Source organism: Streptomyces beihaiensis, assembly GCF_026274175.1.
In the GTDB taxonomy this organism is placed as follows: Bacteria; Actinomycetota; Actinomycetes; order Streptomycetales; family Streptomycetaceae; genus Streptomyces; species Streptomyces beihaiensis.
The window spans coordinates 57672-115342 of record NZ_JAPHNL010000112.1 but is presented as its reverse complement, the minus strand read 5'-3'; the positions used below and the strand labels follow the sequence as shown (position 1 = coordinate 115342).

Genomic DNA, 57671 nt, shown 5'->3' with positions numbered 1-57671 from the left:
AGCGCCACCCCGACGACCTCCGGGTGGTCGTCGACCAGCCGCGAGACCCGCTGCAGCAGTTTCTCCAGGGCGTGCGTGTCCACCGGGGCCGCGCCGCGCCAGCCGAACAGGATCGGCGCCGTCTTGATGCCGCGCACGATCGCCTGGGCGTCCCGGTCGGTGACGGGCAGGAGGCGGTGCGCCATGTCGCCCAGGAGTTCGGACGCGGCTCCGGCCAGACCGAAGGAGAGCACGGCCCCGGCCGCCGGGTCGATGACCGCGCGGACGACGGTGTCGACACCGCGCGGTGCCATCGCCTGCACGACGGGCCGCAGCTCGGCGGGTTTGCCGAGCCGCTCGGTCAGCTCCGCGTAGGCGCGCCGCAGCTCGTCCTCGCCGGTGAGGTCGAGGCGTACGCCGCCGAGGTCCGCGCGGTGGCGCAGATGCGGGGCGGTCGTCTTCAGGGCGACCGGGTAGCCGAGCGCGCGGGCGGCCGCGACGGCGGTGTCGGCGTCGGGCGCGGGCAGGGTCGGGCGGACGTCGATGCCGTAGTGGGCGAGCAGTCGGCGGGCGTCGTCCGGCGCGAGCGGCGCGCCGCGCGGGTCGCTGTCACGGGCGAGCAGGGCGGCGATGAGGTCGGCGGCGGCCGCCTCGTCGATGTCGTCGTAGTCGGGCACCTTGCCCGGCTCGGCCGCGTCGCGTCGCCACTGGGCGTAGCGGACGGCCTCGGACAGGGCGCGGACGGCGCGCTCGGCGGCGGGGTAGGCGGGGATGAGCCGGGGCGCCGCGTGGGGGTCCGCCGCGGGCGCGGGGACGGGCCTGGGCGCCGTGCCGCCGCCCGGCGCGTTGGGGCCCGTGCTGGCCGCGGCGGACAGCGCCTCGGCGAGACCGCCCAGCTCGACGTGGACGACGAGGACCGGTTTGGCGGGCTGGGTGGCGGCTGCCGCGCTCAGTGCGGCGGCGAGTTCGGCGTCCGCGGCGAGCCCTTCGCCCAGGCCCTCCCCCACAGCCGGGATGGCCGTGACGACGACGGCGTCGGTCCTGTCGTCCGCCAGGGCCGCTTCGAGCGCGGTGCGGAACTCGGCGGGGCGAGCCGCTGTCGTCAGGTCCTGCGGCGTCCTGGGGCGCAGCCCCTCGGAGAGGCACACGTCGTAGGTGAGCAGGCCGAGCGATTCGGAGTTGCCCAGGATGGTGACGCGCGGCCCCTTGGGCAGCGGTTGGCGGGCCAGCAGCAGGCCGGTGTCGACGAGTTCGGTGATGGTGTCGACCCGGATGACACCGGCCTGGCGCAGGAGCGCGGAGACGGTCGCGTACGGCAGGCGGGTGGCCGGCACGGCGTGGCCGGTCGGGGCGACGCCGCTGTGCCGGGCGCCCTGGACGACGACGAGGGGCTTGGCGGCGGCGGTGCGGCGGGCGAGTCGGGTGAACTTGCGCGGGTTGCCGATCGATTCGAGGTACATGAGCGCGACGTCGGTGTCCGGGTCGTCGTACCAGTACTGCAGGACGTCGTTGCCGGAGACGTCCGCGCGGTTGCCCGCCGAGACGAACGTGGACACCCCGGTGAGTCCGGTGACTCCCCCGCCCCTGCGGTGCAGTCGGGACAGGAGGGCGATGCCGATGGCGCCGGACTGGGCGAACAGGCCGATGCGTCCCGCGCGCGGCATCTCGGGTGCGAGCGAGGCGTTGAGCCGCACCTCAGGCGCGGTGTTGACCACCCCGAACGCGTTCGGCCCGATGATGCGCATGCCGTACGAGCGGGCCTGCCGCACCAGGTCGCGCTGGCGCTCACGGCCCTCGGCGCCGCTCTCCGCGTACCCGGCGGAGATGACGACGAGGCCCTGTACGCCGCGTGCGCCGCATTCGGCGACTGCTTCGGGGACGTCGGGGGCGGGGACGGCGACGACGGCCAGGTCGACGGGGGCGGCCGGGTCGATGTCACGCACCGAGCGGTGCGCGGGCACTCCGTCGAGTTCGGTCAGGCCGTCCGGGAACGCCTTGTTCACCGCGTACAGGCGGCCGGTGAACCCGGCGTCCTTGAGGTTGTCGAGGACGCTGCGCCCGACGCCGCCGGAGGTCCGGCCGGCGCCGATGACGGCGACGGAGCCCGGGGCGAGGAGGCGCTGCACGGAGCGGGCCTCGGCGCGCTGCTCTCGCGCGCGCTGGACGGCGAGCGATGCCTCGGTGGGCTCCAGGCCGAACTCCAGACGGACCACGCCGTCCTCGAAACTGCGCTTCTGGGTGTACCCGGCGTCCGTGAAGACCTTGATCATCTTGTTGTTGGCGGGCAGCACCTCGGCGGCGAACCTGCGGATGCCGCGCTCGCGGGCGACGGCCGCGATGTGTTCCAGGAGGGCGGAGGCGACACCGCGGCCCTGGTGGGCGTCCTGCACGAGGAACGCGACCTCGGCCTCGTCGGCGGGGGCCGCGGCCGGCACGCCCTGGGCGTCGATCCGGTCGTAGCGGACGGTGGCGATGAAGTCGCCGCCGACCGTGGCCGCGAGTCCGACCCGGTCCACGTAGTCGTGATGGGTGAAGCGGTGGACGTCCTTGGCGGACAGGCGCGGGTAGGGAGCGAAGAACCGGTAGTACTTCGACTCGGCCGACACCTGCTCGTAGAAACTGGTCAGCCGGTCCGCGTCCGCGGGCGTGATGGGCCTGATCCGAGCGGTGCCACCGTCGCGCAGCACCACGTCGGCCTCCCAGTGGGCGGGGTAGGCGTGCTCGTCCGACGGGGTCTTCATGCGGCAAGAGTAGAGCCGCGCACTGACAGTCGTACGGCTCGCGTACGGTGCAGGTGCGAGGCAGGCTGTGGAGGGCCTAAGGACAGTGGCGTCCGGGACCTGCGGCCGCTTCGACCACCCGTCCTGGTATGGGACACTGGTCTAGACAACCCGGAACACCTGAAGGGCAGCATCACATGGCTGAGCGCCGCGTCAACGTCGGCTGGGCCGAGGGCCTCCACGCCCGCCCCGCTTCCATCTTCGTCCGCGCGGCCACGGCGGCCGGCGTCCCCGTGACCATCGCCAAGGCCGAGGGCAACCCGGTCAACGCCGCGTCGATGCTCGCCGTCCTCGGGCTCGGCGCCCAGGGCGGCGAGGAGATCGTCCTCGCCTCGGACGCCGAGGGCGCGGACGCCGCTCTCGACCGTCTGGCCAAGCTGGTCGCCGACGGTCTCGAGGAGCTCCCCGAGACCGTCTGATCCCGCCCTGACCCGCGCGGGTTCCGCCAGGGGTCACCGAAGCCGCGCGCCACTCCCAGCTTAGGGGCGCGCGGCTTTGTCATGCCGCGACACCGCGGCCCGTACGCCCGGCACCAGTAATTCACACATACGAGAATGAGCGCGAGAGTCCGGACGGCCTGAAGTCGCGAGCGGAAATCCGCGCGGCATTGTCACCGCGCACCGAAAACCGCCCGCGGTCTCATGCAGAAAATATCTCATCTCTTTGTATACGGCTCGCCTGTTAATGCTGGAGCCCCGCCGTGTTTACGGCATGTTGCGAACTCCTCACACGCTCGCCCGCGCGCGGGCCGCGCAGCCGGTGCGCCGAGGCGGCCCGCTCGGCGTGCAGGACGGCCAGGGACCGAGCGCGCTCCGCGTCGCCCCGGGCCACCGCGTCGACGATGGCACCGTGCTCGGCCCACGACTCGGCGGGCTGCGCCGGAGCCTCCACCGCGTACATCCAGGCGACCTTGTGACGGATTTGGGTGAGCAGGGTGATCAGGCCCGAACTGCACGACGCCTGGGCGAGCGTCTCGTGGAACCAGCCGCCCAGGGAGCGCAGATCGTCGCTCTGGCCGCGCCTGGCGCGCTCCTGCCCCAGTCTGACCAGGCCACGCAGCACCTTGAGGTGGGCCTCGGTGCGGCGCTGGGCGGCGCGGGCGGCCCCCATGGGTTCGAGCAGCATCCGGATCTCCAGAACGTCGGCCGCGTCCTGCTCGCTCGGTTCGGCGACGCACGCGCCCGCGTGCCTGCGCGTGACGACGAACCCCTCGGCCTCCAGGGTGCGCAGCGCCTCGCGGACCGGCACGCGCGAGACGCCGTAACGGCGCGCCAGCACTTCCTCGGTGAGCCTGCTGCCGCGCGCGTGGACGCCCGCGACGATGTCGTCACGGATCGCCGTGCATACCGCGTGCGCGGGAATACGCATGCCCCGACCTCCGAATAGGTTCCCGCGAAACGCGGTCGCTCGTCACCCGTACGTCGTGCGGGAATATTCTCCGGCACGCTTGTCGAGTGACTCTATTCCACCTGCCACGAATTTCCGACGGCAGCCCTGAATCCAGGGATATTTTTTGGACAACAGGGCGTCGGAACGCGAAAGCCCCGGCGCGGCGGGCCGGGGCTTTCGAGTGGTGCCGGAGTGTGGCGGGTCAGATGCACCGTGCGAGCGCAGGTACGCGACAGGGTCGATGTCCGAGCCGTAGTCGGGCGTCGTGCGAGCCTCGAAGTGCAGGTGCGGGCCCGTGGTGTTGCCGGTGGCACCCGACAGGCCGATCTGGCGGCCGGGGGCGACGGTCTGTCCGACGGAGACGCCGATGGACGACAGGTGGCCGTACTGCGTGTACGTGCCGTCGTGCATCCTGATCACGATGTTGTTGCCGTACGCGCCGCCCCAGCCGGCTTCCACCACCGTTCCCGCGCCGACGGCGTGCACCGGAGTGCCGGCCGCCGCGTGGAAGTCGATGCCGGTGTGGCTGCCCGACGACCACAGGCCGCTGCTCGCCTTGTAGCCGGTGGAGACGTACGAGTCGCTGATGGGCGCGACGAACATGGTCAGGCGCCTGCGTTCGGCCGCGCGGGCCGCTCGCTCCTTCGCCTCGCGCTCCTTCTCGGCCTTCGCCTCGGCGTTGCGCTTGGCCTCCTCGGCCTTCTTCTCGGCATCGAGGGCGGCCTTCCTCGCGGCGGCGTCCTCCTCGGCGGCCTGCTTCTGCGCGTCGGCCTGGGCGTCGATCTGGTCGGCCAGGGAGGCACCGATGGAGATGGCCCTGGTCAAACCGTTCTGATCGGCGAGTGTCGTGTCGGCGGCGAGGGCGGGGCCGGCGAGAGTGCCGACCACGCCGGTCGTGGTGAGCGCGGCGACGCCCGCGACCCGCGCGGTCGTGCGCGTGATCCGGCTCGGACGACGATGCTTCCCGGTGGCACGGGTGAACGCCATGAAGAGGCTGGTCCTTTCCTTCCCTCTCGCCTACCGGGTTAGCTGACGGGTTCGGAGCAGGAAGGTCTCCTACGGGCTGGCGCCCGATTCACCCCAGGGATCTCGTGGGTCCCCGGCTCCCCTGGCTCGCGCCAAGGGGACTCGGCGATGGCTGCCCGGTGTCACGGGTGCGACGGGTCTTCGGCGGACAGCCGGACCGACGCTAGGCGGACATCTTTCGATCAACAAACGGAACCGGGCTTCTGTAGCGCATGCCACAGAGGAGAAGACCAACCTCCACCACAATCCGGACATTCGACATCGCTGGTGCGAACTCCGGCGCACCGGCTCCGACGTGCGGAGCCGGTGCGCCGACGGGACGTCAGTCAGCCTTTGACGACAGTCACCTCTCCGAGGCCGAGGGCCCTGACGGGCTCCTCGATCTGCGCGGCGTCGCCCACCAGGATCGTCACCAGGCGGTCCGCCGGGAAGGCGCTCACGACGGCGGCGGTGGCCTCCACCGTGCCCGTCTCGACGAGTTGACGGTACAGCTGCGCCTGGAAGTCGTCCGGCAGCTGCTGCTCGACCTGGTCGGCGAGGGTGCTCGCCACGGCGGCCGCGGTCTCGAACTTCAGCGGGGCCACCCCGACCAAGTTCTGCACGGCGGTGTCCCGTTCGGCGTCCGTGAGCCCTTCGGCGGCGAGCGTACGCAGCACCTTCCAGAGGTCCTCCAGCGCCGGAGCCGTGTTGGGGGTGTCCACGGAGCCGCTGATGGAGAGCATCGCCGCGCCGGTCCCCTCCCGCGTCGACAGCAGCGGCTGGGCGTAGGCGCGCACACCGTAGGTGTAGCCCTTCTCCTCGCGCAGGACACGGTCCAGGCGTGAGGTGAGGGTGCCGCCGAGGCAGTACGTACCGAGCACCTGCGCGGCCCACGCACGGTCGTGCTTGTCCGGCCCGATCCGGCCGATGCGCAGCTGGGTCTGGACGGCCCCCGGACGGTCCACGATCACCACGCGCCCGGTGTCGTCCGCCGTGACGGGCTGCACGGTGCGCGGGCTCGCCGTGCCGCCGGTCCAGCCGCCGAGCGTGTCCGCGAGGAGGGCGTCCAGGTCGGTGCCGGCGAGGTCGCCCACGACGACCGCGGTGGCCGCCGCCGGGCGCACGTGCTTCTCGTAGAAGGCCCGCACGGCCCCCGTCTCGACGGCGGCGACGGTCTCCTCGCTGCCCTGGCGGGGTCGCGAGAGGCGGGAGCCGGCCGGGAAGAGGTGCTTGGAGAGCTCCTTGGCGGCGCGGATCGCCGGGTTGGCCGTCTCGTGCGGGATCTCGTCCAGGCGGTTGCGGACGAGGCGCTCGATCTCGCTGTCCTCGAACGCGGGCGCCCGCAACGCGTCCGCGAGGAGCGCGAGCGCCTTCGGCAGGCGGGAGACGGGCACTTCGAGGCTCACACGGACGCCGGGGTGGTCTGCGTGGGCGTCCCAGGTGGCGCCGCAGCGCTCCAGTTCGGCGGCGAACTCCTCGGCGGAGTGCTTGTCGGTGCCCTCGGAGAAGGCACGCGCCATGATGGTGGCGACGCCGTCGAGCCCGGCGGGTTCGGCGTCCAGCGGGGCGTCGAGATGGACCTCCACCGCGACGACCTGCTGGCCGGGGCGGTGGCAGCGCAGCACGGTGAGCCCGTTGGGCAGCACACCGCGTTCGGGGGCCGGGAACGCCCAGGGCTTGGGCTCACCGGCCTGTGGTCGGGGGTGGAAGTCCATGCTCGCGAGCTGCTCGGTCATGCGCCCGCCTCCTCGTCGCTCTCGTGGCTCTGGTGGCTCTCGGCGCTCTCGCCGTCGGCCTCGGCGGCCTCGGCCGGCGTGGTCGGCTCGTAGACGAGCACCGCGCGGTTGTCCGGGCGCAGCCGCTGTCTGGCGACCTCCCTGACCTCCTCGGCACTCACCTCGAGGATCCGCTGCACGGCGGTCAGCGCGCGCTGCGGATCGCCGAAGAGGACGGCGTAGCGGCACAGCGAGTCGGCGCGGCCCGCGACGGTGCCGAGGCGGTCGAGCCACTCGCGCTCCAGCTGCGCCTGGGCGCGCTCCATCTCCTCCTCGGAGGGCCCTTCCTCGGCGAACCGGGCCAGTTCCTCGTCGACCGCCGCCTCGATGACCGGCACCTCGACGTCGCCCGAAGTCTTCACGTCCAGCCAGCCGAGGGACGGCGCGCCCGCCAGGCGCAGCATCCCGAATCCGGCGGCCACGGCGGTGCGGTCGCGGCGCACGAGCCGGTTGTACAGGCGCGAGGACTCGCCGCCGCCGAGGACGGTCAGGGCGATGTCGGCGGCGTCGCACGCGCGCGTGTCGTCCTGCGGGAGCCGGTAGGCGGCCATGAGAGCACGCGCCGGCACCTCCTCCTCGACGACCTCGCGCACCTGTTGGCCCATGACGTCGGGCAGGGCGCCGTCGCGCGGGGCGGGCTTGCCGTCGTGGGCGGGGATGGTGCCGAAGTACTTCTCGACCCAGGCCAGCGTCTGTTCGGGGTCGATGTCGCCCACCACGGAGAGCACGGCGTTGTTGGGCGCGTAGTAGGTGCGGAAGAACGCGCGCGCGTCGTCGAGGGTGGCCGCGTCGAGGTCGTCCATCGAGCCGATGGGCGTGTGGTGGTAGGGGTGGCCCTCGGGGTACACGAGGGCGGTCAGTTTCTCGAACGCGGTGCCGTAGGGGACATTGTCGTAGCGCTGGCGCCGCTCGTTCTTGACGACGTCCCGCTGGTTCTCCATGGATTCGTCGTCGAGGGCCGTGAGCAGTGAGCCCATGCGGTCGGCCTCCAGCCACAGGGCCAGCTCCAGCTGGTGGGCGGGCATGGTCTCGAAGTAGTTGGTGCGCTCGAAGCTCGTCGTTCCGTTCAGTGAGCCGCCCGCGCCCTGGACGAGTTCGAAGTGGCCGTTGCCCTTGACCTGCCCCGAGCCCTGGAACATCAGGTGCTCGAAAAGGTGAGCCAGACCCGTACGGCCCTTGACCTCGTGGCGTGAACCGACGTCGTACCAGAGGCAGACCGCCGCGACCGGGGTGAGGTGGTCCTCCGAGAGGATCACGCGCAGGCCGTTGGCCAGCCGGTGCTCGGTCGCTGTCAGGCCGCCGGAACCGGCCTCGGCGGTGGCCGTGTGACCCATGGGCATGGGGGTCCCTTCGATCGCGGGAACTGCGGGGGAGGCGCAGAAATGATGCCAGTGCTGCCACTGTATGCAAGCGCGCCGCCGGCTGGCGAAGTACCCGTACCGACGGGTCGCGGGCGGCGTTGTCAGTGGGGCGGTCCACAATGGTCCGCGACAGTTCCCGCAGATGTTGGTGAAGGAGCCGCAGCAGCGATGGCCCGCCGCAGCACGAAGACGCCGCCGCCCGACGATTTCGAGGAGAAGATCCTCGACATCGACGTGGTGGACGAAATGCAGGGCTCCTACCTGGAGTACGCGTACTCGGTCATCTACTCGCGCGCCCTGCCCGACGCCCGGGACGGGATGAAACCCGTTCACCGCCGCATCGTGTACCAGATGAACGAGATGGGCCTGCGGCCCGAGCGCGGCTTCGTGAAGTGCGCGCGCGTGGTCGGCGACGTCATGGGTAAGTTGCACCCCCACAGCGACACGTCGATCTACGACGCCCTGGTGCGCATGGCGCAGCCGTTCTCCATGCGCGTGCCCCTGGTCGACGGCCACGGGAACTTCGGCTCCCTGGGCAACGACGACCGCCCGGCCGCCATGCGGTACACGGAATGCCGCATGGACGCCGCGGCGTCTTTGATGACGGACTCGATCGACGAGAACACGGTCGACTTCGCCCCGAACTACGACGGCCAGGAGCAGGAGCCGACGGTCCTCCCGGCGGCGTACCCGAACCTGCTGGTGAACGGGGCGTCCGGCATCGCCGTCGGCATGGCGACCAACATGCCGTCGCACAACCTCGGCGAAGTGATCGCCGCCGCACGGCACTTGATCAAGCACCCGGGCGCCGACCTCGAGACGCTCATGAAGTACGTGCCGGGTCCCGACCTGCCGACCGGTGGCCGGATCGTCGGCCTGTCCGGCATCAAGGACGCGTACGCCACGGGCCGTGGCACCTTCAAGATCCGCGCGACGGTCTCGGTGGAGGACGTGACGGCGCGCCGCAAGGGCCTCGTGGTCACCGAGCTGCCGTTCGCCGTGGGGCCCGAGAAGGTCATCACGAAGATCAAGGAACTGGTCGGTTCGAAGAAGCTCCAGGGCATCGCCGACGTCAAGGACCTCACCGACCGCGAGCACGGACTGCGTCTGGTCATCGAGATCAAGAACGGCTTCGTCCCCGAGGCCGTCCTGGAGCAGCTCTACAAGCTGACGCCGATGGAGGAGTCCTTCGGGATCAACAACGTCGCCCTGGTCGACGGCCAGCCCCTGACACTCGGCCTCAAGGAGCTGCTCGAGGTCTACCTGGACCACCGCTTCGACGTGGTGCGCCGCCGCAGCGAGTTCCGGCGCGGCAAGAAGCGGGACCGGCTGCATCTGGTGGAGGGCCTCCTGGTCGCTCTGCTGGACATCGACGAGGTCATCCGGCTGATCCGCTCCAGCGACAACAGCGCGCAGGCCAAGGAGCGCCTCGTCGAGCGCTTCTCGCTGAGCGACGTCCAGACGCAGTACATCCTGGACACGCCGCTGCGCCGCCTGACCAAGTACGACCGCATCGAGCTGGAGGCGGAGCGCGACAAGCTCAACGGCGAGATCGACGAGCTGACCGGGATCCTCGACTCCGACACGGAGCTGCGCAAGCTGGTCTCGTCCGAGCTCGCCGCCGTGGCCAAGAAGTTCGGCAACGAGCGCCGCACGGTTCTGATGGAGTCGGCGGGCGCCCCGCTCGCGGCGGTCGAGCTGCAGGTGGCGGACGACCCGTGCCGCGTGCTGCTGTCGTCGACGGGGCTGCTGGCGCGCACGGCGACCGTGGAGCCGTTCGACACGCAGGGCGCCAAGCGGGCCAAGCACGATGTGATCGTCTCGGCGGTGCCGGCCACCGCGCGTGGCGAGGTCGGCGCGGTCACCTCCGAGGGCCGTCTGCTGCGGCTGAACGTGATCGATCTGCCGCAGCTGCCGGAGACAGCGGCCGCCCCGACCTTGTCGGGCGGCGCGCCGATCACCGAGTTCCTCTCCACCCTGGCGGCGGACGAGCGCGTGGTGTGTCTGACGACCTTGGACGAGTCGTCGCCGGGCCTGGCGATCGGCACCGAACAGGGTGTCGTGAAGCGGGTGGTGCCGGACTATCCGTCCAACAAGGAGGAGTTGGAGGTCATCACCCTCAAGGACGGTGACCGGATCGTGGGGGCGGTGGAGCTGCGCACCGGCGACGAGGACCTGGTGTTCATCACGGACGACGCCCAGCTGCTGCGCTTCCAGGCTTCCGTGGTGCGTCCCCAGGGTCGTCCCGCGGGCGGTATGGCGGGTATCAAGCTGGCGACCGGTGCCAAGGTCATCTCGTTCACGGCCATCGATCCGGCGGTGGACGCGGTGGTCTTCACGGCGGCCGGTTCGCGCGGCACGCTCGACGACTCGGTGCAGACGACGGCCAAGCTCACGCCGTTCGACCAGTACCCGCGCAAGGGGCGGGCCACGGGCGGCGTGCGCTGCCAGCGGTTCCTCAAGGGCGAGGACTGCCTGAGCGTCGCCTGGGCGGGCCCGGCGCCCGCGCGCGCGGCGCAGCGCAGCGGCGCCCCGGCAGAGCTGCCCGAGCCCGACCCGCGTCGCGACGGCTCGGGCGTCTCCCTGGCGAAGCCGGTGGCGACGGTGGCGGGGCCGGTCTAGAGGTCCGCTTCGTCCACCGCGTCCGCTTCGCCCTTGTCCTGTACGAAGCGGAGCACGCCCCACATGCCGTGGTCGTCCGCGGCGTGTGGGGCCTCGCTCGTTTTGGACATCGCTGCGGGTGTCGCGTCGGGCCGCCGACAGGCGTCGAGCGCCTCGGTGAGGGCCGCCGTGTCGATGTCCGTGCCGATGAGGACGAGTTGGGTGCGGCGCGGCCCGCCCGGCGGCCACGGCTCGGGGCGGAAACGCAGGAAACGGCCGACGGCGTGGACCGCGTACCGGTTGCGCGGGTCGCCGGAGCCGAAGTCGACGTAGCCCTTGATGCGGTACAAGCCCTCGGACCGGCCGTCGAGGAACGTCATCAGCCGTCGCGGGTCCATGGGCGTGTCGGAGGTGAAGGAGAGCGTCTCGTAGGCGGCATGCAGATGGCCGTCGTGCGCCGCACGGTGGCCCGCCCCGCGGTTGTCCACCGTGTCGTCGTGCCGGTGCAGGTCGTCGAAGGAGAGCTGGCCGATCCTCTCCTCGTGGGGCCGGCAGTCGAACAGCAGCTCGGGATCGATACGGGCGTGGGAGGCGCATACGACGGCGGCGTACCCGGCCGCGGCGCGCACGGTGTCCAGGACCCGCTGCCGTTCGGACTCGGCGCACCTGTCGCTCTTGTTCACGACGACGAGGTCCGCGATGCTCAGGTGCCGCTCCACCTCGGGGTGCTTCTCGCGCGTGGCGTCGAACTCGGCGGCGTCGACGACCTCCACGAGCCCTCCGTAGACGATCCGCGGGTTCTCGCTGGCGAGGACCATGCGGACGAGTTCTTGTGGTTCCGCGATGCCGCTCGCCTCGATCACGATGACGTCAATGGCGTGCGCGTCGTTGACGGGGTGAGTCAACTTATCGAGGTACACGTCAAGTTCACTCGCGTCGACGGCGCAGCACAGGCAGCCGTTGCCGAGGGAGACCGTGGAGTCGCCGAGTTGCCCCGCGACGGCCATCGCGTCGATCTCGATGGCCCCGAAGTCGTTGACGATCGCGCCGATCCTGGTGCCACCGCTGGTGTGCAGCAGATGGTTCAGCAGCGTGGTCTTTCCCGAGCCGAGGAAGCCCGCGAGGACGACGACGGGGATCTGATGGGGTACTGCCTTGCTCAACGCGACCTCACGCGACCTCTCTCACACCGGAGCGCGCACCGGCTCGTGCGACCGGCTCTCGTACGACGGATCAATGCCGTCCCAGGATACGAGCGCGTAGAAACGCCGCGATGTGAACGATTGTTAGCACCACCCGCGGGGCACACGTTGGACATGGCGCCGGTTTCTGCGCACCTGTGCGGCTTCCGCGCGCCTCCCTTCGTCTTCCTGCCGATCAGAGCCGCTCGGCCCTCTGGGAGACGGCAAGCGCGCCGCCCACCCGCTCGCTGGTCCCTGCCACCGTCGCTGTCGACCCGCATCCGACGACCGGCGGACGGTCGCCCGAATCGGGGGTTGACATGAGCACAAGAAGTTACGGATCGCTGCCGGGCGTGGTCGGCGCGCTCACGGGAGGACTCGTGGGCGCCGCCGCGGTGCACCTGTGGCAGCAGCTGGGGCCCGGTCGGCAGTCCGCCGCGGTGGAGCGTCGACGGCTGGCCCGCGCCCATCAGCAGCGCATGCACTGGGAACTGCTCAGCAAGGCCATCGACGATCCGGCCCTGGCCGTCGTGATCGACACCTTCGGGGTGGATCTGACGCCGGAGAAGCGGCGGCAGTACCTGTACGCCAATCTCTGGTACGTCAACGCGTTCCACCTCTACGAATCGGGCCTGCTGAACCGCCGCGAGATCTTCGGCCATCTGCGCGAGCTCTTCCAGAGCGCCTACATCCGTGAGTACTGGGAGATCACCCGCCCGCATCGCGCGGCGCTCGACCCGTCGTCCTCCGAGGCCGAGATCGGCCGTATCGCCGAGGCTCTCTTCCAGGAGCTGGACGAGGCCGACACGGACGAGTGGTGGGTGGTGGGCGAGCCGCCGGTCACGTGACGGGCGGCCACTGTCACCCAGACCGGTGAAACATCAACTCCCTGTGAATTAAAGGGCGTCGTTGCCTCATCGCCCCGCCGGGCGCACTACTGTGTCCGCGACACTCCGCCACCAGGCGGCACTTAGTGAACAGTGAAGGACCGACCCCCCTTGAAGATCGTACGCCGCATCGGGGTTCCCCCCACCGCCCGTGGAAGCGCCTCCGGAGCCACCTGCCCCGACGTGTTCGAGCTCAGCGACGGGAACTTCGCCGTGATCGGCACCGAGGCCACCGCCGACCTGAAGGGCGAACTCCCGGCGGACGCGGGGGTCGCGGACTACGAGCGCATCGTCGTGGTGAGCCGCGAGACCCTGGTGCGAGCGAAGCAGGACATCCCTGACGCCTGACGCGCTCAGTGCGGCTCGGGCACGGGTACGGGCGGCTTTTCACCCACGTAACGGGCCGCCGGGCGGATGATCTTCGAGTCCTCCGCCTGCTCCAGGATGTTGGCACCCCAGCCGATCACGCGCGCGGCGGCGAAGGTCGGCGTGAACATGGAGCGCGGCAGACCGCACAGCTCCATGACCACCCCGGCGTAGAACTCGACGTTCGTGTGGAGTTCGCGGCCCGGCTTGAGCTGCGCGAGAATCGCCTCGACGCGGCGCTCGACCTCGACCGCGAACTCCACCCGCGGGCCGCCGAAGCCCTGCGCGATGCCGCGCAGCATCCGCGAGCGCGGGTCCTGCGTGCGATAGACGGCGTGACCGAAGCCCATGATCCGCTCTCCCGCGAGGACACGGTCCCGGATCCAGGGGTCGATCCGGTCCGGACTGCCGATGGCGTCCAGGGTGTCGAGCGCACGGCTGGGCGCTCCGCCGTGCAGCGGCCCCGAGAGGGCGCCGATCGCCGCGACGAGGCAGGCGGCCACGTCGGCTCCCGTCGACGCGACGACCCGGGCCGTGAACGTTGACGCGTTGAAGCCGTGGTCAATGGTTGAGATCAGGTAACGCTCGATCGCCCGCGCACGTGCGGGGTCCGGCTCCGAACCGGTCAACATGTACAGGTAGTTGGCCGCGTACGAGAGGTCCTCGCGCGGCTCGACCGGGTCGAGGCCCCCGCCGAGCCGGTGCAGCGCGGTGAGCAGCGTGGGGACCACGGCCGCGGCGGCGAGGACGTCGGCGCGGCGCCGGTCGGCGTCGATGTCGTAGACGGGGCGCAGGCCCCGGGCGGCTCCGAACAGCGACAGGGCCGTGCGCAGAGCGGAGAGCGGACCGGAGGCGGCGCTCGCGCGGGCGACGGCGGGAAGCACCGCACGGATGTCGTCGGGCAGCCGTCGCAGTGCGGCGGTCTCCCGCGCGAACGCTGCCGAGCGTGCCGCGTCGGGCAGTTCGCCGTGGATCATCAGGTACCACACGTCCTCGAAGCCGCGGGTCTGCGCGAGCTCGACGGCCGAGTACTGGCGGTAGTGGTAGAAGCCCTCGCGCCCTCGGACGTCCCCGAGTCGGGTATCGGTCACGACGACTCCGGCGAGGCCGCGCGGCACGTCGACGACCGGGGCAGGAGCGGTCTCGTTGTTCGGCATGATTCCTCCCTGAACTTGATTCGACTGTCTATGATTGACTCTATTGCTGTCAATATTGATTGAATCAATGTATTGCCCTGCGGATACGGTGACGCGCATGAGGGATCAAGGACCGCTTCCGGCGCGGCAGGCCCGCCGGCTGACCACCAGGGAGACCGCCGAGCGGCTCGGTGTGAAACCCGAGACCGTGTACGCGTACGTGAGCCGGGGGCAGCTCACGAGCCGACGCGATCCGGGGCGGCGCGGCAGCACCTTCGACGCCGCCGAGGTCGAGGCGCTCGCCCGCCGGACCAACCGGGAGACCACAGCCCGTCCGGGCTCAGCCGAGCTGTCCGTACGCACCCGGCTCACCCTCATCGACGGGGACCGGTACTTCTTTCGGGGAGTCGACGCGGTGCAGCTGGCCGCCCATCACTCGTACGAGGAGGTCGCGGAGTGGCTCTGGACCGGCACGCTCCGTCCCGGCGCCACGTTCACCGCGCCGAGGGAATCGCTCGAAGCGGCCCGCCAGGCCGTCGCGGCCCTGCCCGAACTCAGCGGCCCCGTCGACCGGTTGCGGGTGGCGGCCATCGCCGCGGCCGTCGCGGACCCGCTGCGCTACGACCTCTCCGAAGAGTCCGTCCTCGGTGCCGCGCGCACCCTCATCCCCACCCTCGCGGCCACACTGCCGCTGTGCCGCTCCACGTACGCCGACGGCCCGCCGATCGCACGGCGGCTGTGGGGACGGCTCTCGCACCAGGATCCCGACGAGGCGTCACTGCGGGTCCTGGACATGGCGCTCGGGCTGCTCGCCGACCACGACCTGGCGGCCTCCACCCTCGCCGTGCGGGTCGCCGCGTCCGCGCGCGCACACGCGTACGCCGCCGTCTCCGCGGGCCTGGGCGCGCTGGAGGGACCGTTGCACGGCGCGGCCAGCGGGCTGGCCCACCGGATGCTCCTGGACGTCCTCGACCGGAAGAACGCCGCGCCGGTGATCGCCGCCGAACTGCGCGACGGCCGCCGGATCCCGGGCCTGGGCCACCGGCTCTACGAGGGCGAGGATCCGCGCGCCCAGGCACTGTTCGACGCCCTGGAAGAACTGCCGTCCGCCCACTGCGCGCTGGCCGCGGCACGCGACGTGGTGACGACGACCGCCCGCCACACGGATCTGCGTGCCAACGTGGACCTGGCGCTCGCCGTGCTGACGGCGTCGTCCGGGATGGCTCCCGAGGCCGGTGAGACGATCTTCGCCGTGGCCCGCACGGCGGGGTGGGTCGCGCACGCCCTTGAGGAGTATGGCGAACAGCCGCTGCGCATGCGACCGTCGGGCCAGTACGTGGGGCTTCGTCCGCCACAGCCCTTGCCGACCACGGCCCCGGGCGAGGCGTCGTCCCCCGACGACGAGTGACCACCGGCAGGGGCCGAGCGACCACCGGTCGGGGCGTGTACGGCGGCCCAGGTTAGGCTCCGCTGCGTGAGTACGTGCGCGACCGCCTCGCGGGACCTCGACGAGCCCCTCGCGGGGACCGCGGCCACGGCCAGGACCTGGCTGCTGGTCGAACAGCCGGGCCCCTGGGGCGCCAAGGCCCTGACCTCCAGCCATCTGGACCCCGTCGTGGGACGCGCTCTGGAGGCGGCTGCCGAGGGCACCGGGGTGCGTGTCGCGCTCGTACGCCGCCCGGGCCGGCACGCGGACCATCACGCTCAGGGCCGCCGCCAGGTCTTCCTGGCGCACACGACCCCGGGGAACGCCTGGGTGCGCGGTGCCACGACCGAGTCGCCCGAGAACCTGCTCCGGCTCGACTTCGCCGCTCTGGGAACGGGCGATCACGGCGATTTCGGCAGCCCCTGGACCGGGGACCCGCTCGTCTTCGTGTGCACCAATGGGAAGCGGGACCGCTGTTGCGCTCTCCTGGGGCGCCCCCTGGCCTCCGACCCCACCCTGTCGGCACAAGCGGGCGTATGGGAGATCACCCACCTCGGCGGCCACCGCTTCTCGCCGACCCTGCTCGTCCTCCCCTACGGATACGCGTACGGCAGGGCGTCGGCCGCCGAGGTCAAGCAGGTCATCGAGGCGGTGCGCGAGGGCCGGGTCGTATCCCGGGGATGTCGCGGCAACTCGGCCTGGGACCGCCCGGGTCAGGCCGCGGAGCTCGCGGTGCGCGAGGTGACCGGTGAGGACGGCGCCGACGCTCTCACCGTCCTGCGCGCGCGTGCCGCCACGGTACCGGCCGACGACGGCACCGCCGGGGCGCAGGCGCCCGGTTGGGAAGTGAGCGTCGCCCACGCCGACGGGCGCCTGTGGAGCGTCACGGTCGCCCAGGGAGCGTCCCGACCGCCGCGCCCGGAGAGCTGCGGCGGCGCCCCGGGCTCCCCGGCCCGTATGGATGTCCTGGCGGTGCGTGAGGTCCCCGCTCTGCCGCTCTGATACCGCCGGCGGCACCGCGCGTGTGCTGTACGAGGTCCGCGCCACAAGGGGTTCGGCCGAGCCGGGCGGCCCCGTACCTTCCTGCCATGAGCTCGACCTCCACCCCGCGCCGCAGGCGGTTCGGCCTCCCCGGCGCGTGTTCGCACAAGTCCTCTGATGCAGGTGGCCGTCGCCGCCGGGGTCGCCGTGCTCGCCGTGGGGCTGTTCCTGCCGCCCTTGAGCCAGCAGCTGGACGACCAGGCGATGCGCCGGGCTCTGTCCATCGCACAGTCCACGGCCGCGCAGCCGCAGATCGCCGGGGACCTGCCGCGGACGCCGCCCCGGTCTGAGCCGGTCGACGGCGCAGCGGTACCTGTGCACCCTGGAGCAGTCCGGGCGGCTGCGCCTGTTGCTCAAGTACGGAGACACGGGCCGCCCGGAGCACCGGTACGCGTGGGTCGCGCCGTGACGTACCGCCGGGTGGGCCGACGGCCGGACTCTCTGTGATCAGGTCAAGGGCCGTCTCCGATCAGGTGAGGGCTGCCCCCGGCGGCTTCGCGACTCCGTGCCGATACGCGTAACGGACCGCCTGGGCGCGGTCCTTGAGCCCGGCCTTCGAGAACAGATTATTGATATGTGTCTTCACCGTCGCCGTCGAGACCTGGAGAGTGTGGGCGATCTCCTGGTTGCTCAGACCGTCGGCGATGAGGCGCAGCACCTCCGTCTCCCGGGTGGTGAGGCCGTCCGGCGGGTCCTTCGGCTCAGGGGCGGCCGGCGGCGCGGGGTGCGCCAGCCGTTCCAGCAGGCGCCGCTGAATCGCCGGCGAGAGGCCCGCGTCGCCCGACAGAACGTCCTCCACGGCCCGGACGATCTCCTCGCCCCCGGCGTCCTTCGTCAGGTAGCCGCGCGCTCCCGCCTCGAGTGCCGGAAAGAGCGAGGCGTCGTCGGCGTACGTGGTCAGGACGACGACCTGGGTGTCCGGGTACTCGGCGCGGATGCGTCTGGTGGCCTCCACTCCGTCGCAGCGCGGCATGCGCAGGTCCATCAGAACGACGTCCGGGGCCAGCTCCGCCACCAGGGCGACCGCTTCGTGCCCGTCTCCACCGGAGCCGACGACCTCGACACCGGGCAGCAGTCCGAGCAGCATCACGATGCCCTCGCGCACCACGGTCTGGTCGTCCACCACGACCACACGCGCCGGTGGCCGCGCGGCACACGCCGCTGCCTCCGCCCCGCTCATACGGGAACCTTCAACGTGACCAAGAACCCCTCCTCGTACGGCCCTGCCCGCAGTGTGCCGCCCAGCAGTTCGGCACGCTCCTTCATCCCCAACAGACCGTAGCCGGAACCACTGACAGTGAGGTCTCCGTGACGTCGGGTGGCGCCCGAGTCCCGTATCTCCAGAGCCACTTCGTCGGCCGAATACGCGAGCCGCATCGTGGCTTTCGCGCCCGGCGCGTGCTTGCGCACATTGGTCAGCGCCTCCTGGGCCACCCTGCGCACGGCCTGTGACGCCTCGGCGGACAACGGCCGGTGCTCGCCCTCCACGGTGAGCACGGCACCTTCCGGCGCCGCCAGTTCCCGCAGGACGTCCTCCAGGGGCGTCATCTGCCCGCGCAGCGCGGAGAGGGCATGCCTGGTCTCGTCAAGGCCGTCGCGGGCCATCCCGCGGGCGGCCACGACCCGCTCCAGGATCTGGTCCCGCTCAGCGCCGCGCTCGATGAGGAGCCGAGCCGCTTCCAGGTGCACGAGCTGCGCGGACAGGCTGTGCGCGAGCACGTCGTGGATCTCTCGTGCGATGCGTGACCGCTCGGCCAGCGCCGCCGACTCGGCCTCCGCGACCCGCGCGGCACGTTCCTGCGCGAGCAGGCGCTGCGCGTTGCCTCTGGCCTCGGCGTCGAGACGCAGTACGTATCCCGACAGGCAGAGGCCGGCGCCGATGACCGCGGTGGTCAGCCAGGGATCCTTGTTGACCGACGCGAACCCCGCCAGCGCCACGGCCGTGGCCGGAATCGCCGCGAACAGCGGCATCCGTTCGAGCGCCGAGACGACGCAGCCGCACCACAGCACGGTCGTCGGCCCCAGGAAACCGACCCGGTGGGCCAGCACCGCCATCACCATCAGGGCGGCGAGGAGCCCCAGCGAGGGCCACAGTCTCTGGGCGAGCGTGGTGCGGTGGTAGCCCCACGCCAGGGCCGCACAGACGATCAGCCCGACGGGGGCGACGACCAGCGCCCAGCGGGCGACGCCCGTCTCCGTGACAGCGGTCCAGAGCAGGACGACGAGCACCACGCTCCGGACGGTCCACGCCAGTGCCAGCCGAGCTGTGCTCTGCCCATCGCGGGTGAGCGCCTCCCAGCTCGGCCACTGCGTCCAGTGGCTCCGGTTCACGTGTGGTCCTCCCAGGCCGGCCGTGCGACAGCTCCAACGTACGACGGCCGCTCGCCCTGGGCCCGCCACATGAGCAGGCCGGAGCGGACCAGGAGAGAGACGGCGAAGCCCAGCATGAGCGCGGAACTGCCCAGGTGGACGCCCATGGCCAGGCCGACGCCGACGACGGCCGCGCGGGCGACGACGCCTCCGGCCCACGTCCCGGCGGTCGCCGCGGTGCCCTTGGTCCAGACATCGCCCCGCTCGTCGGTCCAGACCCGCGTCGTGAACGCCCAACCGGTTCCTGTCCCGACGCTGAGCAGAAGTTCGACGACGAGCAGCGCGACGGAGCCGGCGGCGTGGTGCGGGTCGGTCAGGGAGCCGTCACGTATCGCCAGGAACCCGAGGATCCCGGGGAGCAGCCACCACCTGCGGTCCGTCGCCAGGCGCCGGGTCCTGAACTGACGTGCGAGGACGAGCGCGACCGCGGCGACGATCACCAAGGCGTCGGTGAGCCCGGACATGGCGGCCTCCGTGAAGGTTCGAGAGCGGACGGGTCCAACGCCATCGAAGGTACGGAGAACGGGCAGGTCAGGGGATCGGAGCCGAGGTGGACAACGGGTGGATCTTGCGGCTCCACCCACGGGTGGAGCCGCAAGATCACAGAGACGCTCGGCGCCGGCGCCGCTGCGTCGTCCGATGCGCTACATGTCGATGCGCGAGCGGTCGAGGGTCGCGGCGGAGCTGCTGATGAACTCCTTGCGCGGCGCCACGTCGTTGCCCATCAGCAGGTCGAAGACCTGCTCCGCCGCTTCCAGCTCGTTGATGTTGATCCGGCGCAGCGTGCGGTGGCGCGGGTCCATCGTCGTCTCCGCGAGCTGGTCCGCGTCCATCTCGCCGAGACCCTTGTACCGCTGGATCGAGTCCTTGTACCGCACGTTCTTGCGCTGCAGTTCGAGCAGCGTCTCGCGCAGTTCACGGTCCGAGTACGTGTAGAGGTACTTGTCCTGGCCCTTCTTCGGCTGGACCAGCTCGATACGGTGCAGCGGCGGCACCGCGGCGAACACACGGCCGGCCTCGATCATGGGCCGCATGTAGCGCTGGAACAGGGTGAGGAGCAGGGTGCGGATGTGAGCGCCGTCGACGTCGGCGTCGACGAGCAGGATGATCTTGCCGTAGCGGGCGGCGTCGATGTCGAAGGTCCGGCCGGACCCGGCTCCTATGACCTGGATGATGGCGCCGCACTCGGCGTTCTTCAGCATGTCCGAGACGGACGACTTCTGAACGTTGAGGATCTTGCCGCGGATCGGCAGGAGCGCCTGGAACTCGGAGTTGCGGGCCAGCTTGGCGGTGCCGAGCGCGGAGTCCCCCTCCACGATGAACAGCTCGCTGCGCTCCACGTCGTCGCTGCGGCAGTCCGCGAGCTTGGCGGGCAGCGAGGACGATTCCAGCGCCGTCTTGCGCCGCTGGGCGTCCTTGTGCTGCCGGGCCGCGATACGTGTGCGGGCCGCGGCGACCGCCTTCTCCATGACCGAGCGGGCCTGGGCCTTGGCGTCACGCTTCGTGGAGGTCAGGAACGCCTTCAGCTCCTTGGCCACCACGTTGGCGACGATCCGGTTGGCGGCCGACGTGCCGAGGACCTCCTTGGTCTGCCCCTCGAACTGGGGCTCGGCGAGGCGGACCGTCACGACGGCGGTGAGGCCCTCGAGCGCGTCGTCCTTGACGATGTCGTCCTCGGCGACGCGCAGCAGCTTCTGGGAGCGCAGCACTTCGTTCATCGCCTTGGTGAGCGAGCGCTCGAAGCCCGTCACGTGTGTTCCGCCCTTGGGGGTGGCGATGATGTTGACGAACGACTTGATCGTCGTGTCGTAGCCGGTGCCCCAGCGCAGTGCGATGTCCACTCCGAGGTCGCGCGTGACCTCGGTGGGCGTCATCTGCCCGTGCTCGTCCAGGACGGGGACGGTCTCCTTGAAGGCGCCCTGCCCGGTGAAGCGGAGCACGTCGCACACCGGCTTGTCCTGGGCCAGGTACTCGCAGAACTCGCTGATGCCGCCGTCGAAGCGGAAGGACTCCTCGCCCTTGCTGCCGCCGTCGCCCAGGCCGAGCTCGTCGCGGACCACGATGGTCAGACCCGGCACCAGGAACGCGGTCTGGCGCGCGCGCTGGTGCAGGTTCTCCAGGGACAGCTTGGCGTCCTTCAGGAAGATCTGCCGGTCCGCCCAGTAGCGGATGCGGGTGCCCTGGCGCGCCTTCGGTACCTTCTTGACCTTGCTCAGCCGTGCCGACGGGTCGAACGCCGCGTCGGGTCCCGGCTTGGCGAAGGCTCCTGGCACGCCGCGCCGGAAGCTGATGGCGTGCGTGTGCCCACCGCGGTCGACCTCGACGTCCAGGCGCGACGACAACGCGTTCACCACGGAGGCGCCGACGCCGTGCAGACCGCCGGAGGCGGCGTACGAGCCGCCGCCGAACTTGCCGCCCGCGTGCAGCTTGGTCATGACGACCTCGACGCCGGAGAGGCCGGTCTTGGGCTCCACGTCCACGGGAATGCCGCGGCCGTTGTCGCGCACCTCCACCGAGGCGTCGTCGTGGAGGATCACCTCGATGTGGTCGCAGTAGCCACCCAGGGCCTCGTCGACGGAGTTGTCGATGATCTCCCAGAGGCAGTGCATCAGGCCGCGGCTGTCGGTCGAGCCGATGTACATGCCCGGACGCTTGCGTACGGCCTCGAGACCCTCGAGGACGAGCAGGTGCCGCGCGGTGTAGTTGGAACCGTCCCGGTCAGCTCCTGTCAGCAGCGCTGTGGACGGCACGGACGTTTCGGCGGTCACGCGGTTCGCTCCTCGCTGAATTTCAGATGAGGCCCTTGTGGGTAAAGGGCCGGCGGCGGTCGCCGGTCAGAGGGTACCGAGGCCTGGTAGAGCCGTTGTAACGCCACCCTCACCTCCGCCCAGACTAGTCCAAGTTCGTACGGACGTTCGATCCCTCGATGGAGTGACGCACACATCACGTTCCCTTCCAGGCATGAACCATTTAGGCTCCGGGCACGTCCTCATGAACAACCGGCAACCCGGCCGGGGAGGACCGACCTGACAGACAGCGCGAACCCGTAAACACGTAAGAGACGCAATACGGCACATTCGCCGCCACCCGGCGACATACAGCCGGCCTCGGAGAAATTTTTCGAGGAAAAGCCGCGAGCGGGAACGTTTTCGGCCTGGTTGGATGTTGACCCTGGTACGACAGCTCGTCGAGCTAGAGAAGAGGCGACGTGACTACTGTTCTGACCCCCGCGAGCCCGCTGACGGCCGCCGACCGCTGCGACCGCTGCGGCGCCCAGGCATATCTGCGCGTCGTCTTGACCAGCGGTGGTGAGCTGCTCTTCTGTGCCCACCACGGGCGCAAGTTCGAGCCGGAACTCAAGAAGATCGCCGCTGAGATACAGGACGAGACGGAGCGGCTGACCGCCGTTCCGGAAAGCGCCGAGACCGAGGAACGCTGACGCCTCGCACCCACGACGAGCCAGCTCCGGCGACAGGCCGGTGAACGGGCGGCCGCACCCTCCACCAGGGGGCGGCCGCCCGTCCTCGTACCGCACAGAGGGCCTCAGGCGCCCCGCTGAAGCAGCCGGACGACCTCGGAGACCCGCGTGTACACCCCTGGCCGTCCGGGGCGCCCACAGCCGCTCCCCCAGGACACGAGGCCGATCAGTCGGCCGCGGGCGACAAGCGGGCCGCCGCTGTCGCCCTGGCAGGCATCCTTGCCGCCCGCCAGACGCCCCGCGCACACCATCGAGGACGGCTCGTACGTTCCTTCGGCGCCACCCGGGTAGGCCCGGCGGCAGTCACCGTCGCCGAGCACCTGGACGGATGCGGCGTGCAGCGTGCGCGCGTAGTCGCCCGCCCCCGTCGTGTCACCCCACCCGTAGACCGTCGCGTCGGTGCCGGGCCGGTATGCGGTGTCTCCCGCGCCCGCCATCGGCAGCACGTATCCCTCGGGCAGCGGTGCGGCCAGTGTGAGGACCGCCACATCACCCCCGTTCGTACGGCGGTCGTAGGACGGATTCACCCATGCGCCGCTCACGGGGATCTCCGCTCCGCGCGTAGTGCGCAGGTCGTCACGGCCCACGATCACCTTGAGGTCGGTCACCTGGTCCAGCGGAGCTCCCAGGACGTCCTCGTTGAGGCAGTGGGCCGCGGTCAGGACCTTCTGGCGCGCGACCACCACACCACCGCAGAACTGGCCGGCGCGCGCGCTCCCGAACCCGTGACGACTGCTGAGCGCCACCACCCAGGGGCTGTCGGCCACCTTCACCTGGTGGCCCCCGATGATCACGTCGTCGGCGGAGGCGGACGGCGACGGGATCAAGGGCAGCGCGGCCGCCGCCACCATCGACGCGATCAGCGCTCTCACACAAGAACGGCGCATACATTCTCCTCACTCTGCGTTGCGATGTCAGACCCAGAGTGATTCAGCCGGGCCCTCCACGCACCGCAGGCGCCGCCGCTCAGCCGTGTACGACGAAGGGCCCGGCCACATCCCGCGTACGGGACGTCGCCGGGCCCTCTCAGAGCCGTGTGGTCGCTGCGGCTAGTCCAGGTAGTCGCGCAGCACCTGTGAACGCGACGGGTGACGCAGCTTCGACATGGTCTTGGACTCGATCTGGCGGATGCGCTCGCGCGTCACGCCGTACACCTTGCCGATCTCGTCGAGGGTCTTCGGCTGACCGTCGGTGAGACCGAAACGCATGGAGACGACGCCCGCCTCGCGCTCCGACAGCGTGTCGAGCACGGAGTGCAGCTGCTCCTGCAGAAGCGTGAAGCTGACCGCGTCGGCCGGGACGACGGCCTCGGAGTCCTCGATGAGGTCACCGAACTCGCTGTCGCCGTCCTCGCCCAGCGGAGTGTGCAGGGAGATGGGCTCGCGGCCGTACTTCTGGACCTCGATGACCTTCTCCGGGGTCATGTCGAGCTCCTTGGCCAGCTCCTCCGGGGTGGGCTCGCGGCCCAGGTCCTGGAGCATCTGGCGCTGCACACGCGCGAGCTTGTTGATGACCTCGACCATGTGCACCGGGATACGGATGGTGCGGGCCTGGTCGGCCATGGCGCGGGTGATCGCCTGACGGATCCACCAGGTGGCGTACGTGGAGAACTTGTAGCCCTTGGTGTAGTCGAACTTCTCGACCGCGCGGATCAGACCGAGGTTGCCCTCCTGGATGAGGTCCAGGAAGAGCATGCCGCGGCCGGTGTAGCGCTTGGCCAGGGAGACCACCAGGCGGAGGTTGGCCTCCAGAAGGTGGTTCTTGGCGCGGCGGCCGTCCTCGGCGATGATCTCCAGCTCACGCTTGAGCTTGGGAGCGAGCTTGTCGGCGTTGGCCAGCTTGTCCTCGGCGAACAGGCCCGCCTCGATACGCTTGGCGAGTTCGACCTCCTGCTCGGCGTTGAGCAGGGGGACCTTACCGATCTGCTTGAGGTAGTCCTTGACCGGGTCCGCCGTGGCACCGGCCGCGGCGACCTGCTGCGCCGGGGCGTCGTCCTCGTCCTCGTCGGACAGGACGAAGCCCTGTCCCTCCTCGACGGGCTCGCCCTCGCCCGCCTTGGCCGGGGTTGCCGAGGTCTCCTCGGTCGCCTCGTCGTCGAGGAGCTCGTCGTCCTTCTTGCCCGTCTTCTTGGCGGTGGTCTTCTTGGCAGTGGCCTTCTTCGCCACGGTCTTCTTGGCGGTGGTCTTCTTCGCCGCCGCCTTCTTCACCGGCGCGGCTTCCTCGGCAACGGCCTCGGCGGCCGACGCCTCGGGAGCAGCGGTGGCGGCGACCTTCTTCGCGGGGGCCGCCTTGGCCGCGACGGTCTTCGTCGCGGTGCGCTTGGCCGGACTCTTGGCTGCGACGCTCTTTCGGGGACGCTTGGGCTCAGCGGCACTGACCATCAGCGTCACACCCTCTTCCTCGAGGATCTGGTTGAGGCTGCGCAGAACGTTCTTCCACTGAGTGGCCGGAATCTGGTCGGCCTCGAACGCACGGCGCACGTCATCGCCGGCGATCTGGCCATCAGCCTTTCCCCGCTCAATGAGCGCCATGACAGAGACGGACTCGGCGATCTCCGGCGGGAGCGTACGGGATGTGCTGGCCGACACGAACAACCTCTCGGAACGTTGGAAAACGGCTTTCGGCCCCGTCCCGTGCGGACCGGAGCCGACGACCGCCGACCTGGGGATGAGTCGACGGCGCGGGCGGGGGCCGGGGAGATGCACAGCGCCACGAACGGCTGCTGTATTCCCTCCTCGGCTGTCACCTCTTAGGTCATCGCGCTGCCCCGAGGAGCGTTACGCCCAATCCGCGTGGCCCGAGTCACACCCCGTAAGCGGTCAAAAACAGACGGATATGGGCAGACATGTCCACAGGGCAGGCTGTACGCCGGAAGACAACCTGCTCGCTCAGCGCGAGTGCCGGACGTCCCACGCGCCCCTGGCTCCTTCGCCTGCCTCTCCGATCCCGCGACACCGAATCACGGCATCCACGGGGCCGACCGGGTCGCCGCGTCCGCGCCGCCGCGCCGCCGGACGGCGTGTCGGTCCGCCTCTGGGCAGACGCGGAACACCGTCCGGCGACATCCGGTCCGTCCGTCCGGTCGGACCCGGTCAGTGCTCGCGGGGGGCGGGCACCACGCGCTCCACCTCGGGGTGGACGGTGACCAGCTGGCGCATCGCCGCCTCCGCACCCGTCCCGTCTCCGGTGGCGACCGCCTCCAGGATGCGGGCGTGGTGGGCGACCGTCGTCTCGTTGGGGCGGTCGCAGCCGGTGACGGGACCGCCCGACACCTGAAGGGCCGCGGAGACGATGCCCGAGAGGTGCTCCAGCATGCGGTTGCCCGAGACCTGGATGAGGAGCGAGTGGAACTCCGCGTCGGCGCGCGAGAAGGTGATCGCGTCCCCCTGCGCGAGCGCGTGGCCCATGATCTCCACCATGTCGGCAAGGCGCTGCTGCACGTCGTCACGGCCGTGCCCGGCGGCGAGACGTGCGGCGAGCGGTTCGATCGTCCAGCGCAGCTCACTCAGCTCCCTGCGCTGGTCGTCGCGCTGAGGACCGAAGGCACGCCACTCGATGATGTCCGGGTCCAGGAGGTTCCAGTCGCTGACCGGGCGGACCCGCGTGCCCACATTGGGACGGGCGCTGACCAGGCCCTTGGCCTCCAGGACGCGAAGCGACTCGCGTACGACGGTACGGGACACCTCGAATCGCTGGCCGATCTCCTCCGGCACCAAGGGGCGGTCCGCACCCAGGTCCCCCGAGACGATCATCTGCCCGAGCTGCTGGACCAGCTGCCCGTGCAGACCGCGGCCGCGGTTGCCCGCTGCTCGTCGGCCCACGCGGCCGAGGTCCTGGTCCGCGCTCTCCCAGACAGGCGCCCCGACACGGTCGGCGGCCGGCTCCGCATAGGGATAACGGTCGAGTTCGCCCGGTCCTGCGAGGCCGGAATCGGCGGAGCGGGCGGTGGTCATCATGGTGTGCGCAAGGGTACTCACGCATTGAGTTGTCGGCGGTGTCCCCAACTCCCTTGAGGGCTTTGGTGAAAAGCACACGAAAGGGTGATCGCCGCCCTCACTGCAATTGACGCCTTATCGGAAAGAAATCGTCGCCTGTGGGGAGTTGTGGTCAGCACACCGCCACACCTCGCTCCGCATCAGTCACCGCAGACGTGGGTGCAACACCGTGACCAGATATGCGCAGAGCAGCGTGGTGATCGACAACATCAGGGCGCTGCCCACGGGTTGGGCGACCATGCGTACCGCGGCGACGGCGAGGCGCTCCGAGCCGAAGGGCCAGTGCACGAGAGTCAGTCCGCTCAGCCGGTTCGGCAGCCCTGCGGCTGTTCGCACAGACGGTCCCGACAAGGCCCTCTGTACGAGCGGGACGATGACAATCGGAACAGCCACGACCGCCGCGAGCCCCGCCGTGGTGGACCGGAACACTCCCGCGGCGAGGACCCCCGCCCAAGCGCACGCGATCACCAGGATCAGCCAACTGGCGCCGGTGGACCACCAGTCGGCGGGAACTTCCGTGAGCTCCGGTCCGTATACGAGGTGGAGCAGCGCGGCGTCGCAGGCGACCACCGCGACGGCCATGAGGACGGCAGTCACGGCACCGACCAGCAGTTTGGCGGCGAGAAGCCCCAGGCGCCGCGGGACCGTTCCGCGATCGGCGGCGAGCGCCGGGTGGCGGAACTCGTCGCCGAAGGCAACGGCTCCGAGCAGACCGGCCCCGAGGGCGGCGGGGGGCAGCGGCAGCTCGCGCGGCCAGGCGGCGAGCAGACGCGCCTGGGGCGTGTGCCCGACGCGGGCCAGGAAGACGGAGAGAAGCGCGGAGACGGCGACGACCAGACCCACGGTGACGTATCCGGTGGCGATGCCCGTGGCACGACGGACTTCGTAGCGCAGCGGACGCAAGGGACCGCGCGCCGACCGGACGGTGATGGGGGGTGGCAGAAGGGCGGATCCCGTCGCAGGCCGGGCATCGGTGTCCGACGGTACCGGGCCGTCGCCCGGCACGACGGCCGGGGGCGCCTCTGCAGGCCACGTGCCGGACGGTCGCATGCCGGGAGGTGCCGTGTCGTCGGCCAGGGGGACGAAGACGCCGGGGGCCGCCGGGGAGCCTGCGGCCGGAGGGTCGGCTGTCGGCGAGTCGAGGGGCGTGGGCCCGGTAGCACCCCCGCGTTCCGCGCTCCCACCAGCCGCCTCGCCCCTTTCCTGCCCCCCGGCTCCGGCGAGTCCTTCGGCCCCCTGCCCGTCGGCCTGTTCCGCTGAGCGTCCGCCGCTGGAGGAACGCACACCGGCGGTGTCCGAGCACCGCGGCGCGGCGGGGTTCGCATCCCCGATCTCGTCGGCCAGTTGGTGGACCAGGATGCCGTGCCGGAAGGCGATCTCCCCCACCTGCGCGCAGCTGCTGCCGTACACCGACAGCCTCGTGCCGCCCTCTGCCACGACCTCGACGGACCGTTTCGCCGTGCGCGCCTCCTTGGTGACGAGTACGCCGAGCCTGGCGGCGTACGGGCTGCGGACCGCGACGCGAGGCCGCAGCCGGGTGCGCGCGAAGTCCGTCGCCTCCTGGTCGGCGGCCACCGTGCCGTCGACGAGCGTGACGACGCGGTCCGCGGTGCGCGCCGCCTCCTTGGTGTCGTCCGTGGTGAACAAGACGGTGCCGCCGTGTGCCGCGTGCGCGCGCAGCATGTCGTGCAACCAGGCACTCTCCCGCGCCGACAGACCGGCAGCCGGCCGGTCGAGCACCAGCGTGTGCGGGTCCGCGAGCAGGGCGCACGCCAGGCCCAGCCGGCGGTCCATGCCACGCGACAGGACGCCGAGGCGCTGATCTCGCAGACTCACGAGGCCGACGGCCTCGAGCACCTCATCGGCACGCCGTCCGGGAACCCCCGCCGCCGAGCACAGCATGCGCAACTGCCCGCGGACCGTGCGCGCCGGGTGGCCCGGGACGTCACCGAGCAGCACACCCACCTCGCGTGCGGGGTGGGCGATGCGGTGGAGCGGACGTCCTCTGAAGTACGTGATGCCGCGCCCCGGTTGAAGCTCGAGCATCATCCGCACCACGGTCGTCTTGCCGGCCCCTCTGGCGCCCAGCAGCGCCGTCACACGGCCCGGGTGCGCTTCGAACGACACGTCGTCGACGGCGGGCGGCCTCTCCTTGCGTGTGCTGCTGGTCAGTCCGATGGCCTGGATCATCGCTTGCCTCACAGGATGGGTGACCGCTCGGCGGCCGGGGCCGCCCATGTGTGGCGACGGACGGGCCCCGCGGGTACCGCAGCAAGATAACGCGATATTTCCGCCTTTTCGGGCAGGTGTGTCCGAAGATCTTCGGACACCGGAGACGCGCAGGCAACGGGGAGTTGCCAGACCTCCAAACGGGGCTCAGACCTCCGGACGGAGCATCGGGGGGTTGAGCAGCGTCGCCCCGCCGGCGCGGAAGAGTTGGGCAGGCCGCCCGCCCTGACGGGTGGTCGTGCCACCCGTCGGCACGAGGAATCCGGGCGTCCCGGTCACCTTGCGGTGGAAGTTGCGCGGATCCAGGGCGACTCCCCAGACCGCCTCGTACACCCTCCGCAGCTCGCCGACGGTGAATTCCGGCGGGCAGAACGCTGTGGCGAGCGAGGAATACTCGATCTTCGAGCGTGCACGCTCGACGCCGTCCGCGAGGATTCGCGCGTGATCGAAGGCGAGCGGCGCGGCCTGTTCCCCGTCCCGGCCGTAGCCCCCTTGGTTCAGGAGGGCCTCGACCGGCGCCCAGCGCGCACTGTTCGCGTCGCCGCCCGGGCGCGGCGCGGGCAGGTCAGGGGCGAGCGCCAGATGGGCGACGCTGACCACACGCATCCGCGGGTCCCTGTGCGGGTCGCCGTATGTCGCCAGTTGTTCCAGATGCGCGCCGTTGTCCGGAGTCGGCGCGCCCGGGTCGTGGGCGATCAGCCCCGTCTCCTCGGCCAGTTCACGCGCGGCGGCTGCCGTGAGGTCCTCGTCGTCGCGCACGAAGCCGCCGGGCAGTGCCCAACGCCCCTGGAACGGCGGTTCCCCACGCCGGATGGCCAGCGCGCACAACGCGTGACGGCGCACGGTCAGCACGACCAGGTCGACGGTGACAGCGAAGGGTGGGAAGGCCGACGGGTCGTAGGGTGACATGGAACGATCATAGTCGTCTGCCTGACGATAAACACTCCCTCCGATCGTTGCGTCCTCGGCCGTCCGCGCCCTGCCCTGTCGGCACGCGTCCAGCCCCGGCCCGAACCGGTCACACTCCCAGCTGCAGGTCGTCCGCCGCTTCTTCGACCATGGCGACGCCGAGTCTGCTGACACGCGCGGCGAAACCGTGCCCCGCCACTCGCAGACCGGTCAGTCCGACCTCGCCCAGCGGTGCTCCGCGCAACGGGGAGAGCGCGACCGTCCGACCGGGCGCGTCGGGGCGGACACCGACGAGCGTGGCCAGGACGTGCACACCGGCGGCCGCGGCGACGGCGGCCGGTCTGCAGGCCGAGGGGTGCGGCAACGGAGCACCTCCCGCGATCCGCTGCTCCCCCGCGTACATCTCGGGCAGCCGGTAGCCGAACGCCTCGGCAGCGCCGACGAGACCGGTGAGCAGGGAGGCCGCCTCCTTCTCGTAGCCGGCGGCGGCCAGGCCCGAGACGGCGACCGCGGTCTCCCGCACGCGCACCGCTCCGGCGCTATGCCCGAACGGGTTGTACGACGGTTCCCTGGTCGCCGAGCTGCGCAGGCCCCAGCCCGAGTCGAGCCCGGGCCCACCGAGGAGCCTCGCCAACTGCTCCGTCTGCACCCGGTCCAGCAGCCCCGGCGCGAGGCGCCCCGCCCCCAGCAGGCCCGTGTCGAGGAGATGCGCGGCGGCGCCGACCAGCCGCGGGACCGCACACCCCTCCGGGGTCCGCAGCGCGGCGGGGCGCCCGCCCGCCCGGTCCTCGACCCAGAAGTCCTCCCGGAAGGCCGCCCGCATCGCCTGCGCCCACTGCCTCAGCTCGGAGCCGCCGGGTCTGGCACAGGCGTCGAGCAGATCAGCTCCCACAAGTGCGGCCCGGTGGGCGTGCGCCTGGGTCTCGCACCGCTGTGGTCCCCCAGGGCCGGGATCGGGAACGTACAGCCTCTCGCGGCCCGCGGCCAGCAGCCACTGCAGGCAGCGCTCGGCCGGGGGGAGCAGCTCGGCGACATCCCGGTCGGCCAGCCCCCAGCGCCTGGCCTCGGCCAGGACCACGGGAAACAGCAACGTGGCCTCGATGCCGGTGCAGGTCGGCTGCTCCTGTGCGCCGGTGTGCCGCAGCGGTCCCGGGATCCTGCCGAACTCCGGTCCCGGTGCGCGGTGTTGGGTGCGGGCGAGCATGCGCAGTGTGCCGACGGCCAGGCGTGTCCCGAGCGGCAAAGTCATCCGGGCGGCCGCCAGCGCCTCCGCGGGTGCCGTTCCGCAGCGCCAGGGGACACCGGCTGCGAGGGCGACGTCCGGCGGATGCGCCGGGTCACGCACCAGCAGCCCCTGCAGGTCGTCGATGCAGCTATGCAGGAGGGGGGCCACCCGCGGATCGTCCCCGCGCGCCTGGGCGCGGGCCAGGGGACGGACCGCGGGCTGGTCCTCGGCCCTGCCCACGCGTGTGCCGCCGGCCCGCACGCGCAGCTCCACGCTGTGGGCTCCGCCCGGGGGCAGCTCAAGCTCCCAGCGCAGCAACCCCGCCGAGGCCAGAGCATCGGTCGGCGCGGGGGTCGCCGCGACCACACAGACAGCCGACGGTGACGACCACCGCATCCCGGCGTCGTGGACCGTGGCGGGCAGTTCGCGTCCGGGCCGTCCGGCGGCCACGGAGCCCAGTTCCGCGAGGTCGGTGCCGAGCGCCACTTCCAGCGGGATTCGGAGCGGTCTCGGCGCCGAACTGCTCAGAGTGATCCGCTCGGTCCCGTCGGCGTGCCGGGTCCGTTCCACCACGATGTCCGGATCGGGCCCCGCATCGGCGGCCGCTCTCACGGTCGCCACGAATCGCGCCCGGTCGGCCGAGACCATGCGCGCCAGGACCGCCCCGGGGGCGCGGCCCGCCACCCGGATCTCACATCGCGACAGCAGACGCCGCCCGGACCGGTAGAACCCTTCGAGACCGCGACCGGTCAGCTGACCGTCCTCTGAGGAGATCGCGAGGCCGGGCAGGGCCACGCAGACCAACGAACGGTGCACCGAGGGGAGTTCTGCCAGCGGTCGGGGAACTGCGCGGAGTCGGCGGCCCCGGGGGGATGTCTGACCGGTCGCACGTGGAGGAGATGTCTGTTCGGGCGTGAGGGCTTCGGCGCTGTCGGCGGCCGGTACGGCGGGAGGGGTGTTGCGTACCGTGTCCGGCGTCGTCACCGCTTCCCTCCCGCTGCCGCGGGCGGGACCGCCACCACCGCGGGCGGCACTGCCCCGCGCAGCCGGCAGACCGCATCGGGCGCGAGAGCCGCCGGCTCCTCGTACCTCTGGGCCCGCGGCCATTCCTGCCGCGGGCTCGGCCGCACCTCTTGAGCGGCGGCCGGGCGCCCCCGCGCCGCCCCCTTGCCCGTACATCGCCGGTCGGACGCTCTGCCGAACGTGTGAAGACCCAGCTCCCCCACGTGGGACCTCCTTTCGCGCGCGGTCGCGCCAAGCGACGGCATCCTGCCGGGCCAGTAGTCGTGTCGGCGGCACGCCCCGGCCGTCGCCGCCACCACACGAGTGAACGGCGCGGCCAGGTCCCGAGTAACGCTCCGGCGCCGGGATGAACTCTCTGTCCGCGCGGCGGACTCCTTCCCCAGCGGCCGTGATCATCCGTCGCTCCTGCCTCGGTGCCGCCCTGCCCTGCGGCGCATCACGGGGCGACGCGGAGCCCGTGAGCCCGCCCAGGCGGGACGGCTGCCGGCAGTGGGGCGACGCGCGCCCCTGCGGCGTACCGCCGCCTCCAGTCCCCTGACGGCCCGGGACATGTCCGGGCCTCCGGCGCCGCCGGGGACCGGCACGGCCCTCGACACGGGGCGCGCGCCCCGCGGGTCCCTGACGTCCCGCTCGCCCGGTCCCCCGTCGTCGCCCTTGCCCTGGCCCTGGTCGCTCGCTTCCTCCTGGTCGGGCCGGTGAGCCGCTCCTGCGCGCAGGGCACGGCGAACCGGCTCCGGGTCGAGGCCCGCGGCCCGCGCTTCGTTCAGAAGGCGGGCGAAGACATAGCAGGGGTCGAGGGTCAGAGCCATCTCCAGTGCCTGGTCGGCCTCCGCGGTGTCCCCCAGGGACCAGGCCACCCAGCTCGCCAAGGTGAGTGACGGCACGGCGTGTTCCCCATAGGGCACGACGCACCGCCGCGCCAATGCCCTCCACAGCCGCAGCGCCCGCGCGCCCTCCTCGCCCTCCATCCATGCGGCCGCGCCGTCCCTGGTGAGCCGGTCCTGCAGGCCGATGATCAACATCGCGGCCTCGTCGTCAGCCAGCAGCCCGTCGTCCTGCCGGTCGGCCTCGCCCGCGTCCGCGCGCTTCGGTGCGGCCGCCAAGCGCCGCATGATTCGGCGGGCCAGATCGAGGACTTCCTTCTCCACGTCGTCCCGCGAGGCGTCGGTGAGGATTCTGGGCACGAGGTCCCATGAGGCGGCGTCCAGCGCCCGCGCCTGATCGGCTACGAGCGCTGTCTCCAGGGGCATGAGGCGTGACCTCATCTCCGGTGCGGACGCGCGCACCTGGATGCCCGCGTACGCGGCGGTGGCTGCCATCACCGAGCTTTCGCCGGCGGGGATGGGCCTGCCATCGGGCGGGCAGCACTCTCGACGCGGGCAGCAGTAGGACCAGTACCTGCCGTCCGAAAGACACAGGGCCTCGGTCACCGGCACGTCCAGGCTGCCGCACGCGGTGCGCAGCCGCTGTGCCAGGGGCCGCAGCCGCTCCATCACCTCCCGTCCGCTGTCCACCCCGGCGTTCACCGGCTGCTGGCAGAGGAACGCGATGATGCTGTCGGGCCGTCCGTCCCTGCGCTCGCACTCCCCGACCAGACAACACGCCATCTGCTCGGCCACGGCCGTCCAGTCATCAGGGTGTTCGGGCAGGCCGAGCCTCACCCGGCCGCCGAATCGGCCGTTGTACAGGGCGATCAGGACGATGCTCTGCTCCGGCCTGAATCCGAGCAGGTAAGGCAGCGCCTCTGCGAGTTCACCGGCCGTGCGGAGGTTGATCTTGGCCTCGCCGGTCACACCGACGGGCTCGCTGTGATTCGTCATGGGACGACCATGCACCGGACTTCAAAATTCCGCTTTTCTCTGTGGACAACCTGAATCAGGGACATGTCATGGGTTGTCCACAGCCCGTCGGTGACGCGACACACGCGTCTGACTCAGCCCGCCGTGGCGAGCACCAAGGGAAGAACCTGTCCGCCGCCTGCCCGGCGGAGCAGTCGAGCGGCGACCGCGAGTGTCCAGCCGGAGTCGGTGTAGTCGTCCACGAGCAGGACGGGGCCGGGCACGCGGGTGAGCGCCGCGGCCAGGTCGTCGGAGACGGCGAAGCAGCCGGAGAGCGCCTTGAGGCGTTGTGCGGAGTTGCTGCGCCGCACAGCGTGCGGCCCACGGGGCCCGGTGTAGGTCACGGTGCCGAGAAACGGCAGGCGGCCGATGTCCGCGACGCCCTGCGCGAGCGAACCGACCAGCTGCGGCCGCGACATGGACGGCAGCGCGACCACGCCGACCGGCCGGTCGATCGCGTCCGCCACGCCCGGTGCCCAGCCGCCGGGCGCGCGGGCCCAGTCGGCCAGGACCGCCACGGCTGCGCGCAGGACGTCGTCCGGCACGGGCGCATCAGGAGCGTTCTCCGCCAGGAGCGGGCGCAGCCGGTTGCCCCAGCCGATGTCCGAGAGCCGACCCAGCGCACGCCCGGTCGAGCACTGCTCCGCCGCGGGGATACGCCCTTTCAGCTCGACGCCGAGTGCGGGCATGCCGGTCGGCCACATGCGGCGCGGGGCGATCTCCACCCCGGGTCGGTCCAGCTCCTCGACGGCCGCGGTCAGCGTCCGCTCCGACACGCTCACCCCGATCCAGGGGCCCGCGCAGTTGTCGCACCGACCGCACGGAGCAGCGCCCTCGTCGTCCAGCTGCCTCCGCAGGAACTCCATACGGCAGCGGTCCGTGCCGACATAGTCGCGCATCGCCTGTTGTTCCGCGGCGCGCTGCCGGGCCACCCACGCGTACCGCTCCGTGTCGTACACCCAGGGTTGCCCGGTGCTCTGCCAGCCACCCTTGACCCGCTTGACCGCCCCGTCCACATCGAGGACCTTGAGCATGGTCTCGAGGCGTGTACGCCGCAGCTCCACCGCGGCCTCCAGGGCCGGCACGGACAACGGCCGGCCCGCCTCCGCGAGGGCCGCAAGGGTCTGGCGGACCTGCGCCTCGGGCGGAAAGGCGGTGTCAGCGAAGTAGCGCCAGATCGCTTCGTCCTCCTGCCCCGGCAGCAGCAGTACGTCGGCGTGGTCGACGCCGCGCCCTGCGCGCCCGACCTGCTGGTAGTAGGCGATCGGCGAGGACGGGGAGCCCAGGTGCAGGACGAACCCGAGGTCCGGCTTGTCGAAGCCCATGCCCAGCGCGGACGTCGCGACGAGCGCCTTGACCCGGTTCGCCAGGAGGTCCTCCTCGGCCTGCAGCCGATCGGCGTTCTCCGTGCGGCCCGTGTACGACGCGACCGCGAAGCCGCGCTAGCGGAGGTAGGCGGTGGCCTCCTCCGCCGCGGCGACCGTCAGCGTGTAGATGATCCCGGAGCCGGACAGTTCGTCCAGGTGCTCGGCCAGCCAGGCCAGGCGGTGCGCGGCGTCCGGCAGCCGCACCACACCCAGCCGCAGGCTCTCCCGGTCGAGCGGTCCGCGCAGCACGAGGGCCTCGCCGGCGCCGGTTCCCAGCTGTTCGGCGACGTCCGCGGTCACGCGCGCGTTGGCGGTCGCCGTCGTGGCCAGCACGGGCACGCCGGGGGCGAGCTCGGCGAGCATGGCCCGCAGCCGCCGGTAGTCGGGGCGGAAGTCGTGGCCCCAGTCGGAGATGCAGTGCGCCTCGTCGACCACCAGGAGGCCGGTTGTGGCGGCGAGTTTGGGCAGCAGCTGTTCACGGAAGTCGACCGAGTTGAGCCGCTCCGGGCTGACCAGAAGGACGTCCGTCTCGCCGCGCTCCACCTCTCCGTAGGTGGATTCCCATTCCTCCGGGTTGGCCGAGTTGATGGTGCGTGCGCGGATACCGGCGCGCTCCGCCGCCTCCACCTGGTTCCGCATCAGTGCGAGCAGCGGCGAGATGATCACCGTCGGGCCCGAACCGCGCCGCCGCAGCAGCGCGGTGGCCACGAAGTACACGGCGGACTTGCCCCACCCGGTGCGCTGCACGACCAGGGCGCGCCTTCGCTCCTGCACCAGAGCCGCCACCGCACGCCACTGGTCCTCCCGCAGGCGCGCGGTCCCGTCGGGATCGCCTACCAGTTCGGCCAGGATCGCGTCCGCCTCGGTGCGCAGCTCCAGATCGCTCATGTCTCCATGCAACCCGACGCCACTGACAATCGGCGAATCGGCCGGTGAGCCCAGGTGTGGCTGTCGCCGTGACGAGGTTCACCGCCGCGCATCGCGAGATCCGCATCCTGGGCCTCACCTGTGGGCAGGGATATTGACGACGCATCGCCAGATACCGGCCCGAGGGCCCGATTTGCTCGTTGCCGTGCGCCGGTGCGACGGGAAGAATCGGGGGACGCTCCCCGTGGTCCGGCAGGACTGTTCCGCGGTGCGCTCCCCCAGTCCGACCCTGCCCGCAGGCAGGGGTGTCGCCGAAGGGAGGACCGTGACCTTCGGATTCGTTCCGTCCCCGGCATCGTCGATGCCCGCCTCCGCGATGCGCTCCTCGAGATCCGCCGAGACCGTCGACCGCCCCACGAGGCTGCTGGACCCCGCGGAGTGGGCGGCGGCCGGCATCCCCCTGCTGCGTAATCCGCGCGAGGTGGTCAGCGGCCTGCACACACGCCACCGGCCGACCGCGCGGACCGCGGTCGTGGCCGTTCTCGACCCGGAGGAACGGCTCAGAGCCAGCGCCTCGTTCGCCCGGCGGGCGAGCCCGGCCGACGGATGGACGTTCCGCAACGCGCTGCTGAGCCAGTTGCGCCGCGTGATCCCGCACGACCTGCGCAGGCGCGCGCCCGTACGGACGGCCGTCCTGCTCTACTGCCGGGACGGCGACATCCGCTGGACCCCTGAGGACGGGGCGTGGATGTGGGGGCTGCGGGACGCGTGCACCCTGCACGGCCTGCGCTGCGGCGCCTACATCACCATGACGCGGGACGGCTGGCAGGTGCTCGGCGAGGAGCGGGGCGGTCGCCGCCCCAGCGTCGGCTCCGCCGACCAGGCTCTGGGCGTGGACCCGGAGCCCGCGGTGCGAACCGGCGGCGCCGCGACTGAGCTGCTGCGCCGAGCGGCGGCCCGCTGAGCACGAGCGACCGCCCGCCGACTCCCGTGGGCCCGGGGCGGTCGGCAGGCGGTGTGTCAGGCCCGAGCGGCCAGCAGCCCGTTGACGCGCTCCGGTTCGCCGCAGACGATGAGCAGCGAGCCGGCACGCGCGTGTGCCAGCGGCAGCGCGGCGGCGGTCACCTGGTCCGCGCCGCCGTTCACGGCGACGACGACCACGGGCCGCGACGCGGCCCGGCTCAGCGCGGAGGCGTCCGCGTAGAACACGTCGTCCCCGGCATCGTGCTGCGCCCAGTAGGCGCTCTCACCGAAGGACTTCTCGTGCGCGGCCCACGGGTGCAGTTCGCCCGTGGTGACGACCAGTACGTCGCCGGGCGCGCGGCCCGAGTCGAGCAGCAGGTCGACGGCTTCCTCGGCGGCGTCCAGCGCGCCGTCGGTCGAGGCCGGGATGACCTGGAGCTGCGCGTCGGCCGCCGCGGGCGGCGGTGCGGCGGGAGGCTTGGGCGCGGGCTTGGCCGGGCCGGGCTTCGGGGCACCGCCCGAGGCGCGCTGGGCCGGCGGCGCGGGCCGTGCGGGGCCCGGTCGGCCGGGCCTTGGCGGCGCCGCGGGACGCGGGCCGGGTACGGGACGGGGGGTCGGCGCGGTACGGCTGCTGGCCGGCGTGGCGCGGGGACCCTGGGCGCTCTCGTGAATCTGAGGCTCCTCGGGAATGAGAGGCATAGGCTGATATCTATCAAACGCAGGTGCGAGTCGCGTCGGCGGGTGCCTTGTCGTGCGAGCGCGGCGGTCAGAAGTCGAAGCCGAGCTGGCCCTCGATCTCCGGAATGCTCGCGTCCGCCCAGGTGCGGGCCTTCTTGAGGTGCCGCCACTGGGGCAGCGCATCAAGATACGCCCACGACAACCGGTGGTACGGGGTGGGTCCCCGCTCCTCCAGCGCGGCACGGTGCACCGGCGACGGGTATCCGGCGTTGGCCGCAAACCCGAAGTCTGCATGGTCGATGCCCAGTTCGGCCATCAATTTGTCGCGACGGACCTTCGCGATCACGGAGGCCGCCGCGACGGCGACGCAGGAACGGTCCCCCTTGATCACCGTACGGACCTGCCACGGGTCACCGAGGTAGTCGTGCTTGCCGTCCAGGATGACCGCGTCCGGTCGCACGGGAAGCCCTTCGAGGGCCCGCACCGCGGCGAGCCGGAGCGCCGCCGTCATGCCGACTTCGTCGATCTCCTCCGGGGAGGCGTGGCCGAGGGCGTGGGCGGTCACCCAGCCCTCCAGCTCCTCCGCGAGCGTCTCACGTCGCTTGGGGGTGATCAGCTTGGAGTCGGTGAGCCCTGCCGGCGGTCGGCGCAGTCCTGTGACGGCGGCGCATACGGTGACCGGGCCTGCCCAGGCACCGCGCCCGACCTCGTCGACACCGGCGACGATCTTCGCTCCGGTAGTGGCGCGCAAGGAGCGCTCGACGGTGTGGGTGGGTGGTTCGTAGGGCATGGCGGCTCCAGCCTACGCCGCCACCGGACCGCCGCGACACCCGGTACGGCGCACCGCGCTCTCACTCCGGGCGCGAGGTCAGCAACGGCACCATCACCTGGTCGATGAGGTCGACCAGTTCCCCGTCTTCCCATTCGCTGCCGCACATCTTGCTGCGGTACATCATCATCGCGGGGATCACGTCGCACACGGTCGCGTTCGCCGCGTCAGGTCGCACCTCGCCGCGGTCGATGCCACGACGTACAACCTCCTTGATCAGTTCGACGCCCGGTTCGACGACGCCCTCGGTGATCACGGAGTGGAACCGCTCCGCGGCGATGGTGTCGCATTCGTGAATGACAGCGCTGAGCGCGAGACCGGACCTGGAGAACATGGCCTGCCGCAGCCGCCGGCACAGCGCCAGGAGGTCCTCGCGCACACCGCCGTGGTCCGCGGCGGAGTCGAGCACGGGAAGGCCGGCCTGGAGCGCGTCGACGACCAGGTCCTCCTTCGAGGGCCAGCGACGATAGACCGCCGCCTTGCCGGTCTGGGCGCCCGCGGCGACGCCCTCCATCGTGAGGCCGTTCCAGCCGACCGTGCTGAGTTGTTCCAGCGTCGCGTCGAGGATGGCCCGTTCCAGCACGGGTCCACGCCTGCGCGGGGAGGTGGCCGCCTGAGCGGGGGCGGCCGTCCAACGCGAAGTAACCATGGTCATCTCTCCAACGAGCGGCCGAGGGGAATCGTCGCCGCTCGTACGGAGGTTGCATCGTCGCGGCCGTCTCGTCAACGCAAGATCAAGAACGATTCGGCTCGGCAGCCCACTCCTCAGCCCCACCACCTAGGTTGCTATCCAACCTATTAAGTGGTGTCATCTATTCATGGCTACTGACCGACGGGCGAGCTGGCTCAAGGGTGTCCTCGACCTCGCCGTGCTGACCTGTCTCACCGAAGGTGAGAGCTACGGCTACGAAATCACCAAGAAGCTCGCCGAATCCGGTCTCGGCGAGATCCGTGGCGGCACGCTCTACCCGGTGCTGAACCGGCTGGAGGAAGCCGCCCTGGTGGAAGCGGAGTTCCGCGCCGCCGAGCGCGGGCCGGGGCGGCGTTACTACCGCCTCACCGAACAGGGCCGCGCCTTCCTGCACGAGCAGGGCACGGCGTGGCTGCGGTTTCACCAGGTCGTGAAGTCCGTACTGACAAAAGGGGGAGCAGAAGAGTGAGCGAAGAACACACAACGCGCGCGTACTTCGACGAATTGGCGGCGCACCTACGGTCCAACGGCGCGCCCGAGGCGAAGGTGACCTCGGTCGTCGCCGAACTCCGGGACTACGTGGGCGAGTCGGACAACGCCCCGCAGACCGAATTCGGTCCGGCCGCCGAACTTGCCGCGCAACTGGCGGGGCACCGTGCGCCGGGCGCGGCGGACGCCCCGGCTCCGGAACCCGGGGCGCAACGCTGGGTATGGACCGCGGACGCGTACGTCGACCAGGAAATGATGAACCGCTTCGGCGCCCAGGGGTGGGAGATCGAGCGGGTCGACAGGCTGGGCCGGTTCATCAGCCACCGCGAGCCGCGGTCCACGCTCCGCTGGGAGTACCGGCGCGACGTGGTGGACCGCAAGGACCGCGCGACGCTGACGGCGCGTATCGCACCGGACGGCTGGGAGCCCTGTGGACACTGGATGTACCTCGCCTACCACAAGCGCCCACTCGCCGCTTCGACCGGTCCGGCCGCCGCGCTCGACAAGGGCGAGCTGCCAAAACGTCCGCGGCGCAGCGTCTACTTCACGCGCAAGCTGTACGCGGGACTACTGACGTTCGTGGTCGCGGCGGCCGTCTCGGGCACGCTGACGTGGTATGCGACGTCGGATCACGGCTCCGGTCAGGGCCTCAGCGACGGCACGTACGCGGGGTTCGCCTGCGGCGCCGCGCTCGGCCTGGCGCTCGCGACGCGCAACCTGCACAGGATGCGCGAGAAGTTCCGGCGCGCGTCCCGTTATCCCGACGACGCGTGAGCGCCGGAAGCCCGCCGGTCATGGGTGCGACCGGCGGGCTTCCTGAGTGACGCCGACGGGTCAGGAGAGCGTGACGTCGTCGTAGTGGGTGTAGGTGGCGTCACCGGGCCAGCCGTCGTCATGGCTGATCAGGGTGAGCGTGTAACTGTGCCCGGCCGTCACCGAGGCCGTGCTGTGGCTCCACGCCGCGGACGACGGACAGGTCTTGGCGAGGACCGTGGTCGTCGTACCCGTCGTGTTGTCCTTGAGGGTCGCCGTGGCCCAGTCGTACCAGATGGAGTCCGGGCACGTCACGGAGTAGTAGAAGCCGAGAGTGCTCGTACCGGCCGGGGCGGTGAAGCTCTGGGCGATCGACGAGTCGCCGTTGGTCGGCGAGGTGCCTCCGACCTGCGCCGCGTAGCTGCCGCTGTGCACGCCGGAGCCGACCACGGAGGTCGTTCCGGACGGCGTCCAGCCCGTGAGGCTGCCCTGTTCGAAGCCTGGGTTGGTGATGGCGCCGCCCGTGCCTGTGGAGTTCACCGTGAGGGTGTAGGTGGCGGTGTGCGTGGCGGAGGAGCCCTTCGCGGTGACCGTGATGTCGTACGTGCCCGCGGGCGTCGACGACGACGTGGCCACCTTGAGCGTGGACGAGTTGCCCGCGGTCACCGAAGCCGGACTGAAGCTCGCGGTCGCACCGCTGGGCAGGCCGGACGCCGACAGGTCCACCGTCTGCGACGAGCCGGAGGTCACCGTGGTGGAGACCGTGGTGGACGCCGACGAGCCCGCGGCCACGCTGCCCGACGCCGGGTCGACGGCCACCGAGAAGTCGTCGGTGGCGGTGGAACCGCAGTTGGGCAGGGTGAAGGAGGCCAGCCTGGTGTGCCAGTTGAAGTTGCCGTTGGAGGGGATGTACTCGTTCGTGTACCAGAAGGTGCAGCCGTCCGACGGGTCGACGGACATGGAGGTGTAGTCGCCCCAACGGCTGTAACTGGTCTGCGAGCCGCCACCGGTGATCGCCGTGACCTCGCCCTGCGTCATCGTGCCGAGGGTGTCCCCGGCCAGGCGCCCTGTGTAGCGGATCGACGGGTGGGCGGAGGACGAGGAGTCCGAGTAGCCGAGGGCGATGTTCCCGGCCGTGTCCTCGGCGATCGACCCCATCCAGCGGTATGTGGAGTCCGGCGCGTACGTGCCCTGCTGGTACACGGTCGGATTGCCGCCCGAGAGCCGCATCTCGTACCAGCGCACGCCCACCGAACTGCCCGCGGTGACGGCGTGGTCCACGACCAGGGACTCGTGATCACCGAAGTTGCGGTAGGCGAACCGATACATCAACCGGTCGGAGAGCGAGTCCAGTTGCTGGCTGGTGCCGGACTGCGGGACACAGGTGCCGGAGCTGCCGCACGCGGTGGTGTACGGGGCGACGGACAGCGTGGTCGGGCCGCTGAAGGTCGAGTTCGACGGGGTGTTCCAGTCCGTGTGGAACTTCCAGTACGCGAGCGACGAGCTGGTGGTCCCGAGCGACATCATCAGCTCCGGCTCACCGGACGGCGGCGCGGTGGAGCCGTCCAGGTCCGCGCCCAGCAGGCCGCCGTACGACGACGAGGTGGTGAAGCACTGCTGGGTGGCGCTCCCACCGGTCAGCATGTTCGCCCGGTCCATGGCACACGCCTCACCGTGCAGGAAGCTGCCGGAGGCGGTGAACATGTTGTAGGTGACGTAGTACGCGTCCGGCCACACCGACAGCTTCGGGTAGTCGGGGAAGTTCGCGTACTCGAAGGAGTACCGGTGGTAGCTGCCGGTCGCGTCCGTGCCGGTGGAGACGGCGACGCACTCGTAGTACGGGCCGGAGGACGAGCGCACGTTGGCGAACTGCGTGACCACCCAGCGGCTCGCCAGGCTGTCCCAGCGCACCACGGCGTCACCGTCATTGGTGGATTCGCAGTTGCCGCCGAATCCGGACCACAGGGTGTTGGTGTCGGTCGGAGCGAGGACCGTGGAGCCGGTCTTGGAGAACACCGCGTACGCGGTGTTCACGGTCTCGACGATCTGGGTGGCGCCGACGGCGGCGTTCGGGTCCGGCGGGACGCCGGTGATCGAGTAGTTTCCGGCACCGATTCCCTCGAAATTCGTGCCGGTCGACGGGGCGGAGGGGCCGCCGGGGCTGGACTGGACGACAGGGTCGGGCACGGGCGAGGCGGGCGGGTGCGGCAGCCGGTCCTCGCCGGGGTCGTCGTCCTGCGGCCTCTTCGAGTGGTGGCCGTGCGGGTGGGCGTGGGCCCGGGCGGCCATGGCGCGCAGGGTCGGGGAGGTGTCGTGGCGGACAGCCGGGCCGGTGTCGGCGGAGTGGTGCGCCGAGGCGGTGGAGTGGTCGGAGGCCGGGGCGGCGGCCTGGGCCGCGGGGGCGGCGAGCCAGATCCCGGGGGCGACGGCGACGATTGCGGTGAGAGCCGCTATGCGACCGCGTCCGGAACTGGGTCTGTGACCGCGTCTGCGTCTGGAACGAATCACTGAACATCCCTTCGGGCAGCCGGGGATGACCCGGCACGGTGGGGTGAAGGTCGTTCACGCCGATAGAGCGCGTGTTCGCAATGCGGGATGCTTGCACCGGACATGTCACGCCACAAGAGGGCGGGCGGCCGACGTTCCCGACGAGACCGAGAATTTACGCGGTACAGTCAACTCACAGTAAGGACACAGGACTTCTCTTGCCTCGCTGCCGGGCGTCCGGCATGACGACGCAGAGTGCCGCCCCCTCGGTCGCACACGACCAGCTCTGCCCCGCCCGCACCGCACCCCCGGGAGCATGCGTCATGGGACACCGCCGCATCGCGGCAAGGCCGTTCGCCGTTCTGGCCGCCGTCGGGTCACTGTTGGCGACGGCGGGCGCCTGCCACGACACCCGCGCCCCGGCCACACCGCCGACGCTTCCGACGGCTTCGGCTTCGGCTTCGGTGGTGTCGACCACGCCCGAGCCTCCGACCGGCAGCGCCGCCCGTAGATGCGGCAGCGGAACGATGACGGTCACCCACACCCCGGCGGGCCCCTTGGAACGGCGCGCCTGCGCGCACACCGGCACGCGGATCCGCATCGACCTCGAACCGTCCACCGACCACGACTGGACACCGATCGCCAGCTCCGACCCTGCGGTCGCGTCCGTGGTCGCCGACCGAGCCGCGTCCGGCGGCACCCGGACGGCCGAGATCCGCGCCGACTCCCCCGGCACCGCCGAGCTGATCTCCGCCGACACCTACACCCCCGACCCGCACGGCCCGCCCTCTCGCCGCTGGCGCCTGACCCTCACCGTCGTGCCGTAGGCGGCCACCGTCCGGGACCGGCGCCCCGACTCACGCCTCCACGCTCACGGCCAGCCGCCACAGCCGCGTCTGCGGCCCGAAGCCGTCCCCGCGGAACGACGACGTCGACCGCACCTCCCCGCGGCCTGGCCCGACCGCGCGCACCACGGCCCGCGCGACGCCCTCACACACCTCCCCCGCGATCACGGCCAGCGGCCCGTCGACGACTTCGACCGGCGTCCAGCCGTACCCGGGCGTGCCGTGAAGCGTGACCGCGACCTCCTGGCCGACGGCCATCCGCAGACGTACGTTCCGCGGACCTCCCGGGTCGTGGACGACCACCAGCCGCTCAGTCCGCGCCGTCCCGTCCACACCCTCGTCGGCCATGACATCAGCGTAAGTCGCCTCCGACGCAACGCAGTCCGGGCAACTCACATAAAGAACGCTTGCGTTCACACCTGCGGGACCACTACGGTTCCCCTTAGGGAACGTTGCCGTTCTCTAACGCTGTCTACCGGGGGGACCCGCCCGTGACGCACGATCAGATCCAGCTGAAACCACCCACATCCAGCACACCCCGTTCGGCCTCGCACCGCCCTTCCCACCCCGGCATCGCCCTCGCGGTGATCGCCGCGTGCCAACTGATGGTGGTGCTCGACGCCACCATCGTGAACATCGCCCTGCCGCACATCCAGACGGCTCTCGGCTTCTCGACGAGCGATCTGACCTGGGTGATCAATGCCTACGCGCTCACCTTCGGCGGCATGCTGCTGCTCGGCGGCCGCGCCGGTGACCTCCTGGGCCGTCGACGCATGTTCATCGTCGGCATCGGCCTGTTCAGCCTGGCCTCCCTGCTCGGTGGATTCGCCCAGGAGCCGTGGCAGTTGCTCGCGGCGCGCGCACTTCAGGGTGTCGGCGGCGCCATCGCCTCACCCACGTCACTCGCGCTGATCGCCACGACGTTTCCCGAAGGCCCCGAGCGCAACAGGGCGTTCGGCGTCTTCGCGTCCGTCTCCGCCGGCGGGGGTGCCATCGGCCTCATCGCGGGCGGCATGCTGACCGACTGGCTCAACTGGCGCTGGGTGCTCTTCGTCAACGTACCGATCGGCGTGTTCATAGCCTTGCTCGCGCCGCGCTACATCAAGGAGTCCGAGCGCCATCCGGGCCGGTTCGACCTGGCCGGGGCGCTGTCGTCGACCGTCGGCATGGCCGCCCTCGTCTACGGATTCATCCGCGCGGCCAAGGACGGCTGGAGCGACAACCTCACCGTCACCTCGTTCGGCGTCTCCGTGGTCCTCCTGCTCACCTTCGTGGCGATCGAGCGACGCACGGCACAGCCGATCACGCCGCTCAAGCTGTTCGCCGACCGCAACCGCTCGGGCACGTACGCGATGATGCTGAGCCTCGCGGCCGCGATGTTCGGCATGTTCTTCTTCATCGTGCTGTTCGTGCAGAACGTACTGCACTACAGCCCGATCAGGGCCGGGCTCGCCTTCCTGCCGGTGACCGCCGCGATCATCGTCGCGGCGGGCCTCGCCACCAATCTGCTGCCCCGCCTGGGACCCAAACCGTTCATGGTCAGTGGCGGTGTGCTGACCGCCGTGGGGATGGGCTGGCTGACGCTCATCGATCCGTCCAGCTCCTACCTGGGCGGGCTGCTCGGACCGATGCTGTTCTTCGGCTTCGGCATGGGCCTGAACTTCGTCACGCTCACCCTCACCGCCGTCTCCGGCATAGCCGACAGCGAGTCCGGTGCCGCGTCGGGCATGCTCAACACCACGCAGCAGGTGGGTGGCGCTCTGGGGCTGTCGATCCTCACCACCCTCTTCAGCAGCGCCGGCAAGGACGAGGCGAAGAAGCAGGTGCCGAAGTTCCTCGCCCAGGGTTCCCCGGAGCAGAAGGCGCACTTCGCGAAGACGCACTCGCTCCCCTCGCCCTGGAGCGACTCGGTTCTGGCGCACGGGATCGGTCACGCGTTCATAGCCGCCGCGGCCCTTGCGGTGCTCTCCGCGCTCGTGGCCTTCTTCGTCATACAGGTGCGCAAGAGCGACCTGGAGGCGCTGAGCGGAAGGGCGGGTGCCGGGGGCGTCTGAGCCGGCGCCACGGGACCGGGGTCCCCACTGCGTCCTGCCCGGGTCGAGCGGCGGCTGCCGGGGCCCGCGGGCGGGGAGGCGGCCTCGGCGCCCGCTGGGCTCAGACCGGTGTGTGCGGTGTCAGCTCGATGCGGCGAGCGTCGGCGCCCACGGCGGCAGCGGTTCGGTCCTCTCCCGCCACGCGGCGGGCGGGGTACCGCCCTTGCCGGAGGCCACGACACCGCCGACCATGGCGCACGTCGTGTCCATGTCGCCGCCGACGCGGACCGTGTCCCAGAAGGCACGCTCGAAGTCGCCGAGGCCCCGCGCCGCCGACCAGAGGGCGAACGGCACCGTGTCGTGCGCCGTCGTACGCCGACCACACCCCAGCACCGCGGCCACCGTGACCGGGTCGCCGTAGTCGAGCATGTCCCTGGCTCTGCGCAGCCCAGCGCCCACGGCGCTGCGCGGCACGAGTGCGATCACACCGTCCAGCAGGGCCTGGGGGGTCGGCACACCCGCCGGGTCCGCGACCAGCGCCGACGCGGCCGCCACGGCCATCGCGCCGACGACGGCCTCCCGGTGCTGATGGGTCGGGTATGCCGAGATCTCGGCCTGGTGCGTGGCCTGCTCCGGGTCGTCCGCGTAGTAGGCGCCGAGTGGCGCGATGCGCATCGCCGCCCCGTTCCCCCACGAACCGCGCCCGTCGAAGAGCGCCGAGGCCAGTGCCCGCCAGTCGCCGCCCTCCCGGATCTGCCCGAGCAGCCGGGTCACCGCCGGTCCGTAGTCGCGGTCGGGACCGTGATGCTCGGCGAAGGAGCGAGCGAGGTCGTCCTGGTCGATGCGGCCACGGGCGGCCAGGACGGCGACCACGGAGCACGCCATCTCGGTGTCGTCGCTCCAGCGCCATACGCCATCAGGCAGCGCACGGCGCTTGAGGAGCGGATAGTTCGCCGGGGCGAAGAACTGTGACCCCAGGGCGTCTCCCACGCTGAGCCCGCGCAGGGCGGCGAGGGCGCGGCCCAGGCGCCGTTCTGGAGAGGATTCAGCGGTCATCGCTCTGCCACTCTATCCGCTGACGCCGTAGGGCTGCGGTTCGCACCAGCGTTCGAAAGGTCGGTCCAGGGTGTACTTGCCGTTCTCTCCCAGAACGAGCATCCGCGTCTCCCCGTTCCCGGGGTTCGACAACGACTCGAAGTCCGCGACGGTCCAGTGGAACCAGCGCATGCAGAACAGCCGCATCGTCAGGCCGTGCGTCACGATCAGCACGTTCGGCGGATGATCGGGGTGCTCGAAGCTGCGGTACAGGCTCTCCAGGAACGCTCCCACCCGGTCGTACACGTCAGCGCCCGACTCGCCCTGGGCGAACCGGTAGAAGAAGTGTCCGTAGGCGTCACGGTACGCCTTCTGCAGGCGCACGTCGTCGCGGTCCTGCCAGTTGCCCCAGTCCTGCTCGCGCAGCCGCGGTTCCTCCCGCACCCGTACGAGACCCGGGTCCAGCCGGAAGGCACGGAACGTGTCGTGCGTGCGGCGGTACGGCGACACGTACACGCTCACCCGTTCGGGCCCGAACAGCTCCCGCAGCCGCGCGCCGGTCTCTTCCGCCTGCCGCTGCCCCGTAGGGGTGAGGGCGAGGGCGTGGTCGGGCTCGCGCTCGTACACGGTGTCGTCTGCGTTGCCTTCGGATTCCCCGTGCCTGACAAGAACGATGCGCCGCGGTCGTGACATGCCACGACCCTAGATCGAATCTCCCGGGTTCGAGCACACGTACGGACTCCGTGCGGTGTACGTGACACAGACGGCCGACCCGGCGCGGATCTCGGTCCACGCGCGCGTGGCCACGCGTTCACACGGTCCAGGACGGGTCGAGCTGGACGATGTCCCCGGCGATGGCGGCCACGTCGGCGTCCGTCTGGGCCCGCAGCGAGAGCCGCTCCACCCGGTCGGCCTGGTACTTCCCGTGCTCGGCCGCCGACTGCCACATCGACAGCACCAGGAACTCGTTCCCGGCCGCCTCACCGAACAGGCCCCGCACCATCCCGGGCGATCCCGCCATGGCCGGGTTCCACACCTTCTGCTGCATCAGGGTGAAGTGCTCGGCCCGCTCGGCGTGCACCGTGCAGTGCGCGACCCGGACGACGTCCGCTTCCGTGAACGTCGGCTCGAACCCTGTCTTCACATCGAAGAGGTGGTCGAACAGGTGGGTGTGGATGTCCTTGTACGTTCCCGACTGCGCGGCGGCCAGCCGGTCGTGGGAGCGGGCCATGAACGAGTCGTAGAAGGCGCGGCTCTCCCAGAACCCGAAGACGTGGGCCACGTCGGGCCGCTTCCGGCTCCAGCCGCCGCCCTGCCCACGGAACCCCGGCTCGCCCAGGAGCCCCGCCCATTTCCGCTGCCCCCGCTCGAACCCCCGACGGTCCACCACGGTGCAGCGAATCCACTTGACCAGCACCGCGCCATCGTACGGCCCGGTACGTGAAGCCGTGACCAGGTCGCCGTGTTGTCAGTCGGAGGACGTAGCGTGTCAGTAGCACTCAAGAACGCGCCGAGAAGGGGGAGTTCGGTGAGCAGTCTCCGCAAAGGGATCGACAAGGTCGAGGTCGGGCTGAAGTGGGACCCGAGCCCACTCGGTTCGCCTCCCCACGACCTGGACCTCGTGGCGGCCACGTACACGAGGGACGACCCGCACGGCAGTCCCGACTATCTCGTGCACTTCGACAGCCGGTCCCCCGACGGGACCATCAACCTGAACCGGGACAGCAGGACCGGTCAGGGCTTCGGCTACGACGAGGTCATGACGCTGGAGTTGGAGCGTCTTTCCGAGCGCTACGCGCGCGTGGTCGTGGGCGCGGTCATACAGCAGGACGAGCAACTCGACGGCCCGCACAAGGTGTTCGACGCCATACCGAGCGCCGCCGTACGCATCCGTGAAGGCTACACAGTGCTGTCGGAGCACGACTTCGCGACCGTCGCCGGTTCCACGGCGGCCACGGTCGGCGAGTTCGTCCGCGACACCGACGGCGAGTGGTCGTTCCGGGAGACGGTGCGCGGCTTCGACGGCGACCTGGACGCGTTCGCCTCGGCGATGGGCTCCCTCTAGGGCCTCGCGGATCGAGGACGGCGAAGGGGCGGCGGAACCATCACGGTCCCGCCGCCCCTCACGTCAGGCGATCGGCCGGGTCAGGCCGCCCGGTATACTGGTGGAGATCACTTATTGCTGGGCTGCGGTATTCAGATGGATCACGGGCCGACAAGGTCCCAATGATCGGTGCCGTGTAGGTTCCCGCCATGACGGATCACTGGCGTAAGGATCGGATCGGGAGTGCCCTGAGGGGCGAGAACCCCACTGTGTTGCGACGGCTGACGGCTGGGTTCGCGGTGATCGGGGACGTCCAGTGGCTGCCCGGCTACTCGGTGCTGTTGGTCGATGATCCGGATGTGCAACGTCTGTCGGATCTGCCGAAGCCGAAGCGGATGTCCTTTCTCTCCGACATGGATCGCCTTGGGGAAGCGGTAGAACGCTCTTGCCGCCGCCTGGACCCTGCCTTCAGGCGCGTGAATCTGGAGATCCTTGGTAACACCGACAGCTTCCTGCATGCCCATGTGTGGCCGCGGTTCGATTGGGAGCCCAGCGAGTTGGTGGGAAAGCCGGTGTGGCTGTATCCGAGTGATCGATGGAGTGACGAGCGGTTCGTCCTCGGTCCGCAGCATGACGAGCTGCGGCAGGCGATCGCAGTCGAACTGGACGGGTTGTCCCTCACCACAGAGTGAGCGGCGCGCCTGCGGTCTGGGCTTCGCGGATTCGCCGTTCGATCTGGTCGGCGGTGTCTCCTGCCGTGATGCCCGCGCGGATGGCGGCGGCGACGGCTCTGGCTCGTCCTGCGGCGCCGCGGAGGTCAGCGAGCGGCCCGTGGGGGTTGCGGTGGCGCCTGGCCCATTCGGCGCGGTTCTCGGCGTTGGTGCCCAGGCGCAGGTGAGCGGGGTTGACGCATCCTGCTTCGTCGCAGCGGTGGCAGAGGCAGGGATCGTCGGCTCCGGACCAGCCGAGGCGCGGGATGACGCCGTGTTCGAGCTGGTAAGCGAAGAGATGCGCGGGGACCGTGCCCCGACGGGAGCGGCCGGGGAGGCTTGCGGCGCGAAAGGTCCCATGGCCGGTCGAGGAGATTCCGGCCGCCCATATCCAGCAAGTCTGTTCGGATCGCCGGTAGCGCTTGGCCTCGAAACGCGCCACGACGGCCGGATCGTCGAGCCAGCTCTGCCAGAGTTCGGCGGGGATGCGTGCTCGTTGCGGAGGCCCGAACAGCGCCAGTTGATCGTCGTGCTGCGGCTGTTCGCTCGGCGGGGACGGCATGGAGGGCAGGCATTCGTCGTCACGTCGGGGGCCGTGCTGGGGCATCGAGGGTGGCCTCCGGTTCGTGGTTGCTGTTACCCGCTGTCGGTGCGGGCCGCGAGGTAGGCGGTCCAGTCTCGTTTGACGAGTTTGCCCCATCGGACGGCGGTGTTGATATGAACTCCGAGCAGGTCGGCGACGACCGGGGCGGGGAGGTCGTCGGCCAGGGCGCACAGCGCGCTGTTGCGTGCGGGGATGACGCGGATGCCGAGCGTGTTGAGCTGGTGTGTGAGACGGCCGTAGTCCATGCAAGCGCCGGGGCGCGCACCGGGGAAGAGGAGTTCGCTGACCGGGGCGAGGTCGCGGATGATGGGGCGGCGGCCGAACGGCTCGGCGGCGACCAGCCGTTGGACGATCGCGGCGAGCGGGGGAGGCAGCAGGACCGGGTGCCGGTCGAGGGTGAGATAGGTGCGCTCGCCGCGCGTGCTGATGTGGGAGCGGGTGAGCGTAACGATGCGCTGGGGGCGTTGCCCGTAGAGCAGGACGAGGGCGCCGGCGACGCGCTGGTGCAGCGGGATGTCCTCGTCGGTGAGGCAGCGTCGCAGCAGTTGCCAGCGCTCTTGGTCATCGAGGATGTCGCCGGGCTCGCTCCGGCCGCTGCCGAGCCAGGGGATGTGGAGTTCGGGAGCGAGGCGGCGGCTGTGGGCCCAGCGCAGGAAGTCGCGCAGGCGGTGGTGGGTGTGGGTGCCGGCGTCCAGCCAGGCGTCCACGTGCGCCTGTGTGACCGTGGTCAGCGTCAGATGCTGTTCATCGAGCCAGTTCAGGAAGCGGACGGCGATCAGGATGCGGGAGCGCGCGTACTTGCGGACGCTGGGGGTTGAGGCCCGTCGCATGCTGAGACCGCGTGCTCGGCGCAGCACCGACCAGGACGCGTAGGGGCGGATGAGCGTGATGATGTGCGGCGGCTGGGCGGCGAGAAGGGTGTCGAGCCAGGCCGGGATGGAGTCGAGGTGTTCGTCGCGGGTGGGCAGGACACCGGCCGTCACCAGGACCTGGCGCAGGTATTGGACGTGCTTGCGGTGGGAGGGGAAGGTGTCGAGGAGGCCGTGGGTGATCTCCTCGTGGTCGGTGGCGAGGCGCCCCAGGAGACTGCCCCAGTCGGACCGGTAGAGCCAGAGCAGGATCTGGTAGGGGTCCGACTCGGCATCGAGGAGTTCGAGCAGAGGCGTCAGCTGGGGCCGGAGATGTCCGTCTGGGCCGGACAGCAGTCGGTGTACGCGGTCGTGGGCAACGCAGCGCGGACACAGACCGTCGGAGAACAGGGCGTCGAAGCGGTCGCAACGGCGGCAGTTCCACTCCCGGGCATCGCCTGCGCAGGGACCGCAGATCGCGCGGTCGGCGGCGTCCGTGCCGATGAGGGGCCGGACGGCAGTGCATTGGGCGCACGGGGCCGTGTTTCTGCGGATCTTCGTGTGGCAGGGACTGCAGACGTCTCCGAGCGGCAGCCGCGAGTGGATGTGCTGGACCTTTCCGCAGCGAGCGCACGTCCGTCGCGGGCGCCTGCGCGAGCAGCAACTACCGCAGCGCGGCTCGCCCGTGCGCAGTCCGCGTGGGCAGGGGCGCTGCTGACCGCAGTCGACGCAGGTGAGCACGGGCGGGTTCCAGCAGCGTTCGCAGACCAGTGCGCCGGACGTCCGGTCGCGGCGGCGGTTTGCTGTTACCCGTCCGCACTCGCCGCACTCGGCAGCTCTCTCCCGGTGGTAACAGCCTTTGCAGAGGGGGCCTCGCTCGGTGTAGGAGCACACAGGGCGATCACGACCGCAGTCAGTGCAGGTGTGCAGCGGCGCGGACCAGCAGTTCTGGCAGAACGGCTGTCCGTCCCGGCGGCTGACGACCGGCGCCGACTTGCCGCAGACGCAGCACTGCTGCCAGAAGGACGTGTCGCGGCGCTTGCACTTGGGGCAGACGGCTCCGCCGTCCGCCTGCCGCCAGGCGACCTCGCGCAGATCGCCGCAGCGGACACACGTCTCGACGTGCTGTCGGCTGTAGCAGGTGACGCAGGCCCGGCCGTCATCCAGGCGGTGCCGCAGCGTCTGGACCCGGCCGCAGCGCACGCACCGGGCCCGCTGGACGGACGGGTAGTCGGCGGCGAGGGCGTCCAGGAGACGAAGCCGTGCGGCCGGGCCACCGGAGTGGCCCGACGTCAGCGCGTCCGAGAAGTCCTTAAGGTAGCCAAGCAGTTCGCCGGCCGCGGGGCGGCGCAGCCGCAGGTTCACGACGTGTGCCGACAACGTGGCGCTGTCGGCCTCTGGCAAGACGTTCCGTAGCAACTCCACGAGTTCGTCGACCACTTCAGCCGGTGCAGTCACAGTCCCTCCGGGCGCCGGATGGACGTGCGGCGTACTTGCGGGACGGCCTGGTCGCTGCCGCCGGTGCCGGTCTTGCGGACCTGCTGGTTGACGACCGTGATCTCGATGAGGTCCTGGACCTGGCAGTCGAGGATGTCGCAGAGGGCCGCCAGGGTGTCCATCGACATGCGCTGTGGCGGCTGGGTCACGAGGCGGAAGACCTGCTCCCGGGACAAGTGCACTCCGCGCTCGGCGAGCAGGGGCACGAGGTCAGTGGTGGCGAACATCCCGCGCTCGGCCATGACCTTGCGCAGGTGCCACTGGTAGCCCATCTTACGGTTCACGAGACGCTCCATCGGTCTGCGTGGCGGTCCAGGGAACGCTGGAGCAGCCGGTTGCGGTACTCGTCGCTGACGCCGGTGTAGAGCGCGGTGGTGGACGCGTACTCGTGGCCGACCTGGTCCTGGACGAACCGCTCCGGGTAGTCGAACTCGATCAGGTGCGTGACGTAGGAGTGCCGCAGGCAGTGCAGATCGAGTTCCTCGGGCAGGCCGGCGGCATCGCGCGCCGCCTCGAACGCCTCGTTCACCGAGCGGCGCGAGAGACGGCTCTGCCGCTCGGTCACCCACAGGGCCGGAAGCCGTCCCGGGCCGAAGCCGGGCCGGATCTCGTCGAGCCACTGCTCCAGCACGGGGACGATCCAGTCCATCTCCGGGACCGTGAGTACGGTCCGCCGCTTGGGCGGACTGCCCTTGGACGACTTGCCCCAGCGGACGTAGAAGGCGCCGCACCGGCCGTACTGACGGGCCTTCGGATTGTGCCGCAGATCGGTCAGGTCCAGACCCCACGCCTCCCGACGGCGCAGCCCGTAGGCGTAGACGGTCTTCAGCAGCACGGCGTCACGCATCGCGGCCAGCGCGCCCTTGCGCCGCCGAGCCCTGATCTCCTCCACTCGCCCGTCCGCGGCGTCGAACAGGGCTTGGACCTCGTCGTAGGTCAGCGGCCGACGCCGCGGATCGCCCTCGTACTCGGCGACGTGCGCGACGGTGTTCCACTCGTGCAGGATCTGCACCGGCGCCCGGCCGAACTTCTCCTCACACTCCCGCGGCCACGCATAGCGAACGTCGGTGACGTACTCCATGAACAACCGCAGCGTGTTCTGATACCCGCGAGCGGTGGAGACCACGATCGGCCTCTGCCCCGATCGCAGATGGTCGATGAACGCCTCCACCTCGACCGGCCGCCACTGCCACGGGTACTCGTTGGTGTAGGCCGCGAAGCGCCGTACCAGATCGGTGCGGGACTGGATCGTCGACGCCTTCAGAAACCGGGTCCGCTGCTGCATGGCCCAGCCGTCCAGCATCGCCGCGAAGACCGCCGGGGCCGGGTCGAGATGCACGACCCCCGAAGCCAGCACGAGCGAGGCCGCACCCGGCAGTTCAGCTGCTCTCGTCACGATGCATTCAACGCAACATCGATGCATCGGTTACGCCGCAGACGGCATCAGTCCAGGCCGGTAACAGCAGAGAGGGAGCCGACCGAAGGTCGGCTCCCTCTCTCACGTGCTGGTCAACGACCTCAGCAACGGGTGCTCAATGATGCAGCAGATGCAATTCCGCCCGTTTTCAGCTGCAGCCGCTGGTGGAGCCGCAGCCCTCGCAGATGTAGCAGGAGCCGGCGCGCTGCATCTTGGTGCCGCAGGAGAAGCAGAGCGGGGCGTCGGCCTGGATGCCCAGCTGCATCTCGACGAGTTCGGCGCTGGTGTGCGCCTGCTTCGAGGCGGGCTTGTCGGCGGTCTCGGCCTGCGGTGCCTGAACGGCCTTCGGGGACTCGATCTGCCGGGGCGCGGACTGCGCCAGGCCCTCGACGTCGACCTCGTCCTCCGTCGGCTCGTACGAGCCGGTCTCCAAGTGGCGCTGACGCTCCTCGGCGGAGTGGATGCCGAGCGCGGAGCGCGTCTCGAAGGGCAGGAAGTCGAGCGCCAGGCGGCGGAAGATGTAGTCGACGATCGACTGCGCCATCCGCACGTCCGGGTCGTCCGTCATGCCGGCCGGTTCGAAGCGCATGTTGGTGAACTTCGAGACGTACGTCTCGAGCGGCACGCCGTACTGCAGTCCGACCGAGACGGCGATGGAGAAGGCGTCCATCATGCCCGCGAGGGTCGAGCCCTGCTTGGACATCTTCAAGAAGACCTCGCCGAGACCGTCGTCCGGGTAGGAGTTGGCGGTCATGTAGCCCTCGGCGCCGCCCACCGTGAAGGAGGTGGTGATGCCGGGACGGCCCTTGGGCAGACGCTTGCGGACCGGGCGGTACTCGACGACCTTCTCGACGGCCTCGCGGATGGTCGCCTCGGTCTTCTCCGTGACCTCGGCCTTCTCCTGCTCCTTCTTCTTGGCGGAGAGGGGCTGGCCGACCTTGCAGTTGTCACGGTAGATCGCGAGCGCCTTGACGCCGAGCTTCCATGCCTCGAAGTAGATCTCCTCGACCTCCTCGACGGTCGCCGACTCCGGCATGTTGACCGTCTTGGACAGGGCGCCGGAGATCCACGGCTGGATCGCGGCCATCATGCGGACGTGGCCCATCGCGGAGATGGAACGCTCGCCCATGGCGCAGTCGAACACCTCGTAGTGCTCAAGCTTGAGGCCGGGAGCGTCGATGACGTTCCCGTTCTCGGCGATGTGCGCGACGATCGCCTCGATCTGCTCCTCCTGGTAGCCCAGGCGGCGCAGGGCCTGCGGCACGGTGCCGTTGACGATCTGCATCGAGCCGCCACCGACCAGCTTCTTGAACTTGACCAGGGCGAGGTCGGGCTCCAGGCCGGTGGTGTCGCAGGACATCGCGAGACCGATGGTGCCGGTCGGGGCGATGACCGATGCCTGCGAGTTACGGAAACCGTTCTTCGCGCCGAGGCGGACCACGTCCTGCCATGCCTCCGTGGCGGCGGCCCAGATCGGGGTGTCCAGGTCGTCCATGCGGACGGCCGCGGCATTGGCGTCGGCGTGCTGCTTCATCACCCGCTGGTGCGGGGTGGCGTTCTTGGCGTAGCCGTCGTACGGGCCGACGACCGCGGCCAGCTCGGCGGAGCGCTTGTAGGACGTACCCGTCATCAGCGACGTGATGGCGCCGGCGAGGGCGCGCCCGCCGTCCGAGTCGTAGGCGTGGCCGGTCGCCATGAGCAGGGCGCCCAGGTTCGCGTAGCCGATACCGAGCTGGCGGAAGGCCCGGGTGTTCTCGCCGATCTTCTGCGTCGGGAAGTCCGCGAAGCAGATCGAGATGTCCATCGCGGTGATGACCAGCTCGACGACCTTCGCGAAGCGCTCGACGTCGAAGGACTGGTTGCCCTTGCCGTCGTCCTTGAGGAACTTCATCAGGTTCAGCGAGGCGAGGTTGCAGGACGTGTTGTCCAGGTGCATGTACTCGCTGCACGGGTTCGAGCCGTTGATCCGGCCGGATTCCGGGCACGTGTGCCAGTGGTTGATGGTGTCGTCGTACTGAATACCGGGGTCGGCGCAGGCCCAGGCGGCCTCGGCCATCTTGCGGAAGAGCGCCTTGGCGTCGACCTCCTCGATGACCTCGCCGTCCATGCGGCCGCGCAGGCCGAACTTGGACCCCGACTCGACGGCCTTCATGAACTCGTCGTTCACACGGACCGAGTTGTTGGCGTTCTGGTACTGGACGGACGTGATGTCGTCGCCGCCCAGGTCCATGTCGAAGCCCGCGTCGCGCAGCGCGCGGATCTTCTCCTCCTCCTTCACCTTGGTCTCGATGAAGTCCTCGATGTCGGGGTGGTCGACGTCGAGAATGACCATCTTCGCCGCCCGGCGCGTGGCCCCACCGGACTTGATCGTTCCTGCAGAGGCGTCGGCACCGCGCATGAAGGAGACGGGACCCGAGGCGTTGCCGCCGGAGGAGAGCAGTTCCTTGGAAGAGCGGATACGGGAGAGGTTCAGGCCGGCCCCGGAGCCGCCCTTGAAGATCATGCCCTCTTCCTTGTACCAGTCGAGGATCGACTCCATGGAGTCGTCGACGGACAGGATGAAGCAGGCGGAGACCTGCTGGGGCTGCGGCGTTCCGACGTTGAACCAGACCGGCGAGTTGAAGCTGAAGATCTGGTGCAGGAGGGCATAGGCCAGCTCGTGCTCGAAGATCTCGGCGTCGGCGGGCGAGGCGAAGTACTTGTAGTCCTCACCGGCCTTGCGGTACGTCTTCACGATGCGGTCGATGAGCTGCTTCAGGCTCACCTCACGCTGCGGGGTGCCCACGGCGCCCCTGAAGTACTTGCTGGTGACGATGTTGACCGCGTTCACCGACCAGAACTCGGGGAACTCGACGCCACGCTGCTCGAAGTTGACCGAGCCGTCGCGCCAGTTGGTCATGACGACGTCACGATGCGCCCACTCCACCTCGTCGTACGGATGCACGCCGGGGGTGGTGTGGATGCGCTCGATACGCAGGCCCTTGCCGGCCTTGGAACCCTTGGCTCGGGAACCTCGCGCTGCCGGACCGCTCGCCGTCTCTGTCATGCCGCCTCCCATACATCGGGCTAAAACGCCCTGAAGTGCCACGATCTTCCCGTGGCACGGTGTGTGTCTTGTGTCGCGGCCGTCGTTCTCACCGGCTGCGACAGGTCTCTGATCCGCCGCCGACCGACCCCGGCCGGGTCAGTCGGCGGCGCGGGCGGGCACGGGGACCTCCGCAGTCCCCCCGGTCCCGCCGTCGCTCTCCGCGCGCGGTCCGCCCGCGCCGCCCGGCTCCGCCCCGGGCGCCTGTTCCCTCAGTTCCGCGATCGCCGCCTCGAAGTCCTCCAGCGAGTCGAACGCCCGGTACACGGACGCGAACCGCAGGTAGGCGACGAGGTCGAGCTCCTGGAGCGGGCCGAGTATGGCCAGACCCACGTCATGGGTGGTCAGCTCGGCGCTTCCGGTGGCCCGCACCGCCTCCTCGACCCGCTGGCCGAGCTGGGCGAGGGCGTCCTCGGTCACCGGGCGTCCCTGGCA

The 57671-nt window shown here is 70.7% G+C and carries 45 protein-coding genes, 4 pseudogenes and 1 riboswitch (2 of these 50 cut by a window edge); of the genes and pseudogenes, 16 read left to right on the top strand and 33 right to left on the bottom strand.

Annotated features, from left to right (window positions below; genetic code table 11):
• Positions 1-2720, bottom strand: the 5' portion of a protein-coding gene (locus tag OFY01_RS12585; RefSeq protein ID WP_266599273.1) for a bifunctional acetate--CoA ligase family protein/GNAT family N-acetyltransferase. 115 nt of this gene lie to the left of the window's left edge; 2720 of the gene's 2835 nt are visible here — the first part of the coding sequence; the start codon lies at positions 2718-2720; its stop codon lies off the left edge, out of view.
• Between the two features lie 176 nt (positions 2721-2896).
• On the opposite strand from OFY01_RS12585, the gene OFY01_RS12580 reads away from it, so the two are divergent.
• Positions 2897-3178: an HPr family phosphocarrier protein gene (locus OFY01_RS12580; protein WP_266599271.1), complete on the top strand. Its 282-nt coding sequence runs from the start codon at positions 2897-2899 to the stop codon at positions 3176-3178.
• Between the two features lie 262 nt (positions 3179-3440).
• On the opposite strand, the gene OFY01_RS12575 is transcribed toward OFY01_RS12580, so the two are convergent.
• From OFY01_RS12575 to OFY01_RS12560, 4 genes and pseudogenes are all read right to left on the bottom strand, one after another.
• Positions 3441-4127, bottom strand: a complete 687-nt coding sequence (locus OFY01_RS12575; protein ID WP_266599269.1) for a GntR family transcriptional regulator — start codon at positions 4125-4127, stop codon at positions 3441-3443.
• Positions 4128-4352: 225 nt separating this feature from the next.
• Positions 4353-5135, bottom strand: a pseudogene (locus OFY01_RS12570) (M23 family metallopeptidase); the annotation flags it as partial.
• 12 nt (positions 5136-5147) lie between these two features.
• Positions 5148-5292, bottom strand: a riboswitch (cyclic di-AMP (ydaO/yuaA leader).
• 208 nt (positions 5293-5500) lie between these two features.
• Positions 5501-6889 carry a M16 family metallopeptidase gene (locus tag OFY01_RS12565; protein ID WP_266599267.1) on the bottom strand — a complete coding sequence of 463 codons (1389 nt, stop codon included), beginning with the start codon at positions 6887-6889 and terminating at the stop codon, positions 5501-5503.
• Entirely contained in the window at positions 6886-8268 is a 1383-nt protein-coding gene (locus tag OFY01_RS12560) for a M16 family metallopeptidase (protein WP_266599265.1), read from the bottom strand. Before OFY01_RS12560 ends, OFY01_RS12565 begins: the two co-directional genes overlap by 4 nt.
• Before the next feature lie 189 nt (positions 8269-8457).
• On the opposite strand from OFY01_RS12560, the gene OFY01_RS12555 reads away from it, so the two are divergent.
• The gene (locus tag OFY01_RS12555; protein WP_266599263.1) at positions 8458-10911 is read left to right on the top strand and encodes a DNA gyrase/topoisomerase IV subunit A; all 2454 of its coding nucleotides are present in this window, start codon (positions 8458-8460) and stop codon (positions 10909-10911) included.
• On the opposite strand, the gene OFY01_RS12550 is transcribed toward OFY01_RS12555, so the two are convergent.
• Positions 10908-12053 carry a CobW family GTP-binding protein gene (locus tag OFY01_RS12550; RefSeq protein WP_266599261.1) on the bottom strand — a complete coding sequence of 382 codons (1146 nt, stop codon included), beginning with the start codon at positions 12051-12053 and terminating at the stop codon, positions 10908-10910. The two genes, OFY01_RS12555 and OFY01_RS12550, sit on opposite strands and share 4 nt — an antisense overlap.
• A gap of 338 nt (positions 12054-12391) precedes the next feature.
• Here OFY01_RS12550 and OFY01_RS12545 point away from each other — a divergent pair, with 338 nt between their 5' ends.
• Positions 12392-12919: a DUF6082 family protein gene (locus tag OFY01_RS12545; RefSeq protein WP_266599259.1), complete on the top strand. Its 528-nt coding sequence runs from the start codon at positions 12392-12394 to the stop codon at positions 12917-12919.
• A 150-nt stretch (positions 12920-13069) separates the two neighbouring features.
• Positions 13070-13306, top strand: a complete 237-nt coding sequence (locus OFY01_RS12540; protein ID WP_266599257.1) for a hypothetical protein — start codon at positions 13070-13072, stop codon at positions 13304-13306.
• 5 nt (positions 13307-13311) lie between these two features.
• On the opposite strand, the gene OFY01_RS12535 is transcribed toward OFY01_RS12540, so the two are convergent.
• Positions 13312-14481: a citrate synthase/methylcitrate synthase gene (locus tag OFY01_RS12535; protein WP_266599255.1), complete on the bottom strand. Its 1170-nt coding sequence runs from the start codon at positions 14479-14481 to the stop codon at positions 13312-13314.
• 97 nt (positions 14482-14578) lie between these two features.
• Here OFY01_RS12535 and OFY01_RS12530 point away from each other — a divergent pair, with 97 nt between their 5' ends.
• The 4 genes and pseudogenes from OFY01_RS12530 to OFY01_RS12515 all read left to right on the top strand — a co-directional run.
• The gene (locus OFY01_RS12530) at positions 14579-15868 is read left to right on the top strand and encodes a citrate synthase (protein WP_266599253.1); all 1290 of its coding nucleotides are present in this window, start codon (positions 14579-14581) and stop codon (positions 15866-15868) included.
• 66 nt (positions 15869-15934) lie between these two features.
• Positions 15935-16888, top strand: a complete 954-nt coding sequence (locus tag OFY01_RS12525) for a sucrase ferredoxin (protein ID WP_266599251.1) — start codon at positions 15935-15937, stop codon at positions 16886-16888.
• An 86-nt stretch (positions 16889-16974) separates the two neighbouring features.
• Positions 16975-17209 (top strand): annotated as a pseudogene (locus OFY01_RS12520) (histidine kinase); the annotation flags it as partial.
• 1 nt (position 17210) lies between these two features.
• Positions 17211-17336 (top strand): annotated as a pseudogene (locus tag OFY01_RS12515) (two-component system response regulator); the annotation flags it as partial.
• Positions 17337-17396: 60 nt separating this feature from the next.
• On the opposite strand, the gene OFY01_RS12510 reads toward OFY01_RS12515, so the two are convergent.
• From OFY01_RS12510 to OFY01_RS12495, 4 genes are all read right to left on the bottom strand, one after another.
• Positions 17397-18107, bottom strand: a complete 711-nt coding sequence (locus tag OFY01_RS12510) for a response regulator (RefSeq protein ID WP_266599249.1) — start codon at positions 18105-18107, stop codon at positions 17397-17399.
• On the bottom strand, positions 18104-19258 hold the full coding sequence (locus tag OFY01_RS12505) for a sensor histidine kinase (protein ID WP_266599247.1): 1155 nt from the start codon (positions 19256-19258) through the stop codon (positions 18104-18106). Before OFY01_RS12505 ends, OFY01_RS12510 begins: the two co-directional genes overlap by 4 nt.
• Positions 19255-19761, bottom strand: coding sequence for a DUF1453 domain-containing protein (locus OFY01_RS12500; RefSeq protein ID WP_266599245.1), 507 nt, complete (start codon positions 19759-19761; stop codon positions 19255-19257). The genes OFY01_RS12505 and OFY01_RS12500 overlap by 4 nt, the downstream gene beginning before the upstream one ends.
• Positions 19762-19941: 180 nt before the next feature.
• Complete coding sequence (locus OFY01_RS12495) at positions 19942-22065, bottom strand: DNA gyrase/topoisomerase IV subunit B (RefSeq protein ID WP_266599243.1); 2124 nt, start codon at positions 22063-22065, stop codon at positions 19942-19944.
• 440 nt (positions 22066-22505) lie between these two features.
• Between OFY01_RS12495 and OFY01_RS12490 the strand changes: the two genes are divergently transcribed.
• Positions 22506-22736, top strand: coding sequence for a DUF7455 domain-containing protein (locus OFY01_RS12490; RefSeq protein WP_266599241.1), 231 nt, complete (start codon positions 22506-22508; stop codon positions 22734-22736).
• A 104-nt stretch (positions 22737-22840) separates the two neighbouring features.
• On the opposite strand, the gene OFY01_RS12485 is transcribed toward OFY01_RS12490, so the two are convergent.
• The 8 genes and pseudogenes from OFY01_RS12485 to OFY01_RS12450 all read right to left on the bottom strand — a co-directional run bounded on the left by OFY01_RS12485 (position 22841) and on the right by OFY01_RS12450 (position 36249).
• Positions 22841-23662: a S1 family peptidase gene (locus OFY01_RS12485; RefSeq protein WP_266599239.1), complete on the bottom strand. Its 822-nt coding sequence runs from the start codon at positions 23660-23662 to the stop codon at positions 22841-22843.
• 162 nt (positions 23663-23824) lie between these two features.
• On the bottom strand, positions 23825-25363 hold the full coding sequence (locus OFY01_RS12480; RefSeq protein WP_266599237.1) for an RNA polymerase sigma factor: 1539 nt from the start codon (positions 25361-25363) through the stop codon (positions 23825-23827).
• A gap of 504 nt (positions 25364-25867) precedes the next feature.
• Entirely contained in the window at positions 25868-26752 is an 885-nt protein-coding gene (locus tag OFY01_RS12475; RefSeq protein WP_266599235.1) for a FadR/GntR family transcriptional regulator, read from the bottom strand.
• 162 nt (positions 26753-26914) lie between these two features.
• A complete protein-coding gene (locus OFY01_RS12470) occupies positions 26915-28960 on the bottom strand; it encodes an ABC transporter ATP-binding protein (RefSeq protein WP_266599233.1) in 2046 nt (681 codons plus the stop codon).
• Positions 28961-29146: 186 nt separating this feature from the next.
• The gene (locus OFY01_RS12465; protein ID WP_266599231.1) at positions 29147-29908 is read right to left on the bottom strand and encodes an NUDIX hydrolase; all 762 of its coding nucleotides are present in this window, start codon (positions 29906-29908) and stop codon (positions 29147-29149) included.
• A gap of 109 nt (positions 29909-30017) precedes the next feature.
• Positions 30018-32240, bottom strand: coding sequence for a glycogen debranching N-terminal domain-containing protein (locus OFY01_RS12460; RefSeq protein ID WP_407700329.1), 2223 nt, complete (start codon positions 32238-32240; stop codon positions 30018-30020).
• 308 nt (positions 32241-32548) lie between these two features.
• The gene (locus OFY01_RS12455) at positions 32549-33976 is read right to left on the bottom strand and encodes a DUF4192 domain-containing protein (RefSeq protein WP_266599227.1); all 1428 of its coding nucleotides are present in this window, start codon (positions 33974-33976) and stop codon (positions 32549-32551) included.
• Between the two features lie 113 nt (positions 33977-34089).
• Positions 34090-36249: pseudogene (locus tag OFY01_RS12450) on the bottom strand (RecQ family ATP-dependent DNA helicase).
• 304 nt (positions 36250-36553) lie between these two features.
• On the opposite strand from OFY01_RS12450, the gene OFY01_RS12445 reads away from it, so the two are divergent.
• Entirely contained in the window at positions 36554-37192 is a 639-nt protein-coding gene (locus OFY01_RS12445; protein WP_266599225.1) for a hypothetical protein, read from the top strand.
• Between the two features lie 56 nt (positions 37193-37248).
• On the opposite strand, the gene OFY01_RS12440 is transcribed toward OFY01_RS12445, so the two are convergent.
• From OFY01_RS12440 to OFY01_RS12430, 3 genes are all read right to left on the bottom strand, one after another.
• A complete protein-coding gene (locus OFY01_RS12440) occupies positions 37249-37890 on the bottom strand; it encodes a hypothetical protein (RefSeq protein WP_266599224.1) in 642 nt (213 codons plus the stop codon).
• A 67-nt stretch (positions 37891-37957) separates the two neighbouring features.
• Positions 37958-38659 (bottom strand): ribonuclease HII, encoded by a 702-nt coding sequence (locus OFY01_RS12435; RefSeq protein WP_266599222.1) that lies wholly within the window; start codon positions 38657-38659, stop codon positions 37958-37960.
• A 61-nt stretch (positions 38660-38720) separates the two neighbouring features.
• A complete protein-coding gene (locus tag OFY01_RS12430; protein WP_266599220.1) occupies positions 38721-39347 on the bottom strand; it encodes a TetR/AcrR family transcriptional regulator in 627 nt (208 codons plus the stop codon).
• Between the two features lie 169 nt (positions 39348-39516).
• On the opposite strand from OFY01_RS12430, the gene OFY01_RS12425 reads away from it, so the two are divergent.
• Positions 39517-39858: a PadR family transcriptional regulator gene (locus tag OFY01_RS12425; RefSeq protein ID WP_266599218.1), complete on the top strand. Its 342-nt coding sequence runs from the start codon at positions 39517-39519 to the stop codon at positions 39856-39858.
• Positions 39855-40652, top strand: coding sequence for a hypothetical protein (locus tag OFY01_RS12420; RefSeq protein ID WP_266599216.1), 798 nt, complete (start codon positions 39855-39857; stop codon positions 40650-40652). Before OFY01_RS12425 ends, OFY01_RS12420 begins: the two co-directional genes overlap by 4 nt.
• Positions 40653-40712: 60 nt before the next feature.
• Here OFY01_RS12420 and OFY01_RS12415 read toward each other — a convergent pair whose 3' ends face one another.
• Complete coding sequence (locus tag OFY01_RS12415; RefSeq protein WP_266599214.1) at positions 40713-43139, bottom strand: hypothetical protein; 2427 nt, start codon at positions 43137-43139, stop codon at positions 40713-40715.
• Positions 43140-43441: 302 nt separating this feature from the next.
• On the opposite strand from OFY01_RS12415, the gene OFY01_RS12410 reads away from it, so the two are divergent.
• Positions 43442-43945, top strand: coding sequence for a hypothetical protein (locus OFY01_RS12410; protein ID WP_266599212.1), 504 nt, complete (start codon positions 43442-43444; stop codon positions 43943-43945).
• A gap of 30 nt (positions 43946-43975) precedes the next feature.
• Here the strand turns inward: OFY01_RS12410 and OFY01_RS12405 are convergent, their stop codons facing one another.
• Positions 43976-44311, bottom strand: coding sequence for a hypothetical protein (locus tag OFY01_RS12405; protein ID WP_266599210.1), 336 nt, complete (start codon positions 44309-44311; stop codon positions 43976-43978).
• Between the two features lie 158 nt (positions 44312-44469).
• Between OFY01_RS12405 and OFY01_RS12400 the strand changes: the two genes are divergently transcribed.
• Entirely contained in the window at positions 44470-46017 is a 1548-nt protein-coding gene (locus OFY01_RS12400; RefSeq protein ID WP_266599321.1) for an MFS transporter, read from the top strand.
• Positions 46018-46137: 120 nt separating this feature from the next.
• Here OFY01_RS12400 and OFY01_RS12395 read toward each other — a convergent pair whose 3' ends face one another.
• From OFY01_RS12395 to OFY01_RS12385, 3 genes are all read right to left on the bottom strand, one after another.
• Complete coding sequence (locus OFY01_RS12395) at positions 46138-47052, bottom strand: ADP-ribosylglycohydrolase family protein (RefSeq protein ID WP_266599208.1); 915 nt, start codon at positions 47050-47052, stop codon at positions 46138-46140.
• 12 nt (positions 47053-47064) lie between these two features.
• Positions 47065-47724: a histidine phosphatase family protein gene (locus OFY01_RS12390; protein WP_266599206.1), complete on the bottom strand. Its 660-nt coding sequence runs from the start codon at positions 47722-47724 to the stop codon at positions 47065-47067.
• A gap of 118 nt (positions 47725-47842) precedes the next feature.
• On the bottom strand, positions 47843-48448 hold the full coding sequence (locus OFY01_RS12385) for a YdbC family protein (protein WP_266599204.1): 606 nt from the start codon (positions 48446-48448) through the stop codon (positions 47843-47845).
• A gap of 111 nt (positions 48449-48559) precedes the next feature.
• Between OFY01_RS12385 and OFY01_RS12380 the strand changes: the two genes are divergently transcribed.
• Positions 48560-49096, top strand: coding sequence for a TerD family protein (locus OFY01_RS12380; protein WP_266599202.1), 537 nt, complete (start codon positions 48560-48562; stop codon positions 49094-49096).
• Positions 49097-49284: 188 nt separating this feature from the next.
• A complete protein-coding gene (locus OFY01_RS12375) occupies positions 49285-49767 on the top strand; it encodes a diadenosine tetraphosphate hydrolase (RefSeq protein ID WP_266599200.1) in 483 nt (160 codons plus the stop codon).
• Here OFY01_RS12375 and OFY01_RS12370 read toward each other — a convergent pair.
• From OFY01_RS12370 to nrdR, 6 genes are all read right to left on the bottom strand, one after another.
• On the bottom strand, positions 49754-50347 hold the full coding sequence (locus OFY01_RS12370; protein WP_266599198.1) for an HNH endonuclease family protein: 594 nt from the start codon (positions 50345-50347) through the stop codon (positions 49754-49756). The two genes, OFY01_RS12375 and OFY01_RS12370, sit on opposite strands and share 14 nt — an antisense overlap.
• A 74-nt stretch (positions 50348-50421) precedes the next feature.
• Positions 50422-52695 (bottom strand): hypothetical protein, encoded by a 2274-nt coding sequence (locus OFY01_RS12365; RefSeq protein WP_266599196.1) that lies wholly within the window; start codon positions 52693-52695, stop codon positions 50422-50424.
• The gene (locus OFY01_RS12360; protein WP_266599194.1) at positions 52692-53018 is read right to left on the bottom strand and encodes a helix-turn-helix domain-containing protein; all 327 of its coding nucleotides are present in this window, start codon (positions 53016-53018) and stop codon (positions 52692-52694) included. The genes OFY01_RS12365 and OFY01_RS12360 overlap by 4 nt, the downstream gene beginning before the upstream one ends.
• On the bottom strand, positions 53015-54130 hold the full coding sequence (locus tag OFY01_RS12355; protein ID WP_266599192.1) for a tyrosine-type recombinase/integrase: 1116 nt from the start codon (positions 54128-54130) through the stop codon (positions 53015-53017). The genes OFY01_RS12360 and OFY01_RS12355 overlap by 4 nt, the downstream gene beginning before the upstream one ends.
• Before the next feature lie 169 nt (positions 54131-54299).
• The gene (locus OFY01_RS12350) at positions 54300-57197 is read right to left on the bottom strand and encodes a vitamin B12-dependent ribonucleotide reductase (RefSeq protein ID WP_266599190.1); all 2898 of its coding nucleotides are present in this window, start codon (positions 57195-57197) and stop codon (positions 54300-54302) included.
• Between the two features lie 138 nt (positions 57198-57335).
• Positions 57336-57671 carry the 3' portion of a transcriptional regulator NrdR gene (gene nrdR, locus OFY01_RS12345; RefSeq protein WP_266599188.1) on the bottom strand. It continues 210 nt past the right edge of the window, so 336 of the gene's 546 nt are visible here — the last part of the coding sequence; the start codon falls outside the window, past its right edge; its stop codon occupies positions 57336-57338.

Excerpts from the sequence above, each read along its gene's own strand:
- OFY01_RS12580 (WP_266599271.1), top strand. The coding sequence starts at position 2,897 with ATGGCTGAGCGCCGCGTCAACGTCGGCTGGGCCGAGGGCCTCCACGCC.
- OFY01_RS12575 (WP_266599269.1), bottom strand. The coding sequence starts at position 4,127 with ATGCGTATTCCCGCGCACGCGGTATGCACGGCGATCCGTGACGACATC.
- OFY01_RS12565 (WP_266599267.1), bottom strand. The coding sequence starts at position 6,889 with ATGACCGAGCAGCTCGCGAGCATGGACTTCCACCCCCGACCACAGGCC.
- OFY01_RS12560 (WP_266599265.1), bottom strand. The coding sequence starts at position 8,268 with ATGCCCATGGGTCACACGGCCACCGCCGAGGCCGGTTCCGGCGGCCTG.
- OFY01_RS12555 (WP_266599263.1), top strand. The coding sequence starts at position 8,458 with ATGGCCCGCCGCAGCACGAAGACGCCGCCGCCCGACGATTTCGAGGAG.
- OFY01_RS12545 (WP_266599259.1), top strand. The coding sequence starts at position 12,392 with ATGAGCACAAGAAGTTACGGATCGCTGCCGGGCGTGGTCGGCGCGCTC.
- OFY01_RS12535 (WP_266599255.1), bottom strand. The coding sequence starts at position 14,481 with ATGCCGAACAACGAGACCGCTCCTGCCCCGGTCGTCGACGTGCCGCGC.
- OFY01_RS12530 (WP_266599253.1), top strand. The coding sequence starts at position 14,579 with ATGAGGGATCAAGGACCGCTTCCGGCGCGGCAGGCCCGCCGGCTGACC.
- OFY01_RS12510 (WP_266599249.1), bottom strand. The coding sequence starts at position 18,107 with ATGAGCGGGGCGGAGGCAGCGGCGTGTGCCGCGCGGCCACCGGCGCGT.
- OFY01_RS12500 (WP_266599245.1), bottom strand. The coding sequence starts at position 19,761 with ATGTCCGGGCTCACCGACGCCTTGGTGATCGTCGCCGCGGTCGCGCTC.
- OFY01_RS12485 (WP_266599239.1), bottom strand. The coding sequence starts at position 23,662 with ATGCGCCGTTCTTGTGTGAGAGCGCTGATCGCGTCGATGGTGGCGGCG.
- OFY01_RS12470 (WP_266599233.1), bottom strand. The coding sequence starts at position 28,960 with ATGATCCAGGCCATCGGACTGACCAGCAGCACACGCAAGGAGAGGCCG.
- OFY01_RS12465 (WP_266599231.1), bottom strand. The coding sequence starts at position 29,908 with ATGTCACCCTACGACCCGTCGGCCTTCCCACCCTTCGCTGTCACCGTC.
- OFY01_RS12460 (WP_407700329.1), bottom strand. The coding sequence starts at position 32,240 with ATGGCCGCGGGCCCAGAGGTACGAGGAGCCGGCGGCTCTCGCGCCCGA.
- OFY01_RS12455 (WP_266599227.1), bottom strand. The coding sequence starts at position 33,976 with ATGACGAATCACAGCGAGCCCGTCGGTGTGACCGGCGAGGCCAAGATC.
- OFY01_RS12440 (WP_266599224.1), bottom strand. The coding sequence starts at position 37,890 with ATGCCTCTCATTCCCGAGGAGCCTCAGATTCACGAGAGCGCCCAGGGT.
- OFY01_RS12435 (WP_266599222.1), bottom strand. The coding sequence starts at position 38,659 with ATGCCCTACGAACCACCCACCCACACCGTCGAGCGCTCCTTGCGCGCC.
- OFY01_RS12430 (WP_266599220.1), bottom strand. The coding sequence starts at position 39,347 with ATGGTTACTTCGCGTTGGACGGCCGCCCCCGCTCAGGCGGCCACCTCC.
- OFY01_RS12425 (WP_266599218.1), top strand. The coding sequence starts at position 39,517 with ATGGCTACTGACCGACGGGCGAGCTGGCTCAAGGGTGTCCTCGACCTC.
- OFY01_RS12410 (WP_266599212.1), top strand. The coding sequence starts at position 43,442 with ATGGGACACCGCCGCATCGCGGCAAGGCCGTTCGCCGTTCTGGCCGCC.
- OFY01_RS12405 (WP_266599210.1), bottom strand. The coding sequence starts at position 44,311 with ATGGCCGACGAGGGTGTGGACGGGACGGCGCGGACTGAGCGGCTGGTG.
- OFY01_RS12395 (WP_266599208.1), bottom strand. The coding sequence starts at position 47,052 with ATGACCGCTGAATCCTCTCCAGAACGGCGCCTGGGCCGCGCCCTCGCC.
- OFY01_RS12390 (WP_266599206.1), bottom strand. The coding sequence starts at position 47,724 with ATGTCACGACCGCGGCGCATCGTTCTTGTCAGGCACGGGGAATCCGAA.
- OFY01_RS12375 (WP_266599200.1), top strand. The coding sequence starts at position 49,285 with ATGACGGATCACTGGCGTAAGGATCGGATCGGGAGTGCCCTGAGGGGC.
- OFY01_RS12370 (WP_266599198.1), bottom strand. The coding sequence starts at position 50,347 with ATGCCGTCCCCGCCGAGCGAACAGCCGCAGCACGACGATCAACTGGCG.
- OFY01_RS12350 (WP_266599190.1), bottom strand. The coding sequence starts at position 57,197 with ATGACAGAGACGGCGAGCGGTCCGGCAGCGCGAGGTTCCCGAGCCAAG.